The organism is Atlantibacter hermannii (genome assembly GCF_009907385.1).
Classification (GTDB): domain Bacteria; phylum Pseudomonadota; class Gammaproteobacteria; order Enterobacterales; family Enterobacteriaceae; genus Atlantibacter; species Atlantibacter hermannii_A.
Genome location: NZ_JAAATR010000084.1, coordinates 57,672 through 115,342 on the forward strand (window position 1 = coordinate 57,672; position 57,671 = coordinate 115,342).

Below are 57,671 nucleotides of genomic sequence, written 5' to 3' on the forward strand. Positions count from 1 at the left end.
GAGTGACGGAAGGCATTCGCCTGTGGCAGGCCAATCCGGGGGCAAAACTGATCTTTACCGGTGCCAGAGCCATCGGCAACCCGGTCAGCACCGCTGAAGCGGGGGCTCGGGTGGCAGAAAGTTTAGGTGTGCCGCGCGACGCCATCGTCACGCTGGATACGCCGAAAGATACCGAAGAAGAAGCCGCGGCAGTGGCGAAAATGACTGGCGATACGCCGTTTTTACTGGTGACGTCCGCCTCGCATCTGCCCCGGGCGATGATCTTTTTCCAGCGTCAGGGGCTAAAGCCGATCCCGGCGCCTGCCAACCAAATCGCGATAACCTCCCCGCTTAACCCCTGGGAGAGAGCAATTCCCTCTCCGCTCTGGTTAATGCACAGCGATCGGGCCAGTTATGAGACCCTTGGGCGGGTCTGGCAGTGGCTGAAAGGCGTATCAGGCGATCCAGGGGATCAGTGATTTAGACGCCAGGTCGAAATTAATGCGGTTCATGCGCCCGGTTTGCAGCAGCTGGGCCACTTCGTCCCACAATACATACAGCCAGCGCCGCGACAGGAAAGCTTCTGCGACCGGCGCGCGTTGTAAATAGTGCCACAGCAGGCTCTCCGCCTGGCCGGTATCGCACAGGCGGAACAGTTCATACTCGCGCGGCGCCCAGAGCGTTAAGCCGGGGTTAACCATCGCCAGCAGCTGATCGCTACGGGAATCTTTTAACATGCTGCGCAAGGTGAAATTGCCGTGGATCAGGACGCAATTATCGTTGAATCCGTAAAACAGCGAGTCGAGGCATTCCCGGGTGCGAAACAGAATTCGCTTATCCTGCATGGTTAAGCCGCAACGCGGATACTGATTCAGGGTGTTCCAGAGCACTTCAACGCGCTGGCGATACCAGGAGGGCCAGATATTTTCCTGCGTGCTGTCGACATTGCCCACGCAGCCCCGGCTGTCGACCCGGTGCCATGCCAGCAGGGATTCAACAATCTGGTCTTTCAGCTGCTCCCAGCGCTCGGGCGTGCGGGCGGGGGCTTCCACCGATACGCCGCGCAACCGCTCCATCAGCACCACATCAGGGCCCGGATTCTCTTCATGGGTCATTACGCCATACACCACCGGCATCCGCGCGGTGCCTGAACGGGCCAGCATGGAGATTTTCCAGGCGAGCTGACCGGCAAGCCCTGGCGATGTGAAGCTGCGGGCCAGCAGCGGCATCGGGTTGCCGTGGCTGTCATAGAGCGCCCATAAGGCGGTATCGGGCTTCTCGCTGACGCATTCAACCCGGCTTAATTTTTCACCCAACAGATGGCTGAGTTCTGCACGCAGTTGCTCCATTCGCTTTTACCCTTAATAACCATACTGCTTTTATAATGGGCGTCCTTTTCGCAGATGTCATCAGACGAGATCAATAAGCTGCCAGAAAGAAAAAACCGGCCAGTGGCCGGTTTGCAAAATTGTCGGTTTAGCGCATTTCCGCCCGAACGCGTTCGAGATCGGAGGGCGTATCGACGCCGGTGCCGGGCACCTCACGCGCCACCGCGACGTGAATTTTTTCACCGTGCCACAGCACGCGCAACTGCTCCAGTCTTTCAATATGTTCCAGTTCACTCGGCGCCCAGGTCACGTAGCGGCGAATAAAACCGGCACGATAGCCATAAATGCCGATATGGCGCAGGAAGTGACCGGCGATTTCATCCCGTGACTGGGCGAAGCGGTCGCGATCCCAGGGTATGGTGGCGCGGGAAAAATAGAGCGCGTAACCTTTTTTATCCATTACCACCTTAACCGCGTTAGGATTGAACGCCTCTTCTGCGCTATGGACAGGCACCGCGAGGGTCGCCATCCCGGCATCGCATTTCTCCAGGTTTTCCGCGACCTGACGGATAATCGCGGGTGGGATCATCGGCTCATCGCCCTGCACGTTGACAATAATGGTGTCATCGGCAAAACCCATCTTCTCGACAACTTCTGCCAGACGTTCAGTACCGGACTCATGATCGACGCGCGTCATGCAAACTTCGCCGCCTACGGCGCGTACGGCATCGGCAACGTCGACCGCATCGGTAGCAACGATTACCCGGTCAGCGCCGGATTCCCGGGCGCGTTCGAGCACGTGCACAATCATCGGCTTGCCATTGATGTCCACCAACGGTTTACCCGGCAGACGCGTTGAGGCATAGCGGGCGGGAATAATGGTCACAAAGCTCATGAATAACTCTCTTCCGGATCCAGGGTGCGGGCTTCGGTTTCCAGCAAAACGGGAATGCCCTCTTTAAACGGGAAGGCCATATTGTCCACTTTACAGATAAGCTCCTGCTTATCCTGGCTGTAATACAACTTGCCGTTGCAAACCGGGCAAGCAATGATTTCAAGCAAACGATGATCCATGTTTCCTCCTGACGGATGTAATGCCCAAAGAATACCACAGCCCGGGTTCAGGGCTGCTGGATTTCCCAGGCGCTGCCCCATGCTGCCTGTAACGGTGCAGGCTGGCTGGCAAGGGTAACGCGTGTTGCGCCCTGCCAGAGGGCAAACTCAGTAATAGCCTGCCGTAAACCGGCCACGAGTGAAGCCGTAACGGCCGCATCGGGTTCCAGATACAGCGCATTAATCGCCAACTCGCCGGTTTTACGATGCATTTTGGCATCCATTCGTCCAACAAGCTGGCCGCAGTGAAGTAACGGCAAGGTAAAATAGCCATACTGACGCTTTTGCGCCGGGGTATAGCATTCAAGCCGATAGGTAAAATTAAACAGCTGTTCGGCGCGGCGACGGTCCCACACTATGGGATCAAAAGGCGAAAGCACGGCGTTGTGCGTGGCGCGCGGGTTCTTGCCGCTTTCCAGTAACGGCAGCAAATCCTCATGCAGCCACATTTGCCCCAGCGATTCAACCTCAACGCTTACTACCCGTCCTTCGGCCTGCCAGCGCGCAGTGTGCTCGGTCAGCGGGACTTTTTTCAGACGGTAATAATCGGCCAGCCAGGCGCTTTTAAAAATCCCCAGGCTGCGGGCGCTATTTTCCAGCATTCTGGCCCGGGCCAGTTCCTGCGGCAAAAGATGTTTATCATCATCCCAGTGCGACATCACGCGGGTAGTGAGATCGTAGACGCGCTGGAAATTCCTGCGTTCGATCACCATCACTTTTCCGGCACTGAACAGGCCTTCAAGGTGGCGTTTGTCAGGTTTCCAGTCCCACCAGCCGCGCTGTCCCGGCCGTGGATGCTCAAAATCGGCCGAGCGTACCGGGCCATTTTGTTTGATCCAGTTAAGCAGTTCAGTGATGTCCGCGGCATGTTCCGCCATCCACTCTGCGCGGTATTTCCAGCCCATATTTTCCGGCTGGAGCATCTGGTGGCGTACCAGTTCAAAGTCGCTGCGCGGGAGAAAACAGGCCTCATGCGCCCAGTACTCCATGAGTTCGCCTCGCGCCAGCGCATCGTCTAGCCAGTGCATCGGGTAGGATCCCAGACGGCTAAACAGTACCAGATACGGACTGCGCGCCACCACGTTAATGGTGTCGATTTGCAAAAGGGACATTCGGGTGATGGCGGCGAGGATATCTTCAGGACGAGCGCGGCGGCGCGGTTTGCGCAGCAGCCCCTGGGCGGCAAGATGAAGATTACGCGCGGTTTGTAACGAGAGTTTGGGTTCAGCCATGGTGCATCCTTGTTCTGCCCGGGTGGGGTTTAGCGCACCAGGGAGAGGATATCCAGCAAGAGTTTTTCCGCCGCCGGAGATCCCAGCTGCGCCTCGACCGGTAAATACCACCAGTTCTGCTGGGCGAACGGACGGCATTTAACCGCATCCTTTTCAGTCATCATTAATGTCTGATCGGGACGAGCAAAAGCGGCAACCTGGGCGTGGGTCAGCGCCTGATGATCCGCCAGGCTCAGCGTCTTCACGGGCGTCACACCCAAACTTTCCAGCGTGGCGAAAAAGCGCGGCGGATGACCGATTCCCGCCATCGCCACCACCTCCCTGAATGACGCGGCATCGCGTTTTTCACCGGTAAGCAAATTAACGGCCTGCGACGGCACCAGTTGCATGGCGATTTCACCCGATTTCGGCGTACCGCCGTTTGTGATAACCGCATCCACTTCACGCAGCCGACTTGCGCGTTCACGCATCGGGCCCGCCGGTAACCACCAGCCATTGCCAAAGCGCCGTACGCCATCCACCACCACAATCTCCCTGTCACGCGCCAGCGCATAATGCTGAAGCCCGTCGTCGGTGATGATAATTTGCGGCGGCTGTTGCTCGAGCAGAGCCTGGATCGCTTCGCTGCGCATCGGCGAAACTGCCACGGCGGCGCCGGTACGCTGATAGATGAGTACCGGTTCATCCCCGGCCTGCTCGCTGGAGGTTTGGGCATCAAGCACCAGCGGATAGCGTTGCGCTTTTCCGCCGTAGCCGCGAGACACCACGCCAACCCTTATACCGCGCTGCTGCAACTGTTTCACCAGCCAGACCACCACCGGCGTTTTACCGTTGCCGCCTGCAGTGAGATTCCCCACCACCACCACCGGCACTGGCGCGCGCCAGGCTTTACGCCAGCCTAACCGGTAGCTTAGCCGAATAAGAGTGCTCACCAGGCCATAAAGCGCGGCGAGCGGTAACAGCAGCAGCCACAGGCGAGATTGCCCTGACCAGATTTTTTCAATCATGCGCCAAACTGCATTTTATGAAGCTGAGCGTACACGCCGCGCTGCTCCAGCAGCGCGGCGTGGGTGCCCCGCTCAACAATACGCCCATCTTCAATCACCACAATTTCATCTGCCTTCTCGATGGTCGACAGACGGTGGGCAATCACCAGCGACGTGCGGTTTTTCTGCAGTTCGTCCAGCGCTGCCTGGATAGCACGCTCAGACTCGGTGTCCAGCGCAGAAGTCGCTTCATCGAGGATCAGAATTGGGCTGTCGCGCAGCAGCGCACGGGCAATAGCGATACGCTGACGCTGGCCGCCGGAGAGCATCACCCCATTTTCACCAATGATGGTATCGAATCCGTTGTCCATTTTTTTGATAAAGTCAGTGGCATAGGCCATCGTCGCGGCTTTCTCAATTTCTTCGCGGCTGTACTCTTCGCTACGGGCGTAAGCGATATTATTTGCAACGGTGTCGTTAAACAGGTGTACGTTCTGAGATACCAGCGCGACCTGATTACGCAGCGATGTCAGGGTATATTCCCGCAGATCGTGGCCGTCCATCAGGATTTCACCTTCATCAATATCGTAAAAGCGCGTGATCAAACCCGCGATGGTGGATTTGCCCGAACCAGAGCGCCCGACCAGGGCGATCGTTTTGCCCGCAGGAATGCGCAGATTGATATTACGCAGCGCCGGAGTATCTCTGCCCGGATAAGTAAAAGTGACATTACGGAATTCAATATCGCCTGTTGAGCGTTCGATAATCCGTTTACCGTCATCTTTTTCCTGCTCGCTGTCCAGAATGCTGAACAACGTCTGGCAGGCCGCCATACCACGCTGGAACTGCGCGTTAACGTTAGTCAGAGATTTCAGCGGACGCATCAGGGCGATCATTGCCGAGAACACCACGGTAATGGTCCCGGCGGTGAGGGTCTCCATCACGCTCGGGAAACTGGCGGCATACAGGACGAAAGCCAGCGCCAGGGAGGCAATCAGCTGAATAATGGGATCGGAAATGGACGATGCGGAAACCATACGCATCCCCTGGCGGCGCATTTTGTTGCTGACTTTGTCAAACCGTTCGGTTTCCACCTGCTGGCCACCAAACATCAGCACTTCTTTATGGCCTTTGAGCATCTGCTCTGCGCTGGTCGTCACCTGCCCCATGGTGTTTTGCATGTTTTTGCTGATATTGCGAAAACGCTTCGAAACCACGCGGATAGCAATCGACACGATGGGCGCCAGCACAATCAGGATGATCGACAACTGCCAGCTGTAATAGAACATCATCACGAACAGCCCGATGATTGACGCCCCTTCACGCACGACAGTGATCAATGCGCCAGAAGACGAAGAGGCGACCTGCTCAGAATCATAAGTGATGCGCGACAGCAGCGTACCGGTAGACTGTTTATCAAAAAAAGCGACCGGCATCCCCATCATATGGTTGAACAGGCGGCGGCGCATGGTCATGACCACTTTGCCGGAAACCCAGGAAATACAATAGCTGGAAATGTAACTGGTAATGCCTCGCAGGATCATCAGTCCAATAACAACCAGCGGCATCCAGAGCAGTACAGAGCGATCCGTCTTACCAAAACCATCGTCAAGCAATGGTTTGAGCAGCGATAGCATATAGGTATCGCTGGCTGCGTTAAGAATTAATGCGATCGCAGCAACAATGAGGCCTGGTTTGAAAGGGGCAATCATTGGCCAGAGGCGGCGAAAGGTTTGCCACGTCGAAAGATCTTTATCGGTATGCATTCAAAAAACCAGCTTTCGTTGAAATAGCCGCATATTCTACCCGTTATCCTTATCTACGCCAAACCACTGATGATACCAGCGGGGCGAAAGTTGTTGCCGGAAACGCGTGATAAACCTGGATTTTGATGAAAAATTCACCGTGATTTGTCCTGCATGAGCGGTATCCTGCCACTGATAGTCATAATGTTTGTAACGCGCCATGACCGGACGAGACGGCAATCGCCAGGCGTTATAGCGCGCCACGGAGGCCAGCGCATCCTGCCCTGCTACCGCACGCAGCAAAATAACGCTTGATGACGTTTTGCTGCCGTGATGCGGAACCTGCATCACCGAAGCTTGCAGCTCGCGCCAGTGGTGCTTAACCATTTGCCGCTCGGCATCCGCTTCAATATCGCCGGTCAATAAGATGCTCTGCTCGCCATCACTTACCTTTACCACGCACGATGCGTTATTGCCGTTATCCGCGCCGATTTTTAAAGGCCAGTGCACAGTGAAAACCAGTCCCTGCCAGCGCCAGGTTTTGCCGCGCAGGCAGGATTGATGCCCGGCCCATCCCAGCGAGCTCATCACCGGCAGCTGCGGCCAGGCCTTTAACAGGCTGTTTAACCCACCCCGGTGATCGAGATGCTCATGGCTTAAAATAATGCCTTCAGGCACGAGATGATGCCAACGCAGCCAGGGAATAATTGTCTGCCGGGCGCTGTCTCCGCCCGGCCAGGCATTGCCGGTATCATAGAGCATGGCGCGCCCGTTGCGCTCAATCACTATCGCCAGCCCATGGCCGATATCCAGCATATGCACGGCCCAGTTGTTATCCTGACGCTGAAGGAACAGCGGCCCGCCAAGTAAAAGCAACACGATGCCGGGCAACAGTGGCGTGCACCACTGAAAGCGTAGCCGCCAGAGCACAATTAGCAACCAGGGGCTAAGCGTCAGCCCCAGAAAACGCTCATCCATGTCCAGCCAACCGGGCGGCAGCGCCTGTAATCCATAAAACACCCCAGCCAGAGAACGATCCGCCAGGTATTCAAGAATATATTCCACGCCACCAATACCCATGCGATTGGTGATCATCGCCAGCAGGATCAGCGGTACAGCGATAAAAGTCACTACCGGCACAGCGAATAAATTGGCAGCCACTGACGTCAGGCTGATGCCATGAAACAGCAGGACCTGTAGCGGTAATAGCAGTAGTGCCATGCCAGCCTGAAGATGCAATAACGCCAGCGCGGGCTTAACCACGCGCGGTACTTTTGGCGGGATGAAAGGCACCCACTGGTACCAGAACAGCAGCGCCCCTACCGCCAGCACCGATAGCCAGAAGCTTTCCGACAGCACGGTTAGCGGATCGATAAACACAATGCCCGCCACGCAGCACAGCCACACATGCCAGGGATCCCCACTGCGTCCACTCAACCTTAGCGCCCCCCAGACGAGCATGGCGACAAAGGTGCGTAGCGCGGGTGGATTCGCGCCGCTGAGCCAGGTGTAAACACCGCTGGCGGCTAAGCTGACTAGCAGGGGGAAAGCCTGATTCATAAGCCAGGCCGGGAAGGCAAATTGCAGCAAACGCGCCATCCCCCACCCCATAAGCCCAGCCAGACCAATATGCAGCCCGGAAATCGCCATTAAATGCGCGGTGCCGGTTTCACGCATCAGGTTTTTTATTTCATCACTTACCGCCAGCCGTTCGCCAAACCCTAAGGCCAGTATCACATCACGCCATGGCCGCGATGCAAGCGACTGAGTCACCGACGTCATAAAACCCGCGCGCCAGCTGCACCGGCTGTCGACAGGCTTTGAGGCAATAATCCGGCCCGTTACGCTGCGCCGCTGCGATAGCGCGTACCGCTGATTGTCGAATCCGCCGTCATTAAGCTGTCCGTGAACAGGTTTAAGGCGCACTACGAGCTCCCAGCGCTGGCCTGCGCACACCTTTTCTGCAAGATAGCTGCCGGGTAGATCCACCGTCATTGCCGGAAAGAGCCACTTGCCGCCAAGATGGGTTATCCGCGCCAGATGCCGCGTTGCGCCATCAGTTTGCAGAATTGTCGCCGTCACGTTCTGGTTGTGTGTTGTAAGTGACAGAGGCGCAAGAGTTTGCCTTGCCGCCAGAACAGACCAACAGAAAAAGAGCAGCGTCAATGCCAGCCTTGAAGCGAGTTTACCTGGCGCTAAAAGCAGCAGCATCGCAGCCGCGCCGATCGCTGCAAGCAGCCCCATGGTCGGTAGCTGCGACAGCCACAGTAACGGTGCAGTTCCGGCAAGCAGGCACCAGCAAAGGATATTGAGCGGCATACAGACCTCCTGTCTGGCCGCAGTATGCCGGGAATATACAGGCGCGCGAGGTCTCTTTCACCGCATTACGCGCGGTATTCACAGAAAGTTGTTGCGTTGCTGCAACAGGTGGACGTTTTGCGCGTCCTGCCGCAAACCTGGCGAAAGGCTAAAAAAAACGACATCCGGAGATGTCGTCTTCAGGGCAAGCTCAAACAAGCTTAACCATAGATATTGGCGCGGTCGCGTAACTCTTTACCCGGTTTAAAGTGCGGAACGTATTTACCTTCCAGATCCACTTTATCGCCCGTTTTCGGGTTACGGCCAGTGCGCGGAGCGCGATAGTGTAAGGAGAAACTGCCAAAACCCCGGATTTCAATACGTTCGCCCTGGGCGAGCGTCGTGGCCATATGCTCCAGCATCTCTTTTACTGCATCTTCCACCGCTTTTGCGGGGATATGAGATTGCTGGGTGGCAAGTCTTTCAATTAATTCTGACTTGGTCATCATTCCTCCGGTTTCCATTCAGGAAAATTTGCTTACAGCTATCAATCGAACAAGGGCGGCCGCAGCCGCCCTGATTTAGCGCTCGGACGATTACTCGCCTTTAGCTGCTTTGAATGCTTCAGCCATTGCGTTGGAGAAGTTGCCGTCTTCCTGTTTGTTGTTAACAGTTGCGATTGCATCTTTCTCGTCAGCTTCGTCTTTCGCACGAACAGACAGGCTTACAACACGGTTTTTACGATCAACGCCGGTGAATTTCGCTTCAACATCGTCGCCAACGCTCAGAACCAGAGTGGCATCTTCAACGCGGTCACGGGAAGCTTCAGAAGCGCGCAGGTAGCCTTCAACGCCATCTGCTAATTCAACTGTAGCACCTTTCGCGTCAACTGCCGTTACTTTACCAGTAACGATAGCGCCTTTCTTGTTCAGCGCAACGTAGTTGTTGAACGGATCTTCTGCGAGCTGTTTAACGCCCAGGGAGATACGCTCACGCTCTGCGTCAACCTGCAGAACAACCGCTGCGATTTCGTCGCCTTTTTTGTATTCACGAACTGCTTCTTCGCCTGCAACGTTCCAGGAGATGTCAGACAGGTGAACCAGGCCGTCGATGCCGCCGTCCAGGCCGATGAAGATACCGAAGTCAGTGATAGACTTGATTTTACCTTCAACGCGGTCGCCCTTGTTGTGGGTCTCAGCAAACAGCTGCCACGGGTTAGATTTGCACTGTTTCAGGCCCAGGGAGATACGACGACGTTCTTCGTCGATATCCAGAACCATCACTTCCACTACGTCGCCAACGTTAACAACTTTGGACGGGTGGATGTTTTTGTTGGTCCAGTCCATTTCGGAAACGTGCACCAGGCCTTCAACGCCTTCTTCGATTTCAACGAAGCAGCCGTAGTCGGTCAGGTTGGTTACGCGGCCAGTCAGACGAGTGCCTTCCGGGTAACGTTTAGCGATAGCTACCCACGGATCTTCGCCCAGCTGTTTCAGGCCCAGGGAAACACGAGTACGCTCGCGGTCGAACTTCAGCACTTTAACAGTGATTTCGTCGCCAACGTTCACGATTTCGCTCGGATGCTTAACGCGTTTCCACGCCATATCAGTGATGTGCAGCAGGCCGTCTACGCCGCCCAGATCAACGAATGCACCGTAGTCAGTGAGGTTCTTAACGATACCTTTAACTTCCATGCCTTCCTGCAGGTTTTCCAGCAGCTGATCGCGTTCTGCGCTGTTTTCAGACTCGATAACGGCACGACGAGAAACAACAACGTTGTTACGCTTCTGGTCCAGCTTGATTACTTTGAATTCAAGCTCTTTGCCTTCGAGGTGCAGGGTGTCGCGAACCGGACGCACGTCAACCAGGGAACCTGGCAGGAACGCACGAATACCGTTCAGCTCAACAGTGAAGCCGCCCTTGACTTTGCCATTGATAACACCAGTAACGGTCGCAGCTTCTTCGTAAGCTTTTTCCAGCATCAGCCATGCTTCGTGACGCTTCGCTTTCTCACGAGACAGCAGGGTTTCACCGAAACCGTCTTCTACTGCATCCAGAGCAACGTCAACTTCGTCACCAACCTGGATTTCAATTTCGCCCTGGGCGTTTTTGAACTGCTCAGCCGGAATGGCAGACTCAGATTTCAGACCGGCGTCAACCAGTACGACATCTTTGTCGATAGCAACAACAACACCACGAACGATAGAACCCGGGCGGGTTTCGATTTCTTTCAGGGATTCTTCAAAGAGTTGAGCAAAAGATTCAGTCATGTTTAATCTTCAGGTTTTAATTTAACGTCCACCTGGCATCATGCCGGATGGGGTTGTTTCACATACCCGCTGTCAATCCATTGCAACGGGGGTACTGCAAATTCTGTCGCTTAATCAGCGAGAGCCAGTTTTTGGCGCGCATATTGTAGCGCTTTTTCAATCACTTGCTCAATACTTAAACTCGTGGAATCCAGAACTAAAGCATCGGCAGCGGGGACTAGCGGCGCTACGGAACGATTCCGATCGCGATCGTCACGTTCTTTGATCTCGGCCAAAAGGCGTTCAAAGTTAACACTAAAGCCCTTCTCCTGCAACTGTAGCATGCGGCGTTGGGCGCGCTCTTCAGAGGAGGCGTCAAGGAAAATTTTTACTGGCGCATCAGGGAATACCACGGTGCCCATATCACGGCCATCGGCGATAAGGCCCGGCGCTTCGCGAAACGCGCGTTGACGACGCAGCAAGGCTTCACGAACGCGTGGGAATGCGGCCACCTGCGACGCGGCATTGGCCACTTCCTGGGTACGGATTTCGCCGCTGACATCTTCCCCTTCAAGGATCACTTCCAGCTCTTCATTGGTCGCTACGAAACGCACGTCCAGATGCGCCGCCAGGGGCACCAGCGCTTCTTCAGAAGCAACGTCAACATGGTGATGCAGCGCAGCGAGCGCAAGGACACGGTAGATAGCGCCGGAATCCAGCAAATGCCACTGCAGTGTTTCAGCCAGGGCTTTGCAAAGCGTGCCTTTACCAGCGCCGCTCGGCCCATCAACGGTAATCACGGGGGCTACTGCCGTCATCCTATTCTCCTTAAACCAGGCAACCATTTCATAAACGCCGCGCATTATACGCGCCAATCACCTGGAGCGTTACTAAAGCTTGCGTATGATTTGGCGGATGAATCTGAATGTTGAGGAATTGCTCAAGTATAGCGGGCTGGCGCGGCGCCAGCCCGAGGAGGCGTGGGTTACTTCCGATCGGCGCTGATACGTTCGCGAATGTGCTGCGCGCGCTCAGCTGAAGGAGGGTGAGAATCAAACAGCGATTTTGATGCACCGCCATCCAGTTTGGCCAGCTTGTCGAAGCTGGTGGCCAGTCCCTGCGTGCTGAGATGCTGCTTTTTCATATACTCATAGGAGAAATCATCCGCCTGAGACTCTTGCTCGCGTGAGAAAGCAGAATTGATCACCGCTTCGGTTAAATCGCCCAATTGTGACTGAGAAAGCTGAGCCGCGGTGCCGCCGGTGGCGGTAATAGCATCGCGCGCAGCCAGCGTCGCATAGGCGGCTTGCATGGCTTTACGCGAGTGACCCAGCGCAACATGGCCCATCTCGTGGCCCAGTACGCCTTCAATCTCGTTATCCGTCATCATATCCATCAGGCCGCTGTAGACGCGAATGCAGCCGTTAGCCATCGCCCACGCGTTGACGTCGTTGGTCAGGTAAACTTTGTAATTTACCGGTAAGCCGTTGATGTTGTTGCCCAGGGATTTAGCAATTTTATTCAGGCGTTTGGTGTATTTGCTGGAGGCCGACGCGATTTGTGATTCGCTGTCGGATTGCTTACATGCCTGATCGGTTAACGAACGCATATCCGCATCGCTTAAGGTTGCGGCTTTATACGCCGACATTCCGGAGCCGACTAAAGCATCTGTGTTCACCGTGCCGCTCATATTTTTACAGCCTGACAATACCGCCGTAGCCAGCAAACAACTTAATAATATCTTTGAATTTTTCATACTTATCGTCCATTGATTCAAGTGCATCGATTAAAGGAAAATCCGACGCAGAGTATCACTGGCCTACGAGTGGGGCTTGTCCGAAAGCGGATGAAAAAAGAGGGAAAACCCCGCGCTGGACGGCGGGGTTAAAAACTCAGGCCAGCACGCTCAGGCGCGCCAGTTGCTCAAAGTAGTCGGGGAAGGTTTTCGCGGTACATTTCGGATCGAGAATAGTGACTGGGGTATCCGAGAGCGCCACGAGCGAGAAACACATCGCCATACGGTGATCGTTATAAGTGCCGATATCCGCGAAGCGCAGCTGTTCCGGCGGCGTGACCGTGATGAAATCGTGGCCCTCTTCCACCGTCGCGCCCACTTTGCGCAGTTCGGTGGCCATCGCGGCAAGGCGGTCGGTCTCTTTGACGCGCCAGTTATAGATGTTGCGCAATGTCGTAGTGCCGTTGGCGAACAGCGCGGTGGTGGCGATGGTCATGGCGGCATCGGGGATATGGTTCATGTCCATGTCGATGGCCTTGAGGTCGCCGCGCGTGCAGGCGATAAAATCGTCGCCCCAGGTAATCTGCGCGCCCATTTTCTCCAGCACATCCGCGAAGCGGATATCGCCCTGCACGCTGTTGCGGCCAATGCCGGTCACTTTGATGGTGCCGCCTTTAATCGCCGCCGCCGCCAGGAAATAGGAGGCAGAAGACGCGTCGCCCTCCACCAGATATTCCCCCGGCGCCTGATAGGTTTGCCCGCCGCGGATCGCGAAGCGCTGGTAGCCGCCGTTGTCCACCTCAACGCCAAAAGTTTTCATTAAATGCAGCGTGATATCGATATAGGGTTTGGACACCAGATCGCCTTTGATGGTGATCAGGGTATCCTGCTCCGCCAGCGGCGCGGTCATCAGCAGCGCTGTTAAAAACTGGCTGGAAACGCTGCCGTCAACCTCGACGTTGCCGCCGGTAAAACCGCCGCGCAGGCGCAGCGGTGGATAATTTTCCTGTTCCAGATAGTCAATCTGCGCCCCGCCCTGGCGCAGCGCATCCACCAGATGGCCGATAGGCCGCTCTTTCATACGCGGTTCGCCGGTGAGCACAATGTCGTTGTGCCCCAGGCACAGCGCCGCCGCCAGAGGGCGCATGGCGGTGCCGGCATTCCCTAAAAACAGCTCCAGTTCGCCTTGCGCCTTAAATGCGCCGCCCAGCCCGGTGACTTCGCAACGGCGGCGGTCGTCAGACAGCGCGTACTCAACGCCCAGCGCTTTCAGCGCGTTTAGCATGTGGCGGACGTCGTCGCTATCCAGCAGGTTGGTCAGCACCGTTTTGCCTTTAGCTAAGGCCGCAAGCAGCAGCGCGCGGTTGGAAACGCTCTTCGAGCCGGGAAGGTTGATAGTGCCTTCAACGTGCGCGATAGGCTGTAAAGTCAGGGATTCCTGCATGCAAAAAACTCTCGATCGAGGTAATAAAAGCCCCGCAGGCGCGCTGCGGGGAAGAGAAACAATAACGAGGATTAACCGTGGCGACGCTCAAAATCAATCATAAAATCGGTCAGCGCTTTGACGCCTTCCAGCGGCATGGCGTTATAGATGGAGGCGCGCATCCCGCCGACCACGCGGTGGCCCTTCAGCGCATGCAAACCGGCTTTAAACGACTCATCAAGGAATAGCGTATCAAGTTTGCTGTCAGCCAGCTGGAACGGCACGTTCATGCGCGAGCGGTTAGCGCTGGCCACGTCGTTGCGGTAGAAATCGCTGTTATCGATAACGCCATACAGCAGATCCGCTTTTTGTTGGTTGATGCGATTCATTACCTCAACCCCGCCCTGCTGCTTCAGCCATTTAAAGACCAGGCCAGACAGATACCAGGCAAAGGTCGGCGGCGTGTTGAACATCGAGTCGTTTTCGCTCAGCACGGTGTAGTCAATGATCGACGGGCAGACGGAATGTGCTTTACCCAGCAGGTCCTCACGGACGATAACGATGGTTAACCCTGCCGGGCCGATGTTTTTCTGCGCGCCGGCGTAAATCACGCCATAGCGGGAAATATCAATCGGATGGGAAAGAATAGTGGAGGAGAAATCCGCGGTAACGATAGCATCGCCGAAATCCGGCGTTTCATTAATAGCGATACCGTCGATGGTTTCATTCGGGCAGTAGTGCAGGTATGCAGCGTCTTCGGAGAGCTGCCATTCGCTCATCGGTTTGATAGCGCGTTTGCCGTCGACGGTAATTTTCGCGTCGATCACGTTCGGTTTGAGGTATTTATGCGCTTCTTTTACCGCGCTCGCCGCCCAGTAACCGCCGTCCACGTAGTCTGCGGTGGTTTTGTCGCCCAGCAGGTTGAGCGGAATCGCGGAGAACTGGCCGCGTCCGCCGCCGTGGCAGAATAAAACTTTATAACTGGAGGGGATATTCAGCAGATCGCGAAAATCTTTTTCCGCCTCTTCTGCAGCCGCGATAAACGGTTTACCACGATGGCTCACTTCCATTACCGACGTGCCCAACCCCTGCCAGTCGCGTAATTCCTGCTGTGCCTGAAGCATTACATCTGCCGGTAACATCGCCGGGCCAGAACTAAAATTGAAGACCTGAGTCATTTCCCCTCACCACGCATAACAATAAGTTTTTCCTGTGGCTATCGGTTTTATCACTCAGCGAGTACGGCTGCAATGGGTAATCCCCGCCCGCGGTAAAATGTGCGCTTTATCACACGGCAGATTATGCCAGGCGGGGAACAGAACACCGCAATTTTCACTGTTCAGGTCACGCGGCGGGCACGGCTCGCTTTCACCCAATCCGGATGCCCGCAGCGCGGACACATCCGTTTATCTCCGGCTTTCATGGCAACGACCTCACTACAGCGAATACAGGCATAATCCGCTGCGTCAGGCATGATGTTAAATGCCGGTTTGTGGGAGTCCGGCAGGATAGGCAAACCGGGCCGGACATTCTCATCGGCATAAAAATAGACGCTTAATTGCCCGTTGGTTTCCTGAATGGCTAATTTCACCTGCCCAAGCTGCTCCACGCCGCTGAGCCGCAGTTCCATAAAGTATTCGAACTCGGTCATGTTCTCTTTGCGCAGATTGTCCCAGGCGAGCTCGCCCTCCTCCACCACAATCATCGGCTTGCCTTCGAGCAGATCTTCCAGTTTCTCACTGCGCGCCATCAGCCACATCACCAGCCGATAAAGCGCGCCGAGGGAAATAAACACCACCAGCACCGGGATCATCGGTACGTCGTCATAAAACGCCACGTCACCCGCGGCAGAGCCCAGGGTCAGGATGATCAGCACTTCAAACAGCGACATCTGGCGGACGCCGCGCCGCCCGGTGAGTTTCAGGAAAATAAAGACCAGCACAAAGGTGTATAAGCTGCGCAGCGCGACTTCGCCGAGAAACTCAAAGGGGACCTTGTCAAAAGCCATCCGTTGCCAATCAAATGCTTTCATTTTTATTCGCCTTTACAGTACCTTGCTAAAAGTAAGCATAGCGCTAACAATTATTTTTGCCCGGAACGGCGGGAAGATGGCACCCGTAACGCAAAACCCGTATCATTGCGCGCTTTGCGTACGATAAAAGTGACTCTCATGACTCAAACCTTCATTCCCGGTAAAGATGCTGCGCTGGAAGATTCCATCGCTCGCTTCCAGCAACAGCTCACCGATCTCGGCTTTAATATTGAAGAAGCCTCGTGGTTAAACCCGGTTCCGCACGTCTGGTCGGTGCATATTCGCGATAAAGACTCCGCGCTGTGCTTCACCAACGGGAAAGGCGCCACCAAAAAAGCCGCGCTGGCCTCCGCACTGGGCGAATATTTCGAACGTCTCTCCACCAACTATTTCTTTGCCGATTTCTGGCTGGGCGACACCGTTGCTAACGGTCCGTTCGTTCACTATCCCAACGAGAAATGGTTCCCGATCCCGGAAGACGACGAACTGCCGGAAGGCATTCTCGACGATCGCCTGCGCGCTTTTTACGATCCGGAAAATGAACTGACCGCCAGCATGCTGATCGACCTGCAATCCGGCAACGAGTCGCGCGGCGTGTGCGCCCTGCCGTTCACCCGTCAGTCCGACCAGCAGACCGTGTATATCCCGATGAACATCGTCGGCAACCTGTACGTCTCTAACGGCATGTCCGCAGGCAACACCGCTAACGAAGCCCGCGTGCAGGGCTTGTCTGAAGTGTTTGAGCGTCATATCAAAAACCGCATCATCGCCGAAAGCATCAGCCTGCCGGAAATCCCGCAGGAAGTGCTGGCGCGTTACCCGGGCGTGGTGGAAGCCATTGCTAAACTCGAAGCCGAAGGTTTCCCAATCTTCGCCTACGACGGTTCGCTGGGCGGCAAATACCCGGTGATCTGCGTGGTGCTGTTCAACCCGGCTAACGGCACCTGCTTTGCCTCTTTTGGCGCGCATCCGGACTTCGGCGTGGCGCTGGAGCGTACCGTGACCGAGTTGTTACAGGGCCGCAGCCTGAAGGATCTGGACGTGTTCACCCCGCCGACCTTTGATGATGAAGAAGTGGCGGAACACGCTAATCTGGAAACCCACTTTATCGACTCCAGCGGTCTGATCTCCTGGGACATGTTCAAGCAGGATGCCGATTACCCGTTCGTCGACTGGAGCTTCGCCGGCACCACCGAGGAAGAGTTCGCCACCTTAATGGCTATCTTCAAATCGGAAGACAAAGAAGTGTACATCGCCGACTACGAGCACCTGAACGTCTACGCCTGCCGCATCATCGTGCCGGGCATGTCGGATATCTATCCTGCGGAAGATCTGTGGCTCGCCAATAACAGCATGGGCGCGCATTTGCGCGAAACCATTCTGGCGCTGCCGGGCAGCGCGTGGGAAAAAGAGGACTATCTCAATCTGATCGGCCAACTGGATGAGGAAGGTCACGACGACTTTACCCGCGTGCGCGAACTGCTGGGCCTGGCGACCGGCAAAGACAACGGCTGGTACACTCTGCGCATCGGCGAGCTGAAAGCGATGCTGGCGCTGGCAGGCGGCGATTTGGATCAGGCGCTGATCTGGACCGAATGGACCATGGAGTTCAATGGTTCGGTTTTCAGCCCCGAGCGCGCCAACTACTACCGCTGCCTGCAAACCCTGCTGCTGCTGGCGCAGGAAGAAGAGCGCCAGCCATTGCAGTATCTCAACGCCTTTGTGCGTATGTACGGTGCCGAAGCGGTAGAAAACGCCAGCGCGGCATTGAGCGGCGAAGCGCCGTTCTATGGCCTGCAGGCGGTGGACGCCGATCTTAAAGCCTTCCCGGCGCATCAGGCGCTACTGGCGGCATATGAGAAGTTACAGCGCGCTAAAGCCGCTTTCTGGAAAGTCTCATAACCTGAAGTAACTCAAAAAGCGTATGCGATTGTGCATACCTCAGCTATATTACGGGGCGATTTAATTGCCCCTTTTTTTTATTTTGGCGTTAATTATTTCAAATGTAATTTTAAAGTTAAATATGAGTAAACATTAACAAGCTTTAACGGCTTTAAGTGTTACTTATTTTAATAAATACTCCATATTAATTAACTGTTGGCTATGAGGCGAAGCGGTATCATTCAACTTAAATAATAAACTTTAAAAATTATTTTTACCTTTAATTTCAAAAGGTTACCACAAAAAATTGCAATAACACCACGTTTTGCAGGTCTACAACTCCGGCGAGATATGATCGATATCAAATTTTGCTGTATAATGCTTTGTTAGTATCTCGTCGCCGATTAAATATAGAGAGAGTTAGTGTGAAAGCTGACAACCCTTTCGATCTATTACTTCCCGCTGCTATGGCAAAAGTTGCCGAAGAAGCGGGTGTCTATAAAGCAACGAAACAGCCGCTGAAGACCTTTTATCTGGCGATCACGGCGGGCGTCTTTATCTCCATCGCATTTGTTTTCTATATCACTGCCACCACCGGTACCGCGACAATGCCTTACGGCATCGCGAAATTGATCGGCGGGATGTGCTTCTCTCTGGGCCTTATTCTTTGTGTGATCTGCGGCGCGGACCTGTTCACCTCCACGGTGCTGATTGTGGTCGCTAAAGCGAGCGGCAGGATCACCTGGGGCCAACTGGCGCGTAACTGGCTGAATGTTTATATCGGCAACCTGATTGGCGCGTTACTGTTTGTACTGCTGATGTGGCTGGCGGGCGAGCATATGGTCGCTAATGGCGGCTGGGGCTTAAATGTTTTACAAACCGCTGACCATAAACTCCACCATACTTTTATCGAGGCCGTCGCGCTCGGTATCCTGGCGAACCTGATGGTATGTCTGGCGGTGTGGATGAGCTACTCCGGCCGTAGCCTGTTCGACAAAGCGTTCATCATGATCCTCCCTGTTGGCATGTTCGTCGCCAGCGGGTTTGAGCACAGTATCGCAAATATGTTCATGATCCCGTTTGGTATTGTGATTCGTCACTTCGCCAGCCCGGAATTCTGGACCGCTATCGGTTCCTCACCGGACAATTTTTCTCATCTGACTGTGATGAACTTCATCATTGATAACCTGATTCCGGTTACGATCGGCAATATCATCGGTGGTGGTTTGTTAGTTGGGTTGACGTACTGGGTCATTTATCTGCGCGGCGACGACCACCATTAAGGTCGGCTCGGGCAGAATGAAAAATTCCACTTAAGAAGGTAGGTGTTAAATGTCTGAACTTAATGAAAAGTTAGCCACAGCCTGGGAAGGTTTTGCCAAAGGTGACTGGCAGAATGAAGTTAACGTCCGTGACTTCATCCAGAAAAACTATACCCCGTATGAAGGTGACGAATCCTTCCTGGCTGGCGCCACGGAAGCGACCACTTCCCTGTGGGACAAAGTTATGGAAGGCATCAAACTGGAAAACCGCACTCACGCGCCAGTTGATTTCGATACCGACCTGGCTTCTACCATCACCTCTCATGACGCTGGCTACATCAACAAAAGCCTTGAGAAAATTGTTGGTCTGCAAACTGATGCTCCGCTGAAACGTGCGATTATCCCGTTCGGCGGTATCAAAATGGTTGAAGGCTCCTGCAAAGCGTATAACCGCGAGCTGGATCCGTCCCTGAAAAAAATCTTCACCGAATACCGTAAAACCCACAACCAGGGCGTGTTCGATGTCTATACCAAAGACATCCTGAACTGCCGTAAGTCCGGCGTGCTGACCGGTCTGCCGGATGCCTATGGCCGTGGCCGTATCATCGGTGACTACCGTCGCGTTGCGCTGTACGGTATCGACTTCCTGATGAAAGACAAATACGCACAGTTCCTGTCTCTGCAGTCCGATCTGGAAAACGGCGTAAACCTGGAAGCCACTATCCGTCTGCGTGAAGAGATCGCTGAACAGCATCGCGCACTGGGTCAAATCAAAGAAATGGCAGCGAAATACGGCTGCGATATCTCTGGCCCGGCAACCAACGCGCAAGAAGCCGTACAGTGGACTTACTTCGGCTACCTGGCTGCAGTGAAATCCCAGAACGGCGCGGCGATGTCCTTCGGTCGTGTGTCTACCTTCCTGGACGTGTTCATTGAGCGCGACCTGAAAGCAGGCAAAATCACTGAAGCCGAAGCGCAGGAAATGATCGACCATCTGGTGATGAAACTGCGTATGGTGCGCTTCCTGCGTACCCCGGAATACGATGAGCTGTTCTCCGGCGACCCGATCTGGGCAACGGAATCCATCGGCGGTATGGGCGTTGACGGTCGTACTCTGGTTTCCAAAACCAGCTTCCGTTTCCTGAACACCCTGTACACCATGGGTCCGTCTCCGGAGCCGAACATCACCATTCTGTGGTCTGAAAAACTGCCGTTGAACTTCAAAAAATTCGCGGCGAAAGTCTCCATCGATACCTCTTCTCTGCAGTATGAGAACGACGATCTGATGCGTCCTGACTTCAACAACGACGACTACGCGATCGCTTGCTGCGTAAGCCCGATGGTTGTTGGTAAGCAAATGCAGTTCTTCGGCGCGCGCGCAAACCTCGCGAAAACCATGCTGTACGCGATCAACGGCGGCGTGGACGAAAAACTGAAAATGCAGGTTGGCCCGAAATCTGAGCCGATCAAAGCAGACGTGCTGAAATTCGACGAAGTGATGGATCGTATGGATCACTTCATGGACTGGCTGGCTAAGCAGTACGTGACCGCGCTGAACATCATCCACTACATGCACGACAAGTACAGCTATGAAGCTTCGCTGATGGCGCTGCACGATCGTGACGTTATCCGTACCATGGCGTGTGGTATCGCCGGTCTGTCCGTGGCGGCTGACTCCCTGTCCGCCATCAAGTACGCGAAAGTTAAACCGATTCGCGACGAAGACGGTCTGGCAATCGACTTCGAAATCGAAGGCGAATACCCGCAGTTCGGTAACAACGATGCGCGCGTGGATGATCTGGCGGTTGACCTGGTAGAACGTTTCATGAAGAAAATTCAGAAACTGACGACTTACCGCAACGCTATCCCGACTCAGTCAGTTCTGACCATCACCTCTAACGTGGTTTATGGTAAGAAAACCGGTAACACGCCGGATGGCCGTCGCGCTGGCGCTCCGTTCGGACCGGGTGCAAACCCGATGCACGGCCGTGACCAGAAAGGTGCAGTTGCCTCTCTGACTTCCGTTGCTAAACTGCCGTTCGCTTACGCTAAAGATGGTATCTCTTACACCTTCTCTATCGTGCCGAATGCGCTGGGTAAAGACGACGAAGTGCGTAAAACCAACCTGGCGGGTCTGATGGATGGTTACTTCCACCACGAAGCGTCCATCGAAGGTGGTCAGCACCTGAACGTGAACGTGATGAACCGTGAAATGCTGCTTGATGCGATGGAAAACCCGGAAAAATATCCGCAGCTGACCATCCGCGTTTCTGGTTATGCGGTGCGTTTTAACTCCCTGACTAAAGAACAGCAGCAGGACGTTATTACCCGTACCTTCACTCAGACCATGTAATTCACTGTCTGGCTGAATAAGCGTACAATAAAGGCTCCACATCCGTGGGGCCTTTTTAACAGTTACTACCCCGCCCCGCAGCCTGCTTTGCCAGCTATCTATACTGAGATGGGTGACTGCCAAAACAGACTCGACACAACCTTTATGAGTTGTGCGCACACAGGCCCCGGATGGGCCACATCTGGAGAAAACACCGCAATGTCAGCAATTGGTCGCATACACTCCTTTGAATCCTGCGGGACCGTCGACGGCCCAGGCATTCGCTTTATCACCTTCTTCCAGGGCTGCCTGATGCGCTGCCTGTACTGCCATAATCGCGATACCTGGGATACTCACGGCGGTAAAGAAATCACCGTTGACGAGCTGATGAAAGAGGTCGTCACCTATCGCCACTTTATGAACGCGTCCGGCGGCGGCGTCACCGCATCCGGTGGCGAAGCGATGCTTCAGGCCGAATTCGTGCGCGACTGGTTCCGCGCCTGCCATAAAGAAGGTATTCATACCTGCCTGGATACCAACGGCTTTGTGCGCCGCTACGATCCGGTGGTTGACGAGCTGCTGGAAGTCACCGATCTGGTTATGCTGGATCTCAAGCAGATGAACGACGAGATCCACCAGAACCTGGTGGGCGTCTCTAACCATCGCACTCTGGAATTCGCACGCTATATCGCTAACAAAGGGATTAAAACCTGGATCCGTTATGTGGTGGTGCCGGGCTGGTCTGACGATGATGATTCCGCGCATCGCCTCGGCGAGTTTACCCGCGAGATGGGCAATATCGAGAAAATCGAATTACTGCCTTACCATGAGCTGGGTAAGCACAAATGGGTGGCGATGGGCGAAGAGTACAAACTGGATGGCGTGAAGCCGCCGAAGAAAGAGACCATGGAGCGGGTAAAAGGCATTCTGGAACAGTACGGCCATAAAGTGATGTACTAGCTTCCGCCGCAGTTAAACAAAACCCCCGACGCAAATCGGGGGTTTTTATTATCAGGCGTGTACCACCGGGGTTGGATGCTGGCCTGCTTTGCGCAGCAGCATCAGCAGATAAACGAACGATACGCTGGCAATCATGATAAACAGCAGATTGTCGGAATACTTCTGCATCAGCATGGCTGTCAGGGTCGGGCCTAACAGGCTGCCGATGGTGTAGCTCAGCAGCAGCGCCTGGTTCATCGCCACCAGCTGATGGTGCTCGACTTTTTCACATGCCCAGGCCATTGCCACCGGATAAACGGTGAAACCCGCCGCGCCAAGGATAAACAGCGCAGGTGCCATTGCTGCGTTGCTGAGCATCGCCAGGCAGCCGAGGATCACCACAAATACCTGCACACGCAGCACCAGCAACCGGCCAAACCGGTCGGCAAGACGGCCTATCGGCCACTGCCCGACAATACCGGCGCTAACCATCACCGCCATCCAGAAGCCGATCCCCGAATTGCTTACGCCCTGATGATTAAGGTACAGCGGCATCAGGCCGTACAGCGAACCGAGCACGATCCCGGAAATGATGCAGCCGTTCACGCCGAGACGCGCCTGGCGCAGCTTGAACATCGACCACACCGGGGTATTTTCCTGATGCTCGCTGTTCTGGTTGACGATACGGGTGAACAGCAACGGTAAAATCGCCGCCAGCGTTAAGGCGGTCACCCACGGCAGCACGTCCATCAGATCGGTAGAAAGTTTGCTCACCAGTATCTGGCCCAGTACCGTACCGACATAGTAAATCATCATATAGGCCGCCAGCAGACGGCCCCGGTTGCGCGAGGTGCCGCTGCACATTAGCGCGCTTTCCACTACCACCCAAATCATGGCGCAGCCGACGCCGGCAATAAATCGCCAGCTCATCCAGCTCCAGAAACCTACCATCAGGCCAAGGCCGACGCAGCCCGCCGCAAACAGCAATGAGGCAAAATAGTAGCTGCGGTTAAAACCCCAACGCTTAATTAAGCTGCCGGTCAGCAATGTCCCCACCAGGTTTCCGGTGAAATAGGCGGAACTGACTACCCCAACCTGCCAGGTAGGAAGGTTTTCATGGGCGAGCCAAAGCGGCACCAGGGTGTTAAGCACCGCGATAGCCAGGGTCAACAAAAGTAGGCCACAGAGCAGAAGCAGCACTGGCCGGGTATACGTGGGCATGGATTAAACCGTGAGGAAGTTCAAAATTCACGCGCATCATGCCACCGCCAAAAACAAAGTCAATCGGCTTATTAAGGGCGAATCAGGGTTTTATGGCTATCGATATAAGTTATTCATTTAGCCTGTCGATGTTGAACGTGGGGGTGACTTTATCACTTTGTTTTATTGGAAATTTTAAAACTATTAACATGATAATTCAGTCGAAAAATTTCATCGAAGCCGCTGCACTCTCAACCGGGTGTTTTTTTAATCTATTCTTAGTGACGACGCGCTTTTATCCCACCCTGCAAAGGTAACTGCAAATGAGTAAACCTTACGTTCGTCTCGATAAAAATGAAGCGGCTGTTTTGCTTGTCGATCATCAGGCCGGATTGCTTTCTCTCGTCCGCGATATCGAACCTGATAAATTCAAAAACAACGTTCTGGCACTCGGCGATCTCGCGAAATACTTTAATTTGCCCACCATTCTGACCACCAGTTTCGAAACCGGTCCTAACGGCCCGCTGGTGCCTGAGCTCAAAGCGCAGTTCCCGGATGCGCCCTATATTGCCCGTCCGGGTAATATCAACGCCTGGGATAATGAAGACTTTGTGAATGCCGTGAAGGCTACCGGCAAAAAGCAGCTGATCATTGCAGGGGTGGTTACAGAGGTGTGCGTGGCCTTTCCGGCGCTGTCCGCGATTGAAGAAGGGTTTGACGTCTTTGTAGTGACGGATGCCTCAGGCACCTTTAACGAGCTCACACGCCTGTCGGCATGGGATCGTATGTCTCAGGCGGGCGCGCAGCTGATGACGTGGTTTGGCGTGGCCTGCGAACTGCATCGCGACTGGCGCAACGATGTGGAAGGCCTGGCGACGCTGTTTTCTAACCATATTCCGGACTATCGCAATTTGATGACCAGCTACGATTCGCTGAAGGGTAAATAAACGGCATAAAAAAAGCGCCCTCAGGGCGCTTGTTTCAGGTTTGGTGATTAACCGATAAATTCCAGACCTTTCATGTACGGCTTCAGCACGTCAGGAATGGCGATACGCCCATCTGCCTGCTGATAGTTTTCCATGACCGCCACCAGGGTACGGCCCACCGCCAGACCGGAACCGTTCAGGGTGTGCACCAGACGCGGTTTCTTGTCGGTTTTGGTACGGCAGCGCGCCTGCATACGGCGAGCCTGGAAATCCCATACGTTAGAGCAGGAAGAGATTTCACGGTAGGTATCCTGCGCCGGCACCCACACTTCCAGATCGTAAGTTTTGCATGCGCCGAAGCCCATATCGCCGGTGCACAGCAGCACTTTGCGGTACGGCAGGCCCAGCAACTGGAGAACTTTCTCGGCGTGGCCGGTCATCTCTTCCAGCGCATCCATGGAATCTTCCGGACGCACGATCTGAACCATTTCAACTTTGTCGAACTGGTGCATACGGATCAGGCCACGGGTATCGCGACCGTAAGAACCCGCTTCTGAACGGAAGCACGGCGTATGCGCGGTCATGCGCAGCGGCAACGATTCTTCTTCGAGGATCTCGTCACGTACCAGGTTGGTCAACGGCACTTCCGCCGTCGGGATCAGGGCGTAGTTACTGCTGTCCGCCTCTTCTTCCAGCGGACGCGTATGGAACAGATCGCCGGCGAATTTCGGCAATTGCCCGGTTCCGTACAGCGTGGCGTGGTTCACCAGATACGGCACATAGTTTTCGCTGTAGCCGTGCTCTTCGGTGTGAAGATCCAGCATGAACTGCGCCAGGGCACGGTGCAAACGTGCGATCTGGCCTTTCATCACGACAAAGCGCGAGCCGGTCAGTTTAACCGCGTTTGCAAAATCGAGTCCGCCATGCATTTCGCCGAGGGTGACGTGATCGCGGATCTCGAAATCGAACTGGCGAGGCGTGCCCCAGCGGCTGACTTCAACGTTGTCGTGCTCGTCTTTACCCACCGGTACGCTGTCGTCCGGAATGTTGGGGATCGCCAGCGCGATTTCGCGAATTTCATTCAGCAAAGTTTCCAGTTCGGCTTTCGCCGCGTCTAACTCTTCACCCAGTTTGTTCACTTCCATGCGTAGCGGCTCGATATCTTCCCCACGCGCTTTGGCCTGGCCGATGGATTTCGATCGCGAGTTACGCTCAGCCTGCAGATTTTCGGTGTTGACCTGCAAAACTTTACGACGCTCTTCAAGAGCGCGCAGCTTATCTACGTCCAGCTTAAAGCCCCGGCGTGCCAGTTTTTCTGCGACTGCGTCTGGCTCGGTACGCAGCAGATTGGGATCGAGCATGCTTATCCTGTGCTTATCGAATTGAAAGGGAGAAAGTGGCCACAGCCTGCGGCCACTGGAGTCTTGATAACCTTACCGCAACGCCTGCATTAGCGGTAGCGTTTTGTGGGGCTTTTCTGATCCTGTTCAGTAAGCCAGGCGAGCTTTTCGCCAATTTTCCCTTCAAGACCTCTGTTTGTTGGGCGGTAATAGCGCGTTTGTGCCATTTCAGGAGGGAAATACACTTCTCCGGCGGCGTAAGCGTTGGGCTCGTCGTGGGCGTAACGGTACTCTTCCCCGTAGCCCATGTCTTTCATCAGCTTTGTCGGGGCATTGCGTAAATGGACCGGAACATCATAATCAGGGCGGTCGCGCGCGTCGGAGAGTGCAGCTTTAAAGGCGGTATAGACGGCATTGCTTTTCGGGGCGCAGGCCAGATAGACAATCGCCTGAGCAATCGCCCTTTCCCCTTCTGCCGGGCCGACGCGGGTAAAGCAGTCCCATGCCGAAATCGCCACCTGCATGGCGCGCGGATCGGCGTTGCCGACGTCTTCAGAGGCAATCGCCAGACAGCGGCGTGCCACATACAGCGGATCGCCGCCCGCCGTGATGATACGCGCATACCAGTAGAGCGCGGCATCAGGTGCGGAACCGCGTACCGATTTATGCAGCGCGGAGATCAGATCGTAGAACCGATCGCCTTTGTTATCGAAGCGCGCGCTGCGTTCGCCCGCGATTTCAGTGAGTAATTCCTGATTCAGCACCCGCTTGCCGGCATCATCCAGCTCAGCCATGTCCGCCATCATCTCAAGCGTATTTAACGCCCGGCGGGCATCGCCGTTCACCAGTTCTGCAATCGCCCGGCGCGTATCGTCCGGCAGTACGATGTCCTGGCCGCCATAGCCACGCTTCGCGTCATTCATCGCCTGATCGAGAACCTGTTCGATATCTTCTGTGGTCAGGGATTTCAGCAGATAGACGCGGGCGCGGGACAACAGCGCCGAATTCAGCTCAAACGAGGGGTTTTCAGTGGTCGCACCGATAAAAGTGATGGTGCCGTCTTCAATATGCGGCAGAAATGCGTCCTGCTGGCTTTTATTGAAGCGATGGACTTCATCGACAAATAAAATAGTGCGTCGACCCGCATTGCGATTTTGCCGGGCACGCTCGATAGCTTCACGGATCTCTTTGACGCCTGACGTCACCGCGGAGATACGTTCAATATCCGCGCTGGCGTAGCGGCCAATCACTTCAGCGAGGGTGGTTTTGCCGGTGCCTGGCGGCCCCCAGAGGATCATCGAATGCAGATGGCCCGCTTCAATCGCGCGCGGCAGCGGTTTGCCGGGCGCTAACAGGTGCTGTTGCCCGATGTACTGCGCTAAATTTTCTGGCCGCATACGCGCGGCCAGAGGTTGAAATGCGTTATCAGAAAAGTCGAGCGACAGGTTACTCACTCACACCTCTATTTACGTTGGTCGTCCACGGTAACGCCCTGCGGCGGCGTGAAGCGGAACTTGCTCATATCCACCGCGCCATTTTGCTGGGATTTAAGCTGATAGCTGCTGCGCTGGTCGTCCTGCTCTACGGCGCTGAACTGATTGATGGTGCCGTCCGCGCTAACGTTAATGGTGAACTGCTTCAGATTGCCCGCGCTGGTTTTCGGCGTCAGGATAAAATCATTGCCACTTTGCTTGATATTGTATTGCTGCCAGTCGCTGGCCTGGTTACGGGCGATCAGCATAAACGGCGTATTGCCGGTGGCGTCTTTCAGCCAGGTGGCGCTTGCCTGCTCAACAAACGGGTTGTAGAACCACAGCGTTTTACCATCGGAGATCAGCACGCTTTCATCCGGCTGGGTCATATGCCAGTTGAACAGGTTCGGGCGTTTAACCCACAGATCGCCCTGACCTTCCTGTACCGCGGCACCGCTGCCGTCGGTCACTTTTTGGGTGAAGCTGGCGTGGAAACTGCCGACTTTATCCAGACGGCTTTTCAAATCGCTCGCTGCGTCCGCCCAAACCGAGCTGGAGGCGAACGCCGCAACGAACGCGCAGGTCATTGCAATTTTTTTCATTATTTATGATTCCTCAACAGGCGCCAGGCCCAACACGGGCTACCGGTGTCGTTAACTGTAGCGCTGGCAGCCGCGATCCCGAAAGAAGAAAAAGCTGATTTTCAGCACTTTACCGATCTTTGCACAGCACGGTAAAGCGCCGGTATGTTATTCGAACGGCGGCGGTGCCAGCACTTCGCGGTTGCCGTTGTGGCCCTGCTCGCTGACGATGCCCTGCATTTCCATCTGCTCGATAATGCGCGCCGCGCGGTTATAGCCAATACGGAACTGGCGCTGTACGCCGGAGATGGATGCCTTACGCTTCTCGACCACGAACGACACCGCCTGATCGAACAGCGGATCCAGCTCTTCGCCAGCGTCAAATCCGCCGCCACCGCCGCCTTCGCTCTCGCTGTCGGAGGTGATGCCATCAACGTATTGCGGACGTCCGCGTGCTTTCCAGTCCTGTACTACCGCATGCACTTCCTGGTCGCGTACAAACGCGCCGTGGACGCGCACCGGGCTGGTGGAGTTCGGTCCGGAATACAGCATATCGCCCATGCCCAGCAGCGATTCCGCGCCGCCCTGGTCAAGGATAGTGCGTGAGTCGATTTTGCTCGACACGGTAAAGGCGATGCGCGTCGGGATGTTGGCCTTAATCAGGCCGGTAATCACATCAACCGAAGGACGCTGGGTCGCCAGCACCAGGTGGATGCCTGCCGCACGGGCTTTTTGCGCCAGACGGGCAATCAGCTCTTCGACTTTTTTACCAACCGTCATCATCAGGTCGGCAAATTCATCCACCAGCACCACGATATACGGCAGTTTTTCCAGCACCGGATGGGTGGCGTCCATGCTGTCGCCCGGCTTCCAGTACGGATCCGGGATTGGGCGGCCCATGCGTTCGGCTTCGAGGATTTTCTCGTTATAACCAGCAAGATTGCGCACGCCCAGGGCTGACATCAGTTTGTAGCGGCGTTCCATCTCATTAACGCTCCAGCGCAGTGCGTTGGCAGCGTCTTTCATATCGGTGACCACTTCGGTCAGCAGATGCGGAATTCCTTCATATACCGAGAGTTCCAGCATTTTCGGGTCGATCATAATAAAGCGCACTTCTTCCGGCGTGGCTTTATACAGCATGCTGAGGATCATAGCATTGACCCCCACCGACTTACCGGAGCCGGTGGTCCCCGCTACCAACAGGTGCGGCATTTTTGCCAGGTCGGCGACCACAGCATCGCCCGCGATATCTTTACCCAACACCACGCTAAGCGGCGACGGGTTGTCGCGGAATTTGGCGTTATCCAGCACTTCACGCAGGTAAACCGTCTGGCGCTTTTTGTTCGGTAATTCCAGGCCGACATAAGGTTTACCTGGGATCACTTCCACGACGCGCACCGCAACCGTAGAAAGCGAACGCGCCAGGTCGCGGGACAGGTTAGAGATACGCGCGGCTTTTACGCCAGGAGCAAGGTTCAGCTCGAAACGGGTGATCACTGGGCCGGGTGAATAGTTCACCACGTCGGCTTTGATCCGGAAGTCGGCCAGACGCGCTTCTACCAGACGCGCCATTTGCTCCAGAGCAAAGGTATCCACCGGTTCAACTTCTGCGGGCGGCGGTGTTAACAGATCCAGCGACGGCAGCGGCGTGGACGGCTTTTGCAACGGACGGCTATCGCCGTTACGCATTAATAACGGGTGGATCAAGCTTTCACGCGGCGGTTCTGCAGGCTGTGCCGGTGCGGCGTAGGCCGGATGCTGTGGCTGGGCCGGCGCAGCGTAAGCTGGTTGCTGCACAGGCTGCTGGGGCTGAGCCGGCGCAGCATAAGCTGGGTGCTGCACAGGCTGTTGTGGCTGAGCCGGCGCTGCATAAGCTGGGTGTTGCACAGGCTGCTGGGGCTGAGCTGGCGCAGCATAAGCCGGTTGCTGTTGCACAGACGCGCGGTAAGCGGAAGGCTGCGGATGCGACGGCTGCGGTTGAACGTGGACCAGCTGAGGCTCATCCTCCACCGGGCTCGGCATAAACAGCGGCTCGCCTGGACCATCGTCAACCAGCGCTTTAATCGGCGAGAAGTCATCCAGCGAGAACGGCATCGCGCCAGAAGGTTGTTCACCCGCGTAGCGCTGTTGCTGTTGTGCGGCAAACTGACGCGACAGTTCCGCTTGTTCTTCATCTGCATCGTCGATGCCCTGCGGCTGACTGTCGGCATCCTGATAGCGCTGCTGCTGTTGCGCCATAAACTGGCGGGCCAGTTCATCCTGCTGCCGGGCGTCTGCTTCATCATCGCTAAACGGCTGTTGCGCGTGACGCGCCTGCTGCTCCGCCATGCGCTGGGAAGGCAACTTGATGCCGTAAGAAGCCAGCTCGCGACGCGTGGGAACGCGAACGCGATTCGGGCGCGGCAATTGCGGACCAATACCCTCTTTTACCTGGGCGCGCGGCGCATCGCTGGCAATGCTGAATACCGGAGTAAAGGCCGCGGCAGCGGTTGCCGCCTGCGCGGCTGCCTGAACCTGCGAAGCGGCTGGCGTCATATCGGGCGGTGCGATGTTGTCCGTCGGCATGGCCGGAGCAACAGCCGGTTTGGGTTCGTAAGCCGGTTGAGCAGGCTCAGGAATCGGTTGATACCATGCTGCCAGTTGCTCACGCTCCCGGGCGCGCTTCTCCTCAACCTCTTCAAAGTAGTAAAGCGGCGGGCGGGTTTGCTTCACGTCGGGCGCGGCAGGTGTTTCTTCGTAAGCTGGCGCTGAATAAGGCGCGTCTTCGGCCCACGTCTGCGTCGGCGGGTAAGGCTCGCTTTGCGGTTCGGAATAAGGCTGATAAGCCGCCTGAGCCTGCATATCCACCGGCGGCGTTACCGGCACATGGTCATAATGCTCAGGCGCAGGCGCAATGGTCGCTTCCGGAATCTGGGTCGTTGGCGCCGGTTGCCATTCCACCACCGGCTCCTGCGGTTGCGGCGCGGCGGTGTATTGAACGGGCTGCGGCGTGGTCGCTGCGGCTGGCGCAACGAGTTGAACCGCTGCCGGAACCGCAGTCGGCACCACGGAATAGCCGCTTAATAACGGATCGTTTTGCTCTTCCGGCGCTAACGCCGTTTGTCCGGAGAACAGCACATCATCGGGATCAAGCTCAACGCCGCCCGCCCGATAATGGACGTCGTCAGGCTCGTCCATGCGCTTGCCGGAGAACAGCGCCTCGTCAGTTTTGCGCCCCACTGGGTTGGTGAATTTTTCGGCCAGCCGTTTACGGCGCGCCAGCGCGCCGCGCAGAATGCGTGCGCGACGGGAGTCTTTAGCGACGACCTCATCCTGATCGTCTTCATACTCGTCGTCTTCGTATTCGTCATCATCCTGCCAGGTATCGTCACGACGGGTGCGGTTGGTCGCGAAGGTTAAAACGCTTAACACCACGCTGCCGATTTTTTCGGCGATACCGACCCAGGACCAGCCGGTGAACAGCGTCAATCCGGCAGCCCAGACGCACAGCAGCGCAATGGTTCCGCCGCTGCTGTTCAACAGCGGCATCATGGCGGTGCTTAATAAGCTGCCCAGCACCCCGCCAGAGGCGAAATACCAGATATCGTCGGCGTTAATGGCCGCCAGCCCGCAAGAAGTCAGGATGAGCGCCAGCACGCCAATCAGGCGTAGCGCGACGGCGAAATAATCAATGTAATCTTCATTCGCGCGATGTCGCCAGGCAAACCAGCAGCCGCCGATCATAATCACGGGCAGCGTATAGGCCATAATGCCGAAAATGAAGAACAGGGTATCAGCCAGCCATGCGCCGGGCGCGCCGCCTAAATTATGGATAGGCTCATGCCAGGCCGTTTGCGACCAGCTGGGATCGGAGGGATTAAAACTGAGTAACGCCGCCATCAACCAGACGGCAAAAAGGGCAACCAGAATCAGCAAAGCTTCCAGAAGTCGACGACTACTATCCAGCTTTGTCAGGGTAACATCTTTGTCTTCAGTGTATTCCTGGCTCAAGAAAGGCTCTCCAGGTTCTTCGAGCTAAAACGGACAGCAGCGCCGGGTCGCCCCGGCACTGCTGCTGTATGGATTAACAGGAGTGTAATCAAACTACAGCGACTTTGCACCTGTTCCGCATTAGCGAGTCTTAATAACCAGACGATTGCTCTGTTTCACTTCTTCCATTACCACGTAGGTACGGGTGTCGTTCACACCCGGCAGACGCAGCAAGGTTTCACCGAGCAATTTACGGTACGCAGACATATCCGGCACACGCGTTTTCAACAGGTAGTCAAAATCGCCTGAAACCAGATGACACTCTTGAATTTCTTCAAGTTTTTGCACAGCGGCGTTAAATTGTTCAAACACATCCGGCGCGCCACGATTCAGAGTAATCTCAACGAAAACCAGCAGTGATGCGTCTAAATAGTGTGGGTTCAGCAGAGCGGTATAGCCCTGAATAAAACCCTGACGTTCCAGTCGGCGCACACGCTCAAGGCAAGGCGTCGGTGAAAGTCCCACTCTTTTAGAAAGCTCGACGTTGGAAATACGCCCATCCTTTTGCAGCTCATTAAGAATGTTACGATCGATGCGGTCGAGATCTTTGCCTGGGCGCTTCTTGCTATCTACCATTATTATTGTCTCTCTCTATTCCTTCCCTACACCTGCCACTACCCGTAAAACATCATTGTCCAGGGTCTTTTACCCGTTATCCTTCAGGTTGCAGATGCGTTGGCTGCGCTCGTTCATCCCAGTCATTTACTGATGGAAACTCCTGGGCGTTCTCTCACTTGCCGCCTTCCTGCAACGCGAATTATTTAGGGTATATATTTTGAGAAGTCCGTTGCCCTCAGGCAGCAATCGACATCACGTATGGCGTCTGTCCACGCCATGCGTAGATTTCAATTGCCCGGTAAAAATACATAAGCTGAAGAAGGTAAAAAGGGTCTACCCGCGCAAATGCTTTTTTCTTCCTCGAATGTTTTCGCAAATGCGCAGGGGATTGTCAAAGCAAAACATCGATTTTTAGTAGAACGTGCCAGATATTGATTACGGCTGGGGATTATTCCTCATTTTATCACCTTATCTCTGACCGGATTTCATTCGCATCCCTAATACTCTGCGGCGTAAAACCGATACATAAGATTGCTTTAAGCTATTACACATATCGTTAACAAAATCGCTGCACTCTTTTATTAGCCCGGTAAATTCCCTACAATCCTGCCCATTGTTTGCCAACTACAATGAGGACCTCATGGGCACAGTGAAACACAGTAAGCTGCTTATTCTCGGCTCCGGCCCGGCGGGATATACCGCTGCCGTCTACGCCGCGCGCGCGAATCTGAATCCGGTACTGATCACCGGTATGGAAAAAGGCGGTCAGCTTACCACCACGACTGAAGTGGAAAACTGGCCTGGCGACCCGCACGACCTGACCGGCCCTGCGCTCATGGAACGCATGCACGAGCATGCCGCCAAATTCGAAACCGAAATTTTGTTCGATCACATTAATAAAGTTGATGTGCAGAACAAGCCGTTCCGTCTGTTCGGTGATAACGGCGAGTACACCTGCGATGCGTTGATTATCGCGACTGGCGCCTCGGCGCGCTATCTCGGCCTGCCCTCTGAAGAGGCGTACAAAGGCCGCGGCGTCTCCGCCTGCGCTACCTGTGACGGGTTCTTCTACCGCAATCAAAAAGTGGCGGTCATCGGCGGCGGCAATACCGCAGTAGAAGAAGCGCTGTATCTGGCGAATATCGCCTCTGAAGTTCACCTGATCCACCGCCGCGACAGCTTCCGCGCCGAGAAAATCCTCATCAAACGCCTGATGGATAAAGTCGCCAGCGGCAATATCGTGCTGCACACCAACCGTACCCTGGAAGAAGTGACCGGCGATCAAATGGGCGTCAGCGGCGTGCGCCTGCGCGACACCCTGAATACCGACAACGTTGAATCTATCGACGTCGCCGGGCTGTTTGTCGCTATCGGCCACAGCCCGAACACCGGGATTTTTGAAGGCCAGCTGGAACTGGAAAACGGCTACATCAAAGTGCAGTCAGGTATCCACGGCAACGCGACCCAGACCAGTGTACCGGGCGTATTCGCAGCTGGCGATGTGATGGACCACATCTATCGCCAGGCAATCACCTCCGCCGGGACCGGCTGTATGGCGGCGCTGGACGCCGAACGCTACCTGGACGGACTGGCGGAAAACAATAAATAATTCTGCAAGTTAAATAAGGCGACTGAATAAGTCGCCTTTCTTTTTTTGTCGTTGTAACATGGCTGCGCGCTTTCATACCCTTAGTTCACTGGACTTTCGCCTGCTTACAACTCGATGAATAAATCCCGCCAACAAGAACTGACCCGCTGGTTAAAACAGCAAAGTGTAATCTCCCGTCGCTGGCTGAATATTTCGCGTCTGCTGGGCGTCGTGACCGGGCTATTGATTATCGCCCAGGCCTGGATCCTGGCCCGCATCCTTAACCATATGATCATGGAAAACATCCCGCGAGAGGCGCTGCTTCTGCCGTTCGCCCTGCTGGTGCTGATCTTTATTCTGCGCGCCTGGCTGGTGTGGGTGCGAGAAAAAGTGGGCTTTCGCGCCGGGGTGCATATTCGTCGGGAAGTGCGCCGTCTGGTGCTGGATCGTCTCCAGCAGGCGGGCCCGGCCTGGATCAGCGGCAAACCTGCCGGCAGCTGGGCGACATTAATCCTCGAGCAAATTGATGATATGCATGATTACTACGCCCGCTATCTGCCGCAGATGGCGCTGGCGACGGCGGTTCCGCTGCTGATCGTGCTGGTGATTTTCCCGGTGAACTGGGCCGCCGCACTGATTTTATTGGGCGCAGCGCCATTAATCCCCATGTTTATGGCGATGGTGGGTATGGGCGCCGCCGACGCCAACCGCCGTAACTTCGCCGCACTGGCGCGTCTGAGCGGCAATTTCCTTGACCGCCTGCGCGGCCTGGAAACGCTACGGCTGTTTAACCGCGGCGCGGCGGAAACCGAAAACATTCGCGAGGCGTCGGTAGATTTCCGCCGTCGCACCATGGAAGTCCTGCGGCTGGCGTTTTTATCCTCTGGCGTGCTGGAATTTTTTACTTCCTTATCGATTGCGCTGGTCGCGGTCTACTTCGGCTTTTCCTATCTTGGCGAACTCGATTTCGGCCATTACGGTGTCGGCGTCACGCTTTTCGCAGGCTTTTTAACACTGATCCTCGCGCCGGAATTTTTCCAGCCGCTGCGCGATCTGGGCACGTTCTACCACGCCAAAGCCCAGGCGGTAGGCGCGGCAGACAGCCTGAAAACGTTCCTTGAAGCGCCGCTGCAAAGCCCGACGCGCGGCACCTTTAAACTCAGTAATAACGATCCAATTACGCTGCGCGCCCATAATCTCATCGTGCTTTCGCCGGAGGGGAGCGCGCTGGCTGGCCCGCTCAATTTTACCCTCGACGCGGGCAAGCGGGTCGCGATAGTTGGCCAAAGCGGCGCCGGTAAAAGCTCGTTGCTGAATGTACTGTCGGGCTTTTTGCCTTATGAAGGTTCGCTGACGGTGAATGAGATTGAACTGCGCGATCTCGATCCGCAGGTCTGGCGTGAGGCTTTAAGTTGGGTTGGGCAGAACCCGCAGTTGCCCGCCGCGACGCTGCGCGACAACGTGCTGCTGTCCGCGCCGGATGCCAGCGAGCACGCGCTGCAAAGCGCGCTGGAAAACGCCTCGGTGACAGAGTTTATCGGCCAGCTGCCCCAGGGCGTCGACACGCCGATTGGCGACCAGGGCGCAGGGCTTTCCGTGGGCCAGGCCCAGCGCGTCGCCGTGGCGCGCGCGCTGCTGACGCCGTGCAAACTACTGATGCTGGATGAACCCGCCGCCAGCCTTGACGCACACAGTGAAATGAAAGTGATGCAGGCGCTGAATGCGGCCTCGCGCCACCAAAGCACCCTGCTGGTGACCCATCAGCTCGATTACATCAGCGAGTGGGATGAAATCTGGGTAATGCGTAACGGCCACATCGTGGAACAGGGGCGTTTCGACGCGCTCGCCAGCGGCAACAGCCACTTTGCGGCGCTACTCGCCCACCGTCAGGAGGAGATTTAAATGCGCGCGTTGCTTCCCTACCTGGCGCTGTATAAGCGTCACAAATGGATGCTCAGCCTTGGCGTAGTGCTGGCGATTATTACCCTGCTTGCCAGTATTGGCCTGCTGACGCTGTCGGGCTGGTTTTTATCCGCCTCCGCCGTGGTTGGCGTAGCCGGCGTTTACAGCTTTAACTACATGCTCCCCGCCGCCGGCGTACGCGGCGCGGCCATCACCCGTACCGCAGGCCGCTACTTTGAACGTCTGGTCAGCCACGACGCCACTTTCCGGGTGCTGGCTCATCTGCGGGTTTACACCTTTACCAAAGTGCTGCCGCTTTCCCCTTCCGGCATTGCCCGTTTTCGCCAGGGCGAACTGCTAAACCGCCTGGTCGCGGATGTGGATACGCTCGATCATCTCTACCTGCGGGTTATTTCCCCGCTGGTCGGCGCGCTGGTGGTGATCCTGGTGGTCGCCGTTGGGCTGTCAGTGCTGGACGTGACGCTGGCGCTGACGCTCGGCGGGATTATGTTCCTCACCGTGCTGCTCCTGCCTCCTCTGTTCTATCGCGCCGGTAAGGGCACCGGCGCGGCGCTCACCGCGCTGCGCGCGCAGTATCGCCAGCAGTTGACGGCGTGGCTGATCGGCAATGCTGAACTGACCATTTTTAACGCCGCGGATCGCTATCGCGAGACGCTGGACGCCACAGAAAGCGAGTGGCAGGAAGCCCAGCGTCGCCAGGCGGGGCTAACGGCGCTGTCCCAGGGCGTGATGATGCTGATCAGCGGCATGACCGTGGTGCTGATGTTATGGATGGCGGCGGGCGGTGTGGGCGGCAATACCCAGCCCGGCGCGCTGATTGCGCTGTTCGTGTTCTGCGCGCTGGCAGCGTTTGAAGCCCTGGCGCCGGTGACGGGCGCATTCCAGCATTTAGGCCAGGTGATCGCCAGCGCTCAGCGGGTAACCGATTTAACCGAACAGCAGCCCGACGTCGTCTTTACGGATGGGGCATCCGCCGCGTCGGCACCCACGGCGGTGACCTTCAATAACGTCAGCTTCCGTTACTCCCAACAGGCGCAACCGGCGCTGAACCAGGTCTCATTAACCCTCAATGCCGGGGAGCGCGTGGCGCTGCTGGGCCGTACTGGCTGCGGGAAATCGACGCTGCTGCAGTTGCTTACCCGCGCGTGGGATCCGCAGTCGGGCGAAATCACCCTCGCAGGACGCCCGCTGGCGCAGTACAGCGAAGACGCCTTGCGCGCCAGTATGAGCGTGGTGCCGCAGCGCGTGCATCTGTTTAGCGCCACCCTGCGCGATAACCTGCTGCTTGCCGCGCCTCAGGCCAGCGATACAACGCTCGCCGAAACCCTGCGCCAGGTAGGTCTTGACAAGCTGCTGGAAGACAGCGGCTTAAACAGCTGGTTGGGTGAAGGCGGTCGCCAGTTGTCCGGCGGCGAGCTGCGCCGTCTGGCGATTGCGCGCGCCCTGCTCCACGATGCGCCAATGATGCTGCTGGACGAACCCACGGAAGGGCTGGATGCCGAAACTGAACAGCAAATTTTAGCCCTGCTGGATAAGGTGACGGCCAATAAAACCGTATTAATGATCACCCATCGTCTGCGCGGTTTGGCTGATTTTAACCAAATCGTGGTAATGGATAATGGCCAAATTATTGAAAGTGGAAATCATGACGAATTGATGGCGAAACAGGGTCGATATTACCAGTTTCGCCAATCCTCCGTAGTCTATGATTGAACGATAACGTCCTGCGGTGGAGCCTGGTAAGATGCGTCTGGTTCAGCTTTCTCGTGAGTCAATCACCTTCCCGTCGCCGGAAGGTGCATTGCGGGAGCCGAATGGCCTGCTGGCCCTCGGAGGCGATCTCAGCCCTGCGCGTCTGTTAATGGCCTATCAGCGCGGTATTTTCCCGTGGTTTTCGCCGGGCGATCCGATTTTGTGGTGGTCGCCCGATCCGCGTGCCGTACTGTTCCCCGATCGGTTTCACCTGAGCCGCAGCATGCGGCGCTTTCACACCCGCTCGCCCTACCGGGTCACGCTTAATCACGCCTTTGGGGAAGTGATCGACGCCTGCGCCAGCGATCGCAGCGAAGGCACCTGGATCACGCCGGAAGTGCTGACCGCTTACCTGCGGCTGCACGAACTCGGACATGCGCATTCGATTGAAGTGTGGCATCAGGATCGGCTGGTGGGCGGCATGTACGGCGTGGCGCAGGGCGCGCTGTTTTGCGGCGAGTCGATGTACAGCCGCCGCGAGAATGCGTCTAAAACCGCGCTGCTGGTATTCTGCGACTATTTTATCCGTCAGGGCGGTAAACTGATTGATTGCCAGGTGCTGAATAATCATACCGCGTCGCTGGGCGCGGTGGAGATTGCCCGGCGCGATTACCTGAATTACCTCAGCCTGCTTAAACCACAGCCGCTGCCGGCGCACTGCTGGGTGCCTAAAGTGCTGTTTGATACAGGCAATAAATAATGTTTTCCGCATATTTTACGGGAGAGTGCTATACTCTTGCCCGCAGAGAAAACTCTTCACATTACCCGCCGCCGTTTAGGATCCACTGTTTAGGCTCTATCTCCCCTTTACGTTTGCGTTCTGGATGCGGTTAATCCCGTGTCATCGGGTCATGCGCAGAATCAACTTTGCCGGTTTATCCACCGCAAAATCTTTACATATTTGGTGAACTTGGGCATTATCTTGCCGGTTCAAAACATTGGTAGTGATACCCCAGAGGATTAGATGGCCAAAGAAGACAATATTGAAATGCAGGGTACCGTTCTGGAAACGTTGCCTAATACCATGTTCCGCGTTGAGTTGGAAAACGGTCACGTGGTTACTGCTCATATTTCCGGTAAAATGCGCAAAAACTACATCCGCATTCTGACGGGCGACAAAGTGACTGTTGAACTGACCCCGTACGACCTGAGCAAAGGCCGCATTGTCTTCCGTAGTCGCTAAGCATTAATCGAATCGGCGCTGCGGGCTTGCGGCGCGTTGAATACAAAAAGGCCGGGTGAATCACCCGGCCTTTTATTTTGTCGCATTACGCTTAGTGCGCCGCTTCCGGCTTGTGCTTTTGCGCGCTCTGGAAGTGATAGGTCAGCTCACCCTTCTCTTTATCCAGCGCCACGGTGACCTGGCCGCCATCCACCAGCGACCCGAACAGCAGTTCGTTGGCCAGCGGTTTTTTCAGGTTATCCTGGATAACGCGCGCCATTGGACGTGCGCCCATCGCCCGGTCGTAACCTTTCTCTGCCAGCCAGTCGCGCGATTCCTGGCTAACTTCCAGCGAAACGCCTTTCTGATCCAGTTGCACCTGCAGTTCGACAATAAACTTGTCGACCACCTGATGAATAACGTCAGTGCTGAGATGGTTGAACCAAATGATGTTATCCAGACGGTTACGGAATTCCGGCGTAAACACCTTCTTGATCTCTTCCATCGCGTCGGTGCTGTTGTCCTGATGGATCAGGCCAATCGTTTTACGCTCGGTCTCACGCACGCCGGCGTTAGTGGTCATCACCAGGATCACGTTGCGGAAGTCCGCTTTGCGTCCGTTGTTGTCGGTCAGCGTCCCGTTGTCCATGACCTGCAGCAGCAGGTTGAACACGTCCGGATGCGCTTTTTCGATCTCATCAAGCAGCAACACTGCATGAGGATGCTTGATAACCGCATCGGTCAGCAGGCCGCCCTGATCGAACCCGACGTAACCCGGAGGCGCGCCAATCAAACGGCTGACGGTATGACGTTCCATATACTCGGACATATCAAAGCGCAGCAGTTCAATACCCAGCGATTTCGCCAGCTGGACGGTGACTTCGGTTTTCCCTACCCCGGTCGGCCCGGCGAACAGGAATGAACCCACCGGCTTGTGGTCGTGGCCTAAACCGGCGCGGCTCATCTTGATGGCTTCGGTTAACGCTTCGATAGCGTTATCCTGGCCGAACACCAGCATTTTCAGGCGGTCGCCCAGGCTCTTCAGGGTATCGCGATCGCTGGCCGAGACGCTTTTCTCCGGAATACGCGCAATACGCGCCACCACCGATTCGATATCCGCCACGTTGACGGTTTTCTTACGCTTGCTCACCGGCATCAGACGCGCACGGGCACCCGCTTCGTCGATGACGTCGATGGCTTTATCCGGCAGATGGCGATCATTGATGTATTTGACCGACAGCTCCACGGCGGCGCGCACCGCTTTGGCGGTATAACGCACATCGTGATGCGCTTCGTATTTCGGCTTCAGACCATTGATGATCTGCACCGTTTCTTCCACCGACGGCTCAGTAATGTCGATTTTCTGGAAGCGACGCGCCAGTGCGCGGTCTTTTTCGAAAATATTGCTGAATTCCTGATAGGTGGTGGAGCCGATCACGCGGATCTTGCCGCTGGAGAGCAGCGGTTTGATCAGGTTAGCGGCATCAACCTGCCCGCCAGAGGCCGCGCCCGCACCAATAATGGTGTGGATTTCATCAATAAACAGGATGCTGTTGGTATCCTGCTCCAGCTGTTTCAGCAGCGCTTTAAAGCGTTTTTCAAAATCGCCGCGGTATTTAGTGCCCGCCAGCAGCGAGCCGATATCCAGCGAATAGATGTTGCAGTCGGCCATGATTTCCGGCACGTCGCCCTGCACAATACGCCAGGCAAGGCCTTCGGCAATGGCGGTTTTACCGACCCCGGATTCGCCCACCAGCAGCGGGTTGTTTTTCCGGCGGCGGCACAGCACCTGAATCGCCCGCTCCAGCTCCTTATCACGGCCTATCAGCGGGTCAATGCCGCCGACGCGCGCAAGCTGGTTGAGATTGGTGGTGAAGTTTTCCATACGCTCCTCCCCGCCTGCTTGCTCTTCGTTAACTGGATTTTCTGAACCGCTGGACTGATGCGGCTCATCTTTGCGCGTGCCGTGTGAAATGAAGTTCACCACGTCGAGACGGCTGACTTCATGTTTGCGCAGCAAATAGGCGGCCTGGGATTCCTGCTCGCTGAAAATCGCCACCAGCACGTTAGCGCCTGTCACTTCGCTACGGCCTGACGACTGTACGTGGAATACGGCGCGTTGCAGTACGCGTTGAAAACTCAACGTCGGCTGGGTGTCGCGCTCCTCTTCGCTCGCCGGGAGGACGGGCGTGGTTTGTTCGATGAAGGCTTCAAGTTCCTGTCGCAGCGCCACCAGATCCACTGAACACGCTTCCAGCGCTTCGCGGGCTGATGGGTTACTGAGCAAAGCCAGTAACAGATGCTCGACGGTCATAAACTCATGTCGGTGCTCGCGCGCTCTGGCGAAAGCCATGTTTAAACTGAGTTCCAGTTCCTGGTTGAGCATAGGCACCCCCCTCAATATAATTCGCCGTTCAGGCTAGTTCCTGCGTACACAGCAACGGATGCTCGTGCTTCCTGGCATATTGATTCACCATCGCCACTTTGGTCTCAGCGACTTCTGCGGTGAAAATGCCGCAGATGGCTTTCCCTTGATAGTGAACCGTCAGCATCAATTGTGTTGCACGCTCTACATCATAAGAAAAGAACTTTTGTAGCACGTCAATAACAAATTCCATCGGCGTGTAATCATCGTTCATTAACATAACTTTATACATAGATGGCGGTTTTAGCCCCTCGTCGAGCTTATTTTCCGCCAGTCGCTCAAAATCCAACCAATCGTTCGTCTTACCCATTGCCCACTTTCATCGCTGGTTAACTAAACAGTAAGCAGGCTGTCAGCCCGCTGCTCATCCAGTTATACGCCATTTGAATCTACCTTAACTTACAGATAACTATCATCTATCGTTGCTATCCGCGAACATTGTCACATTAATGGCAATAGCGTTAACTGCTTCAAAATTTTGACTGATTCTTGTCCATTTCACCCCGTCAGACGCTTGACGCGTTGCCTGATTTCTCTAAATTGTACAGGCGTGAGTTGGCGAGGTTTTGAACAACGCACCCTCACCCACCGGTTCATTCCATCTTACTTATAAGATTCATGAAGGATGTCGAAGCATGGAAACGGGTACTGTTAAGTGGTTCAATAATGCCAAAGGGTTTGGTTTTATCTGCCCCGAAGGCGGCGGCGAAGACATCTTCGCCCATTATTCCACCATCCAGATGGATGGTTACCGTACGCTCAAAGCCGGACAAATTGTCAGGTTTGATGTACATCAGGGGCCCAAAGGCAATCATGCCAGCCTCATCGTTCCTCTGGAAGCAGAGACGGCAGTCGCTTAACGCGTCTGTTTTATTGTGTACATCCCACACCTAAAATGCCAGCCTCCGTGCTGGCATTTTACTTTTCAGGCATTACTCACGCGCCAGCGCATCTACCGGATTTAACCGCGCGGCATTGCGCGCCGGCAGCCAGCCGAACAGGATCCCGGTCGCGGTAGAGCAGACAAACGCCGTGATGAGCGCCAGCCCCGAGAAGCCAATCTGCCAGCCGGGGAGGAACAGCTGCAGGGTAAAGGCGATAAGCAAGGATAGCCCAATTCCCAGCGCGCCGCCGACCAGACAGACCAGCACCGCTTCGATGAGAAACTGCTGGAGCACATCGCTGGCGCGCGCGCCCACCGCCATACGGATGCCGATCTCCCGCGTCCGTTCAGTGACCGAAACCAGCATGATATTCATGACGCCGATGCCGCCGACCACCAGCGAAATCACCGCCACCAGGGTTAAAAACAGCTGAAGCGTGCGGGTGGTTCGCTCCGCCGTTTGCAGAAAGCCGTCCATATTCCAGGTGAAGAAATCTTTCTTACCGTGGCGCAGCGCCATTAAGCGCGTCAGCTGCTGCTCGGCCTCCTGGCTGCTGTATCCCTCTTTGACGCGCACGGTGATGGAGTTCAGCCAGGACTGGCCCATGACCCGGCCGGACATGGTGGAGTATGGCAGCCAGACGCGCAGAATTTTACTGCTGCCAAACATTGACTGCTTCTCCTGGGCCACGCCGATAATCGTCGCAGGCATATTCCCAACCAGAATCACCTCGCCCATCACATTGCGCTTATCCGGGAACAGCTGGCGGCGGGTGTTTTCATCAATCACCACCACCTGCGCGCGGCCCTGATGCTGCGCCTGATTGAAGGTGCCGCCCTCGCTAAAGGTCATCCCGTAGACGTTGAAATACTGCTCGCTGACGCCGTTGGCGCTGGCCGCCACGTCTTTATTGCCATAGCGCACCCGCAGGTTGCTTGACAGCGCGGGCGTCGCCGAACTCACCCAGGGCTGCTTTTGAATCGCCACCAGGTCGTCGTATTTCAACGCCTGCTGGTATTGCGGATCGTCATCGCCGAAATCGGTACCGGGATAAATATCGATGGTATTAGTACCGATGGAGCGAATGTCTTCCAGCACCAGCTGTTTCGCCGCATCGCCCACCACCACGATAGAGACCACCGACGCGATGCCGATGATAATGCCCAACATGGTCAGCAGGGTGCGCATTTTATTGGCCGCCATCGCCAGCCACGCCATGGTGAATGCTTCGCGAAATCCGCTGGTAAACTGCTGCCAACCGCCTTCCCGCGACGTGCGCTCAATCTTCGCCGCCGCCCGTCCGGCCAGGGCGGGTGGATTGCTGACGATTTCCCCGTCGCGGATCTCAATCACCCGCTCCGCCTGGGCGGCAACCGCGGGATCGTGGGTAACAATAATCACCGTATGGCCGCGATCGCGCAGCTGCTTCAGGGTGGCGATAACTTCGTCACCGGAGTGGCTGTCCAGCGCCCCGGTAGGCTCATCGGCCAGAATCACCTGGCCGCCGTTCATCAGTGCCCTGGCGATACTCACGCGCTGCTGCTGGCCGCCGGAAAGCTGTGACGGGGCATAATCCACACGCGCCGCCAGCCCCAGCCGCTCCAGCAGTTCACGAGCGCGCTGCTGGCGGGCTTTCCGTCCCGCGCCCGCATAGATCGCCGGGATCTCGACGTTCTGCGCCGCCGTTAAGTGCGACAGCAAGTGGTAGCGCTGGAAGATAAAACCGAAATGTTCGCGACGCAGTTGCGCCAGCTGGTCACCGTTGAGCGTTGAAACGTCGACGCCTGCCACTTTATAGCTGCCCGAGGTCGGCTTATCGAGGCAGCCGAGGATATTCATCAGGGTGGATTTGCCCGAACCGGAGGCGCCGACAATCGCCACCATCTCACCGGCATTGATGCTCAGCGTCACGCCTTTCAGCACGTCTACCGGTTCGCCGCCGGACAGATACTGGCGGCGGATATCGGTCAGTTCAAGCAGTGCCGTCATTGCGCCGCTCCGGGCGTGGTTTTGCCGGTAACGACTTCCTCGCCCTCTTCCAGACCCTTAATAATTTGCACCTGGGTGTCGTTGCGCGCGCCGATGGTCACTTCGCGCTCGCGGGTTTCGCCGTTTCGCATAATGGTGATGTGGTAACGGTTATCGCCGATGGGATCGCCCAGCGCCGACAGAGGAATAGTAAGCACGTTTTTCATCCCGCTGAGCTGGATATGCACCTGGGCGGTCATATCCAGCCGCAGCACGCTTTGCGGGTTTGGCACTTCAAAGCGAGCGTAATAGAAAATCGCGTCGTTCACTTTTTCCGGCGTCGGCAAAATATCTTTCAGCACGCCTTCGTAGCGGGTTAACGGATCGCCCAGCACGGTAAACCACGCCTTCAGCCCCGGACGCAGGTGGATAATATCCGCCTCCGATACCTGAGCTTTCACCAGCATGGTGCTGAGATCGGCCAGCGTCAGAATATTCGGCGCCTGTTGGGCGGCGATCACCGTCTGGCCCTGCAGCGTGGTGATTTGCGTCACTTCACCGGCCATCGGGGCGATAATGCGGGTAAAATCGAGATTGGTTTTGGCGGTATCGAGGGAAGCCTGATTACGCTTGATTTGCGCGTCGATGGTGCCGATCTGCGCTTGCTTAACGGTCAGCTCCGTCGCCGCGGTATCCAAATCCTGACGGGAGACGGCCTGAGTCCTGGCCAGCGCCTGCTGGCGGCTTAACGTCACTTTTGCCAGCTGCATCTCCGCCATCGCCTGCTGGCGCTGGGCGCGCAGCTCCTGCAGCGTTGCTTCCACTTCTTTGATCTGGTTTTCAGCCTGTTCAGGGTCAATGACGCCCAAAAGCTGGTCTTTTTTAACTTTATCGCCAATTTCAACCGACAGCGTTTTTAGCTGGCCGCTGACTTGCGCCCCTACGTCGACCTTTTTCAGCGCGTCGAGTTTGCCGGTCGCCAGCACGGTTTGTTCCAGATCGCCTTTGCGCACAATCAGGGTCTGATACTGCGGCTGCGGCGCAGTCAACGTTCGCCATGCCCATAACGCGGCAATCAGCACGATGACCGCCAGAACCCAATACCGCTTTTTACCTTTTCCCTTAAAACGCATAAATCCCAGGTCTCTTTAGAAATCTGTCCATTGCGTTTATCTAAACGCACCCTCAACAAAAATGATTCTATCCTGCTACGCCCGCGCTTATTGAATTTTCATTGAATAACGCTCTGCTCAAATACAGGCTCGTTTAACTACAGAGCGACTGCCATGTCCACTTTTATTGAAACTACTCAGGTCGAACACAATGCCCCGCGCAATGGCTGGCAGCTTTTTAAAATGCTCGCAACCGGCCAGTGGAGGCCCGGCAGCGCATGGCATAACCCAGGTTATCGCCGCAAATTTCTGTTGCGCTCTTTAGCTTCGCCGTTAGTCACCAGCAAGCTGCTGAGCGCATTATCAAAACAGCCCAATCTGGAAACCTTGTTGAAAGCCCAGCCTGGCTTACCCTGTCGGTTACATCGCCCTTATCTGTCAGTGCACACCCGCCGCACTCAGGCCCTGTCAGCGCTGGATTTTCACTATAAACAATTAATCCGACTTTTACCCGCAACGCTTTTGCTGTCGCACTGGTCAGCAACCGGAGCGAACCTGGCACAGTTAACCGGTAAAAACGGCGAGCAATATCGCATTCAACTCGCCTCGCTGTCGATGCTGGATAAAGAGGGTGAGGCTACGCTGGTCTTTTTTGATGAAAACGACACCGTACTGGCCGAGATGACTTTTACGCTGTGCCAGCGCAACGGTAAACCGACGCTGTTCATTGGCGGATTACAGGGGGCGAAGAACTGGGTGCCCCATGAAATGATCCAGAGTGCCACCAAAGCCTGTCACGGGTTGTTCCCAAAACGTCTGCTACTGGAGACCGTCTGCCATTTAGCGCCCTTGCTGCAGGCTTCACAGATTCAGGCGGTGGGCAACGACACCCATATCTATCGCAACTGGCGCTACGCCAAAAAGAAAAAAGATAAACTGCACGCCGATTACGACAGTTTCTGGCTGTCGATGGGCGGCGAGCCAGGAAAGGATGGCTATTTTACGCTGCCTGACGTGATCACCCGTAAGCCGATGGAGGAGATCGCCAGTAAGAAACGTGCCGAATACCGCCGCCGCTATGAATTGCTGGATAGCCTCGCGGCTCAGGTTATCTCAACTATCCGCACACGTTAATCGGCACGACCCCGCGCCAGCCACAGTACGCGGGAAAACATTTTACGTAGCAGGTGCGGTACGGCGTCAACGCCCCGCCGCCCTGCTTCCAGCGCCACTTCAATCGCCAGGTCCGGTTTTGAGGAGCGGTGGATCGCTTTGGCGATCACCCGGCGCATATTCATCGGGATATTTTCCGGCAGCTGCGCCACGCGGTGAAACACGTCTGCGAAGCCCTCGCGGTACATGAAATGCTCCATATCCATAGCGGGCAGCGCGGTTAAATGCTCGCGCTCATGGTCGCGGTCATTATTCAGGATACTGCGCACCGTGGCGGCATATTTTTTCCCGGCTTCGTCGCCGTCCACCAGCACATGCCATTCAATACCCATGCGCCGGGCGAACTTAATCAGCGGTTTTAAGCCGGACTGGGCGAACTCAATCACCCTGACCCCTTCGGCATCAAAATGGTGGCCGCACTGGCGCGCCAGTTCGTTAATCACCCAGACTTCGGTTTCGCCTTCCACCAGCAGCCAGCAGCGGGCAAACAGCGCCGCCGGGCGGTTAAAGCGAATATGAAACGCAATGCGCCGATTATCTTCGGCGTTCAGGCCCCCCGGCCCCAGACGCCAGGCCGAAACCCGGGCGGATTCACGCACCAGACGGCAAACCTGCTCAACCGGCGTCAGCGACAGCAGTTCACTGGAGTTCGTGGTGGTAATTTTTTGCAGCGGCAGCAGATTCAGCAGCTGCCAGGCTACCGAGAGCATGATTGGATGCAGCCGGGTTTCCGGATCTTCCACCAGCAACAGCGGGCGCGCGTCACGATCGAGTTTTACCGTGCCTTTCGCCTGCAACAGCGTGGAAAACAGGCCCAGCAGGATCACCCGATGGGTGCGACTGCCGGGTTTGTCGATCATCCGGTTGATCACATCCAGATAGCGCCAGCTGCGCTGTTCATCATGCGAACGGCGGCGCAACAGACGATGACGCGCCTGGTCGCTGCTCTGCTCGGCAAAATAGTGCTCCAGCAGTTGCACCATTGCCGACAGCCCCTGGCGAATCTGCCCGTCGGTGAGATTTTGCGGACGCGCCACCAGCTCGCGAGCCAGAAAATCGAGCTGGCGCGCGGTGACCTCTACCTCCGGCGCGCCAGGCAAGGTGCCGGTGCGGATACGCTGCATAAAGCGCGCATCCCGCAGGCGCAGCACCGGGTTCAGGCGGATTAAATGGCTTGCCAGGCTATCAATATCATCCAGATCCAGCGGCTCGCCCCGGCTGTTAAGAAAGCTGCGCAGGGTCATCACCGCGCCGTCGTCGGCCAGTTCGCCTTCCAGACGGTAAAAGATCCGCGCGTAGCCATCGTCGCCACGATCCCACACCTCGTTGAGATGACGATAGCGCCGCCCGTTATGGCGGCCCGGCTGGGTCTCCCGGAAGGTCAGAATGATGTGCAAATGGTGTTCCCGGCCATGAATATCGCCGGGCGGGAACCAGAAGTCGTCGCGGGTAAAGGGGTAGAGATCGGCACCGGGCGCCAGTAATAAGGTCAACGCATCCAGCAGACTTGATTTACCCCAGGCGTTTTCACCAATCAACACATTGGTGTGTTCCAGCATCAACGATAACCGATTGATGCCGCGAAAACCGACAATCTCTACACGCTCAAGGAACATTTTCTCTCCCAATGCTGCCTGTCCTTTATAGGGTGGCAGTATAGCGGCAGCTTTTCGTTTATGTCACCGACTCGCGCTTAGCGGATAAATAATCGCCAGCATCAGTGGTCTGATTGCTAAATATTATCGATTCGTTAACGCTATTTAATTTTCTTCAGAAAATACCCAAACAATATCCTGCTTAACAGGAAAGCGCTCAAAGCCCTGTAATTCTGGCTGTCTGACATCAAACACTCTGTATTTATTGTTCTGGCGGACGACAAAGGCGTTTCATTAAAGTAAACGGCTTTCATTTATTATGATTAGTCATAACGGCGGCGCGTCATCACAATAAATCAATTACGATTGATGGCGATATTGCTCTGTTAAACACTGGTGTGGATAGATGGGCAGGGGGCCGTTTCCCGGCGAAAGACAGTCTCGGTTATGTTATTGCGCACATTACTGACAGTAGTCTCGCCACGGGCGTGCTCTGTTTAATCGCCAGCGGTTTTGCCTCTAATAGTTATGGCGAACCTTCGCCAGGTGGATATTCAATGCAGTCCGCCATTATTATTGAGAGTGTAGTAACCGGTGCATTTCTGCTGATTATCCACGTTGCGACGGATAATAACGTCCCGGCTGGTTTCGCGCCGATTGCCATCGGTCTGGCGCTAACGCTGATCCACTCGATCACTATTCCGGTAACCAGTACCCCGGTAAACCCGGCGCGCAGACTGGCTGTCGCGGTATTCCCGGGCAGCCGGGCGCTGCAACAAGCGTGGCGGTTCCGGGTAATGCCGATTACCGGCGGGGTGATTTACCGCACCCTGATGGAAAAACGCACTTAATGATGAAAAGGCCTGCTTATTGCAGGCCTTTTGCATAAAAATCTCTATTTTTTGCTGCTTTACTCACTTACTGGCTTTGGGTAGTGTTAAGAGGCTCATTTTCTGCAAGGACCTCATTTTCCCATGTTGTCAGGATTACTGATTATTTTACTGCCGCTCATCGCCGGTTATCTTATTCCCCTCAAAAATAGCGCCGCGTTAAAAACCATAAACCGTCTGTTGAGCTGGATTGTCTACGTGATCCTGTTTTTTATGGGGATAAGCCTGGCTTTTCTCGATAATCTGAGCAGCAATCTGCTGGCGATTTTCCATTACTCCGCCGTCAGCGTGGTGGTGATTTTATTGTGTAATTGCGCGGCGCTGTTCTGGCTCGATAAATCCCTGCCCTGGCGGCATCACCATCATCAGGAAAAACTCCCCTCGCGCGTCGCCATGGCGCTGGAGTCGCTTAAGCTGTGCGGCGTGGTGGTGCTGGGTTTCGCGCTTGGCTTAACCGGGATGAATTTTCTTATTCACGCCACCGAAGCCAGCGAATATACCCTTATCTTCCTGCTGTTCCTGATTGGTATTCAGCTACGCAATAATGGCATGACGCTGCGCCAAATCGTCTTAAATCGACGCGGAATGATTGTGGCGATAATTGTGGTCGGGAGTTCGCTGGTGGGCGGCGTGATTAACGCCTTTATTCTTGACCTGCCGATCCACACCGGTCTGGCGATGGCGTCGGGATTTGGCTGGTATTCCCTGTCGGGAATATTAATGACCGAGTCCTACGGCCCGGTTATCGGCAGCGCCACCTTCTTTAACGATCTGGCCCGCGAACTGGTGGCGATTATGCTGATCCCCGGCCTGGTGCGCCGTAGCCGTTCAGCCGCGCTGGGTTTATGCGGCGCGACCTCAATGGATTTCACCCTTCCCGTTCTGCAACGCAGCGGCGGCCTGGAGATGGTGCCTGCCGCGATTGTTCACGGCTTTATTCTTAGCCTGCTGGTGCCGTTATTGATGGCGTTTTTCGCCGCCTGATACCTCTGTGGCGGTACGCTCGTACCGCCAAAATTGCGCTAAATCAATCTCCGTTCAAATTGCAGTAAAAATCACTTTTAACCCCTGACACAGACGCATAATCTTAAACATGTATATCAAATATAACTTTAAGGTATCATTATGTTTTGTGTGCAATGTGAACAAACCATCCGTACTCCTGCCGGCAACGGCTGCTCATACGCTCAGGGTATGTGCGGCAAAACCGCCGAAACATCCGACCTGCAAGACTTACTGATCGCCGCACTGCAAGGCCTGTCCGCATGGGCGGTCAAAGCGCGTGAACAGGGCATTATCGATCATGAAATCGATAACTTCGCTCCGCGCGCCTTCTTCTCTACCCTGACCAACGTTAACTTCGATTCGCCGCGCATCGTCGGCTATGCCCGCGAAGCGATCGAAAAACGCGAAGCGCTGAAAGCGCGCTGCCTGGAAGTGGATGCCAACGCCACCGTTGACAACCCAATGGCGGACCTGCAGCTGGTCAGCGCCGATCTGGGCGATTTACAGCGTCAGGCGGCGGAATTTACCCCGAACCGCGACAAAGCCGACATCGGCGAAAACATTCTCGGCCTGCGCTTACTGTGCCTGTATGGCCTGAAAGGCGCGGCGGCGTACATGGAACATGCCCATGTGCTCGGCCAGTACGACAATGAAATTTACGCGCAGTACCACCAGTTTATGGCGTGGCTGGGCACCTGGCCTTCCGACATGAACGCGCTGCTGGAATGCTCCATGGGCATCGGCCAGATGAACTTCAAAGTGATGAGCATTCTGGACGCGGGCGAAACCGGTAAATACGGCCACCCGACCCCGACTCAGGTTAACGTTAAACCGGTTGCCGGCAAATGCATCCTGATTTCCGGTCACGACCTGCTGGATTTGCACAACCTGCTGGAGCAGACCGAAGGCACCGGCGTGAACGTTTATACTCACGGCGAAATGCTGCCGGCCCACGGCTACCCGGAGCTGCGTAAATTTAAGCACCTGGTCGGCAACTACGGCAGCGGCTGGCAGAACCAGCAAACCGAATTCGCTCGCTTCCCTGGCCCGATCGTGATGACGTCAAACTGCATCATCGACCCGACTGTCGGCAGTTACGACGATCGCATCTGGACCCGCAGCATCGTCGGTTGGCCGGGCGTGAACCACCTGGAAGGCGACGATTTCAGCCCGGTCATCGAGCAGGCGCAACAGCTGCCTGGCTTCACTTACAGCGAAATCGAACACCTGATCACCGTGGGTTTTGGCCGTGAAACCCTGCTGGGCGCTGCCGATTCGCTGATCGACCTGGTAAGCCGTGAAAAACTGCGCCATATCTTCCTGATCGGCGGCTGTGACGGCGCGCGCGGCGAGCGTAACTACTTCACCGATTTCGCCACCAGCGTCCCGCAGGATTGCCTGATCCTGACCCTGGCGTGCGGTAAATACCGTTTCAACAAACTGGACTTCGGCAATATCGAAGGCCTGCCGCGTCTGGTGGATGCCGGTCAGTGTAACGATGCTTACTCTGCCATCATTCTTGCCGTGACCCTGGCGGAAAAACTCGGCTGCGGCGTAAACGATCTGCCGCTGTCGCTGGTCCTCTCCTGGTTCGAGCAGAAAGCGATTGTGATCCTGCTGACCCTGCTGTCGCTGGGCGTGACCAATATCGTCACCGGCCCGACGGCCCCAGGCTTCCTGACGCCGGATCTGCTGGCTGTGCTTAACGAGAAGTTTGGTCTGCGTTCCGTGACCACCGTTGAAGAAGATATGCAGCAGCTGCTGAGCGCGTAAGGAGAACCTATGACGATGCCAACCTCTCAATGCCCGTGGCGGATGCAGGTACACCACATCCAACAGGAAACCCCGGATGTCTGGACCCTGTCGCTGTTCTGCCACGATCATTATTCGTACCAAGCCGGACAGTATGCGCTGGTGAGTATCCGTAACAGCGCAGACACGCTGCGAGCCTATACGATTTCGTCAACGCCAGGCGTCAGCCCGTTTATTACGCTGACCATCCGCCGCATCGACGAGGGGGTTGGCTCGCAATGGCTGACCGGTGAAGTAAAACGCGGGGACTATATCTGGCTGTCGGACGCCCAGGGCGACTTTATCTGCGAAGATAAAACCACTGACCGCTTCCTGCTGCTGGCAGCGGGTTGCGGCGTGACGCCGATTATGTCGATGCGCCGCTGGCTGGCGAAAAACCGCCCGCAGGCGGACGTGCAGGTGATTTATAACGTCCGTTCACCGAAAGACGTTATTTTCGCCGAAGAGTGGAAAAACTACCCGGTTACCCTGGTGGCGGAAGTGACCAACGAGCCGGGCTTTATCGAAGGCCGCCTGACCCGCGAGATCCTGGCCGCCGTGCCGGATATCGCATCGCGCACCGTGATGACCTGCGGCCCCGCGCCGTACATGGACGCGGTGGAAGAGAACGTCAAAGCGCTGGGCGTAACCCGGTTCTTTAAAGAGAAGTTCTTTACGCCCGTTGCCGAAGCGGCCACCAGCGGCCTGAAATTCACCACGCTGACCCCAGCCCGTGAATTCTACAGCCCGGTGGGCACCACGCTGCTCGAGGCGCTGGAAAGTAATAAAGTGCCGGTCAATGCCGCCTGTCGCGCCGGGGTTTGCGGCTGCTGCAAAACCCGCGTGGTGTCCGGCGAATACACCGTCAACAGCACCATGACGCTCACCGAGCGGGAAATCGCCGAAGGCTATGTGCTGGCCTGCTCGTGCCACCCGCAAGGGGACTTAGTCCTGGCATGATTGAGTTAAAAAAGGCGCTGAAAAGCGCCTTTTTCTTTACCGCCACTGCCCGCCCAGCGCGTAACGTCCCGCCCCGAGAAACGCCACCGCCAGCGCCGCCACGAAGAAGTAGACCAGGCTTTCAATCGCCCATGCGCCCACTTTATCGAGCATAAAGGTTTTATCCATCCCCACCAGCAGCCACGCCACCACCATGGTAAACGCCAGCCCCAGCGCGGACAGCCGCGTCAGGATGCCGAGGATAATCAGCACCGGCGCAACCACTTCCCCCAGCAGCACGCCGTAGGCGACAAACCCCGGAATGCCGCGCGCGGTCAACATCCCCGCGATACCGTCCACGCCGCCAAACAGCTTATGCAGGCCGTGAAACAGCATCAAACCGCCCACGCTCAGCCGTAACAGCAGCTTACCCAAATCGTCTTTACTCAATGCGCTGTTAACAGCGCCCATCGCCTTCGCCACCATATAAACCCCATTTTTTGTGTGAGATGAGAATAATTTACACTTAATTTTTATCGGCAGTGAGCTGCTGAAAATGAGAGGTTATCCGGTCTGCATCCGTTATTGGACTACGCTTTAAGCGAAATCAGAAAGTATAAAAGGAGATCCGATGAAACAGACCGTTGCGGCGTATATCGCCAAAACCCTGGAGCAGGCTGGCGTGGCGCGTATCTGGGGGGTAACCGGGGACTCATTAAACGGGCTGAGCGACAGCTTAAACCGCATGGGCACCATCGACTGGATGCCGACGCGCCACGAAGAGGTCGCGGCATTCGCGGCGGGCGCGGAAGCGCAGCTTACCGGGCAACTGGCGGTGTGCGCAGGCTCCTGCGGGCCAGGTAATCTCCATTTAATTAACGGGCTGTTTGACTGCCACCGCAACCACGTGCCGGTGCTGGCAATCGCCGCGCATATCCCGTCGAGCGAAATCGGCAGCGGCTATTTTCAGGAAACCCATCCCCAGGAGTTGTTTCGCGAATGCAGCCACTATTGCGAGCTGGTGTCCAATCCGGAGCAGATCCCGCAGGTGCTGGCGATTGCCATGCGCAAAGCGGTGCTGAACCGCGGCGTATCGGTGGTGGTTTTGCCGGGGGACGTCGCGCTACAACCTGCGCCGGAAACCGCCAGCACGCACTGGTATCCTGCCCCGCAGCCGGTTGTCGTGCCCGAAGAGAGCGAGCTGAAAAAACTGGCCCAGGTGCTGCGTTATTCGAGCAATATCGCGCTGATGTGCGGCAGCGGCTGTGCCGGGGCGCATCAACCGCTGATCGCCTTCGCGGAAAAACTGAAAGCGCCCATTGTCCATGCGCTACGCGGCAAAGAACATGTTGAATACGATAACCCTTACGATGTGGGGATGACCGGACTGATCGGCTTTTCGTCGGGCTATCACACCATGATGAACGCCGACACGGTGATCCTGCTCGGCACTCAGTTCCCTTACCGGGCGTTCTACCCTACCGACGCCAAAATCATCCAGATTGATATCAATCCGGGCAGCATCGGCGCGCACAGTAAAGTGGATATCGCGCTGGTAGGCGATATTCGCGCCACCCTCACCGCGCTGTTACCCATGCTGGAAGAGAAAACCGACCGTAAATTCCTGGATAAGGCGCTGGAGAACTATCAGGAGGCGCGTAAGGGGCTGGACGATCTGGCGAAACAGGGAGACAAGCAAATTCACCCGCAGTATCTGGCTCAGCAGATCAGCCAGTTCGCCGACGACGACGCCATCTTTACCTGCGATGTAGGGACGCCGACCGTCTGGGCGGCGCGCTATCTGAAAATGAACGGTAAACGCCGGTTGCTCGGTTCGTTCAACCACGGCTCGATGGCTAACGCCATGCCGCAGGCGCTGGGCGCGAAAGCCAGCGCGCCGCAGCGTCAGGTGATTGCCATGTGCGGCGACGGCGGGTTCAGCATGCTGATGGGTGATTTCCTGTCGGTGGTGCAGATGAATCTGCCGATCAAAATCGTGGTGTTTAACAACAGCGTGCTGGGATTTGTGGCGATGGAGATGAAAGCGGGCGGCTATCTGACCGACGGCACCGACCTGCATCAGACTAATTTCGCCGCAATCGCCAACGCCTGCGGCATCACGGGAATTCGCGTTGAAAAACCCGAAGAACTGGACGCGGCGCTGAACCAGGCGTTTAACACCGACGGGCCGGTGCTGGTGGATGTGGTGGTGGCGAAAGAGGAATTAGCCATCCCGCCGCAAATCAAACTGGAGCAGGCCAAAGGGTTCAGCCTGTATATGCTGCGCGCCATTATCAGCGGACGCGGCGACGAAGTGCTGGAACTGGCTAAAACCAACTGGTTCCGGTAAAAAGTAAGGCATCTCCTCGATAATGAAAAGGATATGCCGTGATTGACTTACGCAGTGATACCGTAACCCGGCCAGGGCGCGCCATGCTGGAACAGATGATGGCGGCCCCGGTTGGGGATGACGTCTACGGGGACGACCCGACCGTTAATGAACTCCAGGCTTACGCTGCCCAGCTCAGCGGAAAAGAAGCCGCTTTATTCCTTCCTACCGGCACCCAGGCCAATCTTGTCGCTTTGCTGAGCCACTGCGAGCGCGGCGAAGAGTACATCGTCGGCCAGGCGGCCCATAACTATCTGTTTGAAGCGGGCGGCGCGGCGGTATTAGGCAGTATTCAGCCGCAGCCGATTGAAGCGGAGCTGGACGGCACGCTGGCGCTGGATAAGGTGGCCGCTAAAATCAAACCCGACGATATCCATTTTGCCCGCACCCGTCTGCTGGCGCTGGAAAATACCCACAACGGCAAAGTGCTGCCGCGCGAATACCTCCAGCAGGCGTGGGAATTCAGCCGCGAGCGCGGCCTGGCCCTGCACGTCGACGGCGCGCGTATTTTCAACGCCGTGGTGACCTACGGCTGCGAGCTGGAAGAAGTGGTTCGCTACTGTGATTCGTTCACCATTTGCCTGTCTAAAGGACTGGGAGCGCCGGTGGGATCGCTGCTGGTGGGTAGCCGCGATTACATCAAACGCGCCACCCGCTGGCGGAAAATGGTCGGCGGCGGGATGCGCCAGGCCGGGATCCTGGCAGCGGCGGGGCTGTACGCGTTGCAGAACAACGTAGATCGCCTGAAAGACGATCACGAGAACGCCGCCTGGCTGGCCGATGCGCTAAAAGCCACTGGCGCGGACGTACGGCGTCAGCAGACCAATATGCTGTTTGTGCGCGTGCCGCAGCAGGATGTCGCCGCACTGGGCGAGTTTATGAAGCGCCGCAATATTCTGATCAGCGCCGCGCCGGTGACGCGTCTGGTGACCCACCTGGACGTCAGCCGCGAGCAGTTGGCGGAAGTGGTCGACAGCTGGCAGCAGTTTCAACAACGGTAACGAGGAGCAGGGATGAGCGAGCCGCAGCGGATACTGGTTCTTGGGGCCAGCGGGTATATCGGGCAACATTTACTCCCGAGGCTGAGCGCCGAAGGGCATCAGGTTATTGCCGCTGCACGCAACGTCGAACGGCTGGAAAAGCGCCAGCTGCCGGGCGTCACCTGCCGCCCCCTGGATTTACTGTGGCCGGAAAACTTGCCCGAACTGCTGGCAGGCATCGACACGCTCTATTATCTGGTGCACAGCATGGGCGACGGGCGTGATTTCGTCGAGAAAGAGCGCCAGGCGGCGCTCAATCTGCGCGATGCGCTGCGCCAGACCCCGGTGCGCCAGGTGATATTTTTAAGCTCCCTGCAAAGTCAAGACGCGCCGTCCGATCATCTGCGGGCGCGCCAGTTAACCGCCGACACGCTGCGCGATGCCGGCGTGCCGGTAACTGAACTCCGGGCGGGGATTATCATCGGCGCGGGCTCCGCCGCGTTTGAAGTGATGCGCGATATGGTTTACAACCTGCCGGTGCTGACGCCGCCGCGCTGGGTGCGCTCGCGCACCACCCCCATCGCGCTGGAAAACCTGCTGGTGTATCTGCTGAAGCTGCTCGATCATCCGTCCGCTGAGCACCGCATCCTTGAAGCCGCCGGGCCGGAAGTGCTGAGCTATCAGGAACAGTTCGAGCGGTTTATGAAGATCAGCGGCCGCCATCGCCCGCTGATCCCGATCCCCTTCCCCACCCGCTGGATCTCGGTGTGGTTTCTCAACATGATCACCTCGGTGCCGCCTGCTATCGCCCGGGCGCTGATCCAGGGGCTGAAGCACGATCTGCTGGCGGACGACAGCGCCCTGCACGAATTAATCCCTCAACGGCTGATTTCTTTCGACGACGCGGTTCGCGAAACGCTGAAAGAAGAGGACAAGCTGGTGAATTCCAGCGACTGGGGCTATGACGCCCAGGCGTTCGCCCGCTGGCGGCCTGAGTACGGCTACTACCCAAAACAGGCGGGTTTTACGCTGAAAACCTCTGCCAGCCTTGAGTCGCTATGGAACGTCGTCAACCGTATCGGCGGGAAAAAAGAGCGCTACTTCTTCGGCAACTACCTGTGGAGCACCCGCGCGGGCATCGATCTGCTGCTCGGCCATAAGCTGGCGAAGGGCCGCCCGGAACACGCCCTGTTGCAGGTCGGCGACGCCGTCGACAGCTGGAAAGTGATTATCGTCGAGCCGCAAGCCCAGCTGACGCTGCTGTTCGGCATGAAGGCGCCGGGACTGGGGCGGCTGTCGTTTAATTTACGCGATCTGGGGCCGGAGCGATCGCTGGACGTTCGCGCCTGGTGGCACCCGCACGGCACGCCCGGTTTATTCTACTGGCTGGTCATGATCCCAGCGCATTTGTTTATCTTTCGCGGGATGGCGCGTCAGATTTGCCGCCTTGCCGGG

At 56.1% G+C, this 57,671-nt stretch carries 45 protein-coding genes and 1 pseudogene (2 of these 46 cut by a window edge); 20 read left to right on the forward strand and 26 right to left on the reverse strand.

Translation table 11 applies throughout. The features are described from left to right. Positions 1–458, forward strand: partial view of an envelope biogenesis factor ElyC gene (elyC, locus tag GV764_RS18920; RefSeq protein ID WP_161661471.1) — the 3' portion only. 322 nt of this gene lie to the left of the window's left edge; the window shows 458 of its 780 coding nt (coding positions 323–780); its start codon lies off the left edge, out of view; it ends in the stop codon at positions 456–458. Here the strand turns inward: elyC and GV764_RS18925 are convergent. The 14 genes from GV764_RS18925 to GV764_RS18990 form a co-directional block, all read right to left on the reverse strand. Beyond that, positions 435–1,328, reverse strand: a complete 894-nt coding sequence (locus GV764_RS18925; protein ID WP_161661472.1) for a YcbJ family phosphotransferase — start codon at positions 1,326–1,328, stop codon at positions 435–437. The genes elyC and GV764_RS18925 overlap by 24 nt on opposite strands. Positions 1,329–1,455: 127 nt before the next feature. Beyond that, positions 1,456–2,202 carry a 3-deoxy-manno-octulosonate cytidylyltransferase gene (gene kdsB, locus GV764_RS18930; protein WP_161661473.1) on the reverse strand — a complete coding sequence of 249 codons (747 nt, stop codon included), beginning with the start codon at positions 2,200–2,202 and terminating at the stop codon, positions 1,456–1,458. Then, on the reverse strand, positions 2,199–2,381 hold the full coding sequence (locus GV764_RS18935; RefSeq protein ID WP_161661474.1) for a Trm112 family protein: 183 nt from the start codon (positions 2,379–2,381) through the stop codon (positions 2,199–2,201). Before GV764_RS18935 ends, kdsB begins: the two co-directional genes overlap by 4 nt. 47 nt (positions 2,382–2,428) lie before the next feature. After that, positions 2,429–3,652, reverse strand: a complete 1,224-nt coding sequence (locus tag GV764_RS18940; RefSeq protein WP_161661475.1) for a winged helix-turn-helix domain-containing protein — start codon at positions 3,650–3,652, stop codon at positions 2,429–2,431. 29 nt (positions 3,653–3,681) lie between these two features. Beyond that, positions 3,682–4,659 carry a tetraacyldisaccharide 4'-kinase gene (lpxK, locus tag GV764_RS18945; RefSeq protein ID WP_161661476.1) on the reverse strand — a complete coding sequence of 326 codons (978 nt, stop codon included), beginning with the start codon at positions 4,657–4,659 and terminating at the stop codon, positions 3,682–3,684. Further along, a complete protein-coding gene (gene msbA / locus GV764_RS18950) occupies positions 4,656–6,404 on the reverse strand; it encodes a lipid A ABC transporter ATP-binding protein/permease MsbA (RefSeq protein WP_161661477.1) in 1,749 nt (582 codons plus the stop codon). Before msbA ends, lpxK begins: the two co-directional genes overlap by 4 nt. A 36-nt stretch (positions 6,405–6,440) precedes the next feature. Continuing rightward, entirely contained in the window at positions 6,441–8,702 is a 2,262-nt protein-coding gene (locus tag GV764_RS18955; RefSeq protein WP_161661478.1) for a ComEC family protein, read from the reverse strand. A gap of 200 nt (positions 8,703–8,902) precedes the next feature. Further along, positions 8,903–9,187: an integration host factor subunit beta gene (gene ihfB, locus GV764_RS18960; RefSeq protein WP_125291785.1), complete on the reverse strand. Its 285-nt coding sequence runs from the start codon at positions 9,185–9,187 to the stop codon at positions 8,903–8,905. A 90-nt stretch (positions 9,188–9,277) separates the two neighbouring features. Beyond that, positions 9,278–10,951, reverse strand: a complete 1,674-nt coding sequence (gene rpsA / locus GV764_RS18965) for a 30S ribosomal protein S1 (protein ID WP_125291784.1) — start codon at positions 10,949–10,951, stop codon at positions 9,278–9,280. 110 nt (positions 10,952–11,061) lie between these two features. After that, the gene (cmk, locus tag GV764_RS18970) at positions 11,062–11,748 is read right to left on the reverse strand and encodes a (d)CMP kinase (protein ID WP_161661479.1); all 687 of its coding nucleotides are present in this window, start codon (positions 11,746–11,748) and stop codon (positions 11,062–11,064) included. A 167-nt stretch (positions 11,749–11,915) separates the two neighbouring features. Continuing rightward, complete coding sequence (gene loiP / locus GV764_RS18975) at positions 11,916–12,686, reverse strand: metalloprotease LoiP (RefSeq protein WP_161661480.1); 771 nt, start codon at positions 12,684–12,686, stop codon at positions 11,916–11,918. A 136-nt stretch (positions 12,687–12,822) separates the two neighbouring features. Next, positions 12,823–14,109, reverse strand: a complete 1,287-nt coding sequence (aroA, locus tag GV764_RS18980; RefSeq protein WP_161661481.1) for a 3-phosphoshikimate 1-carboxyvinyltransferase — start codon at positions 14,107–14,109, stop codon at positions 12,823–12,825. 71 nt (positions 14,110–14,180) lie between these two features. Further along, the gene (serC, locus tag GV764_RS18985) at positions 14,181–15,266 is read right to left on the reverse strand and encodes a 3-phosphoserine/phosphohydroxythreonine transaminase (RefSeq protein ID WP_161661482.1); all 1,086 of its coding nucleotides are present in this window, start codon (positions 15,264–15,266) and stop codon (positions 14,181–14,183) included. A gap of 161 nt (positions 15,267–15,427) precedes the next feature. Next, positions 15,428–16,120 carry a DUF421 domain-containing protein gene (locus GV764_RS18990; protein ID WP_161661483.1) on the reverse strand — a complete coding sequence of 231 codons (693 nt, stop codon included), beginning with the start codon at positions 16,118–16,120 and terminating at the stop codon, positions 15,428–15,430. A 138-nt stretch (positions 16,121–16,258) separates the two neighbouring features. Here GV764_RS18990 and ycaO point away from each other — a divergent pair, with 138 nt between their 5' ends. The 4 genes from ycaO to pflA all read left to right on the forward strand — a co-directional run bounded on the left by ycaO (position 16,259) and on the right by pflA (position 22,555). Next, positions 16,259–18,022: a 30S ribosomal protein S12 methylthiotransferase accessory factor YcaO gene (ycaO, locus tag GV764_RS18995; RefSeq protein ID WP_161661484.1), complete on the forward strand. Its 1,764-nt coding sequence runs from the start codon at positions 16,259–16,261 to the stop codon at positions 18,020–18,022. A gap of 404 nt (positions 18,023–18,426) precedes the next feature. Further along, positions 18,427–19,284: a formate transporter FocA gene (gene focA, locus GV764_RS19000; RefSeq protein ID WP_161661485.1), complete on the forward strand. Its 858-nt coding sequence runs from the start codon at positions 18,427–18,429 to the stop codon at positions 19,282–19,284. A gap of 49 nt (positions 19,285–19,333) precedes the next feature. Beyond that, positions 19,334–21,616: a formate C-acetyltransferase gene (pflB, locus tag GV764_RS19005; protein WP_161661486.1), complete on the forward strand. Its 2,283-nt coding sequence runs from the start codon at positions 19,334–19,336 to the stop codon at positions 21,614–21,616. Positions 21,617–21,814: 198 nt separating this feature from the next. After that, the gene (gene pflA / locus GV764_RS19010; RefSeq protein ID WP_161661487.1) at positions 21,815–22,555 is read left to right on the forward strand and encodes a pyruvate formate lyase 1-activating protein; all 741 of its coding nucleotides are present in this window, start codon (positions 21,815–21,817) and stop codon (positions 22,553–22,555) included. Between the two features lie 51 nt (positions 22,556–22,606). On the opposite strand, the gene GV764_RS19015 is transcribed toward pflA, so the two are convergent. Then, positions 22,607–23,755, reverse strand: coding sequence for an MFS transporter (locus GV764_RS19015; RefSeq protein WP_161661488.1), 1,149 nt, complete (start codon positions 23,753–23,755; stop codon positions 22,607–22,609). 302 nt (positions 23,756–24,057) lie between these two features. Between GV764_RS19015 and ycaC the strand changes: the two genes are divergently transcribed. Continuing rightward, the gene (gene ycaC, locus GV764_RS19020) at positions 24,058–24,681 is read left to right on the forward strand and encodes an isochorismate family cysteine hydrolase YcaC (RefSeq protein WP_125291774.1); all 624 of its coding nucleotides are present in this window, start codon (positions 24,058–24,060) and stop codon (positions 24,679–24,681) included. 47 nt (positions 24,682–24,728) lie between these two features. On the opposite strand, the gene serS is transcribed toward ycaC, so the two are convergent. The 5 genes from serS to lrp form a co-directional block, all read right to left on the reverse strand. Next, positions 24,729–26,021: a serine--tRNA ligase gene (serS, locus tag GV764_RS19025; RefSeq protein ID WP_161661489.1), complete on the reverse strand. Its 1,293-nt coding sequence runs from the start codon at positions 26,019–26,021 to the stop codon at positions 24,729–24,731. 89 nt (positions 26,022–26,110) lie between these two features. Continuing rightward, positions 26,111–27,454: a replication-associated recombination protein RarA gene (gene rarA / locus GV764_RS19030; protein WP_161661490.1), complete on the reverse strand. Its 1,344-nt coding sequence runs from the start codon at positions 27,452–27,454 to the stop codon at positions 26,111–26,113. Positions 27,455–27,462: 8 nt separating this feature from the next. Continuing rightward, on the reverse strand, positions 27,463–28,074 hold the full coding sequence (gene lolA, locus GV764_RS19035; RefSeq protein WP_161661491.1) for an outer membrane lipoprotein periplasmic chaperone LolA: 612 nt from the start codon (positions 28,072–28,074) through the stop codon (positions 27,463–27,465). Between the two features lie 147 nt (positions 28,075–28,221). Further along, entirely contained in the window at positions 28,222–32,043 is a 3,822-nt protein-coding gene (locus GV764_RS19040) for a DNA translocase FtsK 4TM domain-containing protein (protein WP_161661492.1), read from the reverse strand. 120 nt (positions 32,044–32,163) lie between these two features. Continuing rightward, positions 32,164–32,658: a leucine-responsive transcriptional regulator Lrp gene (gene lrp, locus GV764_RS19045; protein WP_000228469.1), complete on the reverse strand. Its 495-nt coding sequence runs from the start codon at positions 32,656–32,658 to the stop codon at positions 32,164–32,166. Between the two features lie 622 nt (positions 32,659–33,280). Between lrp and trxB the strand changes: the two genes are divergently transcribed. The 5 genes from trxB (at position 33,281) to infA (ending at position 39,086) form a co-directional block, all read left to right on the forward strand. Further along, on the forward strand, positions 33,281–34,249 hold the full coding sequence (gene trxB, locus GV764_RS19050) for a thioredoxin-disulfide reductase (RefSeq protein ID WP_151604202.1): 969 nt from the start codon (positions 33,281–33,283) through the stop codon (positions 34,247–34,249). Between the two features lie 114 nt (positions 34,250–34,363). Then, positions 34,364–36,130 (forward strand): heme ABC transporter permease/ATP-binding protein CydD, encoded by a 1,767-nt coding sequence (gene cydD, locus GV764_RS19055; protein ID WP_161661493.1) that lies wholly within the window; start codon positions 34,364–34,366, stop codon positions 36,128–36,130. Next, entirely contained in the window at positions 36,131–37,864 is a 1,734-nt protein-coding gene (gene cydC / locus GV764_RS19060) for a heme ABC transporter ATP-binding protein/permease CydC (protein WP_161661494.1), read from the forward strand. It abuts the gene before it with no gap. A 31-nt stretch (positions 37,865–37,895) separates the two neighbouring features. Beyond that, positions 37,896–38,603: a leucyl/phenylalanyl-tRNA--protein transferase gene (gene aat, locus GV764_RS19065; RefSeq protein ID WP_161661495.1), complete on the forward strand. Its 708-nt coding sequence runs from the start codon at positions 37,896–37,898 to the stop codon at positions 38,601–38,603. A 264-nt stretch (positions 38,604–38,867) separates the two neighbouring features. Further along, positions 38,868–39,086: a translation initiation factor IF-1 gene (gene infA, locus GV764_RS19070; protein ID WP_001040187.1), complete on the forward strand. Its 219-nt coding sequence runs from the start codon at positions 38,868–38,870 to the stop codon at positions 39,084–39,086. A gap of 91 nt (positions 39,087–39,177) precedes the next feature. Here infA and clpA read toward each other — a convergent pair whose 3' ends face one another. Both clpA and clpS read right to left on the reverse strand, forming a co-directional pair. Then, entirely contained in the window at positions 39,178–41,451 is a 2,274-nt protein-coding gene (gene clpA, locus GV764_RS19075) for an ATP-dependent Clp protease ATP-binding subunit ClpA (RefSeq protein ID WP_125291765.1), read from the reverse strand. Between the two features lie 28 nt (positions 41,452–41,479). Beyond that, the gene (gene clpS / locus GV764_RS19080; protein ID WP_002463110.1) at positions 41,480–41,800 is read right to left on the reverse strand and encodes an ATP-dependent Clp protease adapter ClpS; all 321 of its coding nucleotides are present in this window, start codon (positions 41,798–41,800) and stop codon (positions 41,480–41,482) included. A gap of 325 nt (positions 41,801–42,125) precedes the next feature. Between clpS and cspD the strand changes: the two genes are divergently transcribed. Then, on the forward strand, positions 42,126–42,350 hold the full coding sequence (cspD, locus tag GV764_RS19085; RefSeq protein ID WP_161661496.1) for a cold shock-like protein CspD: 225 nt from the start codon (positions 42,126–42,128) through the stop codon (positions 42,348–42,350). Between the two features lie 72 nt (positions 42,351–42,422). On the opposite strand, the gene macB is transcribed toward cspD, so the two are convergent. After that, the gene (macB, locus tag GV764_RS19090; protein ID WP_161661497.1) at positions 42,423–44,363 is read right to left on the reverse strand and encodes a macrolide ABC transporter ATP-binding protein/permease MacB; all 1,941 of its coding nucleotides are present in this window, start codon (positions 44,361–44,363) and stop codon (positions 42,423–42,425) included. Then, the gene (gene macA / locus GV764_RS19095) at positions 44,360–45,475 is read right to left on the reverse strand and encodes a macrolide transporter subunit MacA (protein WP_161661498.1); all 1,116 of its coding nucleotides are present in this window, start codon (positions 45,473–45,475) and stop codon (positions 44,360–44,362) included. The genes macB and macA overlap by 4 nt, the downstream gene beginning before the upstream one ends. A gap of 153 nt (positions 45,476–45,628) precedes the next feature. On the opposite strand from macA, the gene GV764_RS19100 reads away from it, so the two are divergent. Further along, complete coding sequence (locus GV764_RS19100; protein WP_161661499.1) at positions 45,629–46,588, forward strand: VirK/YbjX family protein; 960 nt, start codon at positions 45,629–45,631, stop codon at positions 46,586–46,588. On the opposite strand, the gene GV764_RS19105 is transcribed toward GV764_RS19100, so the two are convergent. Then, complete coding sequence (locus tag GV764_RS19105; RefSeq protein ID WP_161661500.1) at positions 46,585–48,243, reverse strand: ATP-dependent endonuclease; 1,659 nt, start codon at positions 48,241–48,243, stop codon at positions 46,585–46,587. The two genes, GV764_RS19100 and GV764_RS19105, sit on opposite strands and share 4 nt — an antisense overlap. 386 nt (positions 48,244–48,629) lie before the next feature. On the opposite strand from GV764_RS19105, the pseudogene GV764_RS19110 reads away from it, so the two are divergent. From GV764_RS19110 to hcr, 4 genes and pseudogenes are all read left to right on the forward strand, one after another. After that, a pseudogene (locus GV764_RS19110) lies at positions 48,630–49,073 on the forward strand (aquaporin); the annotation flags it as partial. A 123-nt stretch (positions 49,074–49,196) separates the two neighbouring features. Beyond that, the gene (locus GV764_RS19115) at positions 49,197–50,096 is read left to right on the forward strand and encodes a LysO family transporter (RefSeq protein WP_161661501.1); all 900 of its coding nucleotides are present in this window, start codon (positions 49,197–49,199) and stop codon (positions 50,094–50,096) included. A gap of 141 nt (positions 50,097–50,237) precedes the next feature. After that, positions 50,238–51,890 (forward strand): hydroxylamine reductase, encoded by a 1,653-nt coding sequence (hcp, locus tag GV764_RS19120; RefSeq protein WP_161661502.1) that lies wholly within the window; start codon positions 50,238–50,240, stop codon positions 51,888–51,890. A 9-nt stretch (positions 51,891–51,899) separates the two neighbouring features. Continuing rightward, entirely contained in the window at positions 51,900–52,868 is a 969-nt protein-coding gene (hcr, locus tag GV764_RS19125; protein ID WP_161661503.1) for an NADH oxidoreductase, read from the forward strand. A gap of 36 nt (positions 52,869–52,904) precedes the next feature. Here the strand turns inward: hcr and GV764_RS19130 are convergent, their stop codons facing one another. Further along, positions 52,905–53,333, reverse strand: coding sequence for a DoxX family protein (locus GV764_RS19130; RefSeq protein ID WP_161661504.1), 429 nt, complete (start codon positions 53,331–53,333; stop codon positions 52,905–52,907). A gap of 145 nt (positions 53,334–53,478) precedes the next feature. Here GV764_RS19130 and poxB point away from each other — a divergent pair, with 145 nt between their 5' ends. The 3 genes in view from poxB to GV764_RS19145 are tightly spaced (at most 38 nt apart) and all read left to right on the forward strand, a layout consistent with a single transcriptional unit that may run on beyond the window. Then, on the forward strand, positions 53,479–55,197 hold the full coding sequence (poxB, locus tag GV764_RS19135; protein ID WP_161661505.1) for a ubiquinone-dependent pyruvate dehydrogenase: 1,719 nt from the start codon (positions 53,479–53,481) through the stop codon (positions 55,195–55,197). A 38-nt stretch (positions 55,198–55,235) separates the two neighbouring features. Then, a complete protein-coding gene (ltaE, locus tag GV764_RS19140) occupies positions 55,236–56,237 on the forward strand; it encodes a low-specificity L-threonine aldolase (RefSeq protein ID WP_161661506.1) in 1,002 nt (333 codons plus the stop codon). 12 nt (positions 56,238–56,249) lie between these two features. After that, a protein-coding gene (locus GV764_RS19145) for an SDR family oxidoreductase (RefSeq protein ID WP_161661507.1) crosses the window boundary here: on the forward strand, positions 56,250–57,671 show its 5' portion. It continues 27 nt past the right edge of the window; only the first 1,422 of its 1,449 coding nucleotides appear in the window; it begins with the start codon at positions 56,250–56,252; its stop codon lies off the right edge, out of view.

What these genes read in the sequence shown, in the direction of transcription:
- infA (WP_001040187.1), top strand. Translation starts at nt 38,868, where the DNA reads ATGGCCAAAGAAGACAATATTGAAATGCAGGGTACCGTTCTGGAAACG.
- aat (WP_161661495.1), top strand. Translation starts at nt 37,896, where the DNA reads ATGCGTCTGGTTCAGCTTTCTCGTGAGTCAATCACCTTCCCGTCGCCG.
- kdsB (WP_161661473.1), bottom strand. Translation starts at nt 2,202, where the DNA reads ATGAGCTTTGTGACCATTATTCCCGCCCGCTATGCCTCAACGCGTCTG.
- GV764_RS19015 (WP_161661488.1), bottom strand. Translation starts at nt 23,755, where the DNA reads ATGCCCACGTATACCCGGCCAGTGCTGCTTCTGCTCTGTGGCCTACTT.
- GV764_RS18955 (WP_161661478.1), bottom strand. Translation starts at nt 8,702, where the DNA reads ATGCCGCTCAATATCCTTTGCTGGTGCCTGCTTGCCGGAACTGCACCG.
- cspD (WP_161661496.1), top strand. Translation starts at nt 42,126, where the DNA reads ATGGAAACGGGTACTGTTAAGTGGTTCAATAATGCCAAAGGGTTTGGT.
- pflA (WP_161661487.1), top strand. Translation starts at nt 21,815, where the DNA reads ATGTCAGCAATTGGTCGCATACACTCCTTTGAATCCTGCGGGACCGTC.
- GV764_RS18935 (WP_161661474.1), bottom strand. Translation starts at nt 2,381, where the DNA reads ATGGATCATCGTTTGCTTGAAATCATTGCTTGCCCGGTTTGCAACGGC.
- GV764_RS19130 (WP_161661504.1), bottom strand. Translation starts at nt 53,333, where the DNA reads ATGGTGGCGAAGGCGATGGGCGCTGTTAACAGCGCATTGAGTAAAGAC.
- GV764_RS19105 (WP_161661500.1), bottom strand. Translation starts at nt 48,243, where the DNA reads ATGTTCCTTGAGCGTGTAGAGATTGTCGGTTTTCGCGGCATCAATCGG.
- rpsA (WP_125291784.1), bottom strand. Translation starts at nt 10,951, where the DNA reads ATGACTGAATCTTTTGCTCAACTCTTTGAAGAATCCCTGAAAGAAATC.
- GV764_RS19100 (WP_161661499.1), top strand. Translation starts at nt 45,629, where the DNA reads ATGTCCACTTTTATTGAAACTACTCAGGTCGAACACAATGCCCCGCGC.
- msbA (WP_161661477.1), bottom strand. Translation starts at nt 6,404, where the DNA reads ATGCATACCGATAAAGATCTTTCGACGTGGCAAACCTTTCGCCGCCTC.
- ycaC (WP_125291774.1), top strand. Translation starts at nt 24,058, where the DNA reads ATGAGTAAACCTTACGTTCGTCTCGATAAAAATGAAGCGGCTGTTTTG.
- poxB (WP_161661505.1), top strand. Translation starts at nt 53,479, where the DNA reads ATGAAACAGACCGTTGCGGCGTATATCGCCAAAACCCTGGAGCAGGCT.
- trxB (WP_151604202.1), top strand. Translation starts at nt 33,281, where the DNA reads ATGGGCACAGTGAAACACAGTAAGCTGCTTATTCTCGGCTCCGGCCCG.
- pflB (WP_161661486.1), top strand. Translation starts at nt 19,334, where the DNA reads ATGTCTGAACTTAATGAAAAGTTAGCCACAGCCTGGGAAGGTTTTGCC.
- loiP (WP_161661480.1), bottom strand. Translation starts at nt 12,686, where the DNA reads ATGAAAAATTCAAAGATATTATTAAGTTGTTTGCTGGCTACGGCGGTA.
- clpS (WP_002463110.1), bottom strand. Translation starts at nt 41,800, where the DNA reads ATGGGTAAGACGAACGATTGGTTGGATTTTGAGCGACTGGCGGAAAAT.
- aroA (WP_161661481.1), bottom strand. Translation starts at nt 14,109, where the DNA reads ATGCAGGAATCCCTGACTTTACAGCCTATCGCGCACGTTGAAGGCACT.
- GV764_RS18940 (WP_161661475.1), bottom strand. Translation starts at nt 3,652, where the DNA reads ATGGCTGAACCCAAACTCTCGTTACAAACCGCGCGTAATCTTCATCTT.
- ycaO (WP_161661484.1), top strand. Translation starts at nt 16,259, where the DNA reads ATGACTCAAACCTTCATTCCCGGTAAAGATGCTGCGCTGGAAGATTCC.
- macA (WP_161661498.1), bottom strand. Translation starts at nt 45,475, where the DNA reads ATGCGTTTTAAGGGAAAAGGTAAAAAGCGGTATTGGGTTCTGGCGGTC.
- ihfB (WP_125291785.1), bottom strand. Translation starts at nt 9,187, where the DNA reads ATGACCAAGTCAGAATTAATTGAAAGACTTGCCACCCAGCAATCTCAT.
- serS (WP_161661489.1), bottom strand. Translation starts at nt 26,021, where the DNA reads ATGCTCGATCCCAATCTGCTGCGTACCGAGCCAGACGCAGTCGCAGAA.
- cydD (WP_161661493.1), top strand. Translation starts at nt 34,364, where the DNA reads ATGAATAAATCCCGCCAACAAGAACTGACCCGCTGGTTAAAACAGCAA.
- GV764_RS18925 (WP_161661472.1), bottom strand. Translation starts at nt 1,328, where the DNA reads ATGGAGCAACTGCGTGCAGAACTCAGCCATCTGTTGGGTGAAAAATTA.
- cydC (WP_161661494.1), top strand. Translation starts at nt 36,131, where the DNA reads ATGCGCGCGTTGCTTCCCTACCTGGCGCTGTATAAGCGTCACAAATGG.
- lrp (WP_000228469.1), bottom strand. Translation starts at nt 32,658, where the DNA reads ATGGTAGATAGCAAGAAGCGCCCAGGCAAAGATCTCGACCGCATCGAT.
- hcr (WP_161661503.1), top strand. Translation starts at nt 51,900, where the DNA reads ATGACGATGCCAACCTCTCAATGCCCGTGGCGGATGCAGGTACACCAC.
- GV764_RS18990 (WP_161661483.1), bottom strand. Translation starts at nt 16,120, where the DNA reads ATGAAAGCATTTGATTGGCAACGGATGGCTTTTGACAAGGTCCCCTTT.
- lpxK (WP_161661476.1), bottom strand. Translation starts at nt 4,659, where the DNA reads ATGATTGAAAAAATCTGGTCAGGGCAATCTCGCCTGTGGCTGCTGCTG.
- lolA (WP_161661491.1), bottom strand. Translation starts at nt 28,074, where the DNA reads ATGAAAAAAATTGCAATGACCTGCGCGTTCGTTGCGGCGTTCGCCTCC.
- cmk (WP_161661479.1), bottom strand. Translation starts at nt 11,748, where the DNA reads ATGACGGCAGTAGCCCCCGTGATTACCGTTGATGGGCCGAGCGGCGCT.
- GV764_RS19115 (WP_161661501.1), top strand. Translation starts at nt 49,197, where the DNA reads ATGTTGTCAGGATTACTGATTATTTTACTGCCGCTCATCGCCGGTTAT.
- macB (WP_161661497.1), bottom strand. Translation starts at nt 44,363, where the DNA reads ATGACGGCACTGCTTGAACTGACCGATATCCGCCGCCAGTATCTGTCC.
- hcp (WP_161661502.1), top strand. Translation starts at nt 50,238, where the DNA reads ATGTTTTGTGTGCAATGTGAACAAACCATCCGTACTCCTGCCGGCAAC.
- clpA (WP_125291765.1), bottom strand. Translation starts at nt 41,451, where the DNA reads ATGCTCAACCAGGAACTGGAACTCAGTTTAAACATGGCTTTCGCCAGA.
- serC (WP_161661482.1), bottom strand. Translation starts at nt 15,266, where the DNA reads ATGACTCAGGTCTTCAATTTTAGTTCTGGCCCGGCGATGTTACCGGCA.